Raw genomic sequence first — 51,293 nt, forward strand, 5'->3', positions numbered from 1 at the left:
GCAAACTCCTGGTCCGCCTCAACGCCAAAGCGCGCGATGCGCGAGCCGAATACGCTAATGCAACTTGACACGCCAGATAGTCGCTCACCCGGCGCGACAAGCTGCGCTTGTCTCGCCACCCTCTCCCCGCAAGCGGGGCGAGGGAGCGATGCCGCACCGCTCCGATCGACAAAGCGACTTGCTGGCCGCGGCCGCCCCCCACATTTGATAGGGCAATGGGTTCTGGAAGCGCTGGACGATCCGGATGACCAATAGCGACCTCTACCTGCTTTCGCTGCCGGTGATCGCAACCGTCTGCGTGTTGATCTTGGCCGTGCTGATCCGTTACCGCCCCTGGCATCGCAAGCCGGCCAAACCGGCGCCCGCGCGGGGGATTTCCGCCGAACAGCAAGCGCTGATCCGGCGCCTCAACGAGGTGTTCGACCGCGTCGAGGATGAGGCAAAATCTCGCGCCGCCCGGCCGGTCGAGCCGCAACGCGACGACGGCGTCAAAATCGATCGCTGACGGCTGCCGCGGCGGCCATCGGGGCCGGACGGCAAAGCTGCCCCGCGAATTGACACCCGCCCCCAGAATGCCTAGAACACCGCTGCAACGCGGGCCGGTTTCGGCCCGCGTTGCGTTTCGCGACCCGTGGTCCTCCCCTTAAGCTTTAAGGACGGACCTGTCGGCTCCGGGCCAGTCCCGGCGCATAGGAGGGCGCGTTTCCTCATCCACATCAGACGTTCAGAGGACGCGATGACAAAGCGCAGTGAAGCGAAGTATAAAATCGACCGCCGGATGGGCCAGAATATCTGGGGCCGTCCGAAGAGCCCGGTCAACCGCCGCGAATACGGCCCCGGCCAGCACGGCCAGCGCCGCAAGGGCAAGCTGTCCGATTTCGGCGTGCAGCTGCGCGCCAAGCAGAAGCTGAAGGGCTACTACGCCAACATTTCCGAGCGCCAGTTCCACTCGATCTACGTCGAGGCGACCCGGCTCAAGGGCGACTCCGGCGAGAACCTGATCGGCCTGTTGGAGCGCCGCCTCGACACCGTGGTGTACCGCGCCAAGTTCGTCTCCACGATGTTCGCCGCCCGCCAGTTCATCAACCACGGCCACGTCAAGGTGAACGGCAAGCGCGTCAACATCGCGAGCTACAAGGTCAAGGTCGGCGACCTCGTCGAGGTCAAGGAATCCTCCAAGCAGCTCACCTTCGTGCTGGAAGCCAACCAGCTCGCCGAGCGCGACGTGCCGGACTTCATCGAAGTCGATCACGGCAAGATGACCGCGAAGTTCATCCGCATCCCGCAGCTGTCGGACGTGCCGTTCGCGGTGCAGATGGAGCCGCATCTGATCGTCGAATTCTATTCGCGCTAAGCGCGTCAGCATCGCTTGACGTCAAGGCCCCGGTTCCGCCGGGGCCTTTTTCTTTGCAAAATTATACCATTGAACAAACCACCTCACGAAAGCTTGTTCCAGATCGCTTGTTACTTGGCCATTTCGCTTGTGCCGAACCTCAGCCGCTCTATCTTTCATCAGATGCGGCCGACTCGGGGGCGAGATGACTGTCACTGCTAGGGAGATGATCAATCTGCCCTGCCGTGCGTGCGACAGGAACTGATCATGGTCTATGCCCCGGTCTTGAACGAACCAGGCCTGCCGCCGATCCGCATCAATTTGTTGTCCGACACCCAGACCCGGCCGAGCGCCGCGATGCGCCAGGCGATGGCCGCGGCCGAGGTCGGCGACGAACAGATGGGGGACGATCCGACCGTCACGTCCCTTTGCCAACGCGTCGCCGCGCTGCTCGGCAAGGAGGCGGCGGTGTTCATGCCGTCCGGCACGATGTGCAACGTCGCGGCGACGCTGGTGCATTGCCGCCCCGGTGACGAGATTTTAGCGCACGACACCGCGCATCTGGTGGCGCTGGAAGGCGGCGCCCATGCCGCATTCGGCGGCGTGCAGGTGAAACCGCTGCACGGCGCGCACGGCCAGTTCGCGCCGGAGCTGTTCCGCGCGGCGCTGCGTCCGGCGACCCGCAATCAGCCGCGGCAGACCCTGGTCAGCGTCGAGCAGACCGCCAATCTCGGCGGCGGCGCGGTTTGGAAACTGTCGGCGCTCGAGGCGATCGTCGAGATCGCCAAGGCCAACGGCCTTGCCACCCACATGGACGGCGCGCGGCTGCTCAACGCCTGCGTCGCCACCGGCATCAGCGCGCGCGCGATGGCGGCCGGCTGGGATTCGGTGTGGCTGGATTTCAGCAAGGGGCTCGGCGCGCCGCTCGGCGCGGTGCTGGCCGGCTCGCGCGGCTTCATCGACGAGGTCTGGCGTTGGAAGCAGCGGCTCGGCGGCGCGATGCGCCAGGCCGGGATTTGCGCCGCCGCCTGCCACTACGCACTCGACCACAACGTCGCACGGCTCGCCGAGGACCACGGCAATGCCCGCGCGCTGGCGGCGGGGCTTGCGAAAATTCCCGGCATCGACGTGCAGCCGCCGGAGACCAACATGGTGTTCTTCGACACCGGCGGCGCCGGGCTGCCGAGCGAAGCGATGGTGGCGGCGTTGCGCCGGCGCGGCATCCTGGCCTGCGTGATGGCCGGACGGATCCGCACCTGCACCCATCTCGACGTCAGTGCGGCGATGATCGCCGAGACGCTGCAGGCGGTCGGCGAGATTTTGCAGGCGGCCGTCGAGCCCGCAGTGCTCAGTTCTCCAGCGCCTCGTAGATCAGTCTCTTGACCTCGGTCTGGATCCGCTGCCGCTCGGAAAACGTCTGCTGCAGCAGCACGAAGAACAGATCCTGCTTAGGGTCGATGACGAAGTAACAGCCGGACGCGCCGTCCCATTTCAATTCGCCGAGCGAGCCCGGCGGCGGTGGCTTGGCCAAGCCTGGATCGGTGCGGACGCCGAAGCCGAGCCCGAAGCCGTAGCCATCGCCTGGGAAGTAGTAGTAGTCACGCGCCACGCCGGAGCTGGGGCCGATGTGGTCGGTGGTCATCAGCTTGAAGTTCTCCGCTCTGAGGTAGCGCCTGCCGTCGAGCACCCCGCCGTTCAGCAGCATCTGCGAGAACCGCGCGAAATCTTTGAGCGTCGTCACCATGCCGCCGCCGCCGGATTCCCATTTCATGTAGATGTCGGCGGTGTTTTCGAACGTGTCGCTCGGCACCGGGCGGGCCTGCAGCTTCAATCGTTCCGGCGCGGTGACGAAGAAGCCGGTGCCGGTCATCAGCAACGGATCCAGCAGCGCCTGCTTCTCGAACTGATACAGCGACTGCCCGGATACCACCTCGATGACGCGGCCGAGAATGTCGGTGGAATGGCCGTAGTCCCACAGCGTGCCGGGCTGCTCGGCCAGCGGCAGCTTGGCGACGCGCTCGGCGAACGCCGCGTTGTCGAGATCGCCGTCATAGATGTTGGAGTTGCCCCAGGTCTTGCGGATCAGGCTGTCGCCGTAGAAGCCGTAGGTCAGCCCCGACGTATGCGTCATCAGGTCCTTGATGGTGATCGGCCGGGCCAGCGGCACCAGCTGCAGCGCCTTGCCGCCCTCGATCGCCTTCTCGACGCCGACCTTCATGGTAGCGAACGCCGGAATGTATTTGGCGACCGGATCGTCGAGCCGGAGCCGGCCCTGGTCGATCAGCAGCATCGCGGCGAAGCTGGTGATCGGCTTGGTCATCGAGTGCAGATGGAAGATGGTGTCGGCGGTCATCGGCTGTTTGGTCGCGAGATCGCGGACGCCGAAGAATTGCGAATACACCGGCTTGCCGTGCTGCTGGATCAGCAGGATGGCGCCGGGAATCTTGCCGTTGGCGATTTCCTTTTCGAAGAACGCGCCGATCCGCTCGAGCTTCGCCGCCGAAAAATGCGCGCCCGCCGGCTTGTCGAAGCCGTCGTCCGCAATCCCCGCATAGGCCGTCAGCAGGGTGAGCCCGACCCCGCCGGCCCACGACAGCAACACCTGCCGCACTTTCATAAGGTCAACTTTCCGATTCACGTCGCCGATCGTATTCGGCGACTTACCCGGCACAAGTCCGGGCCCGCCCCAGCTCCGCCTCGTGCAGCCGCGCGCTGACATCGGAGAAGCAGCAAAAGACCACCTGGGTCAGCGCCGGCGCCGCGGCCAGCGCCGCGATCGAGGTGCTTATGGCGATGCCCGCGGCGCGGTCCGGCGGAAAGCCGTAGATGCCGGTGGAAATCGCGCAAAACGCCAGCGAGGAGAGATCGTGGTGCCGGCACAGCGCGATGGAGCGGCGATAGCACGACGCCAGCGCCTCGTCTTCGCCATCCGCGCCGCCGCGCCACACCGGGCCGACGGCGTGGATGACGTGCCGCGCCGGCAACAGGTAGCCTTGGGTGATCTTGGCGTCGCCGGTGGCGCAGCCGCCCAATGTGCGGCATTCCGCCAGCAATTGCGGACCGGCGGCGCGATGGATCGCGCCGTCCACACCTCCGCCGCCAAGCAGCGAGGCGTTGGCGGCGTTGACGATGGCGTCAACGCCAAGCGTGGTGATGTCCGCGACGACGACCTCGCAGCGGACCGGGCCGAACTGCCGGATCAGGCGGAGGCCGCCACGGTGATGCCCTTGTCGGCGAGCAGCTGCTGCAATTCACCGGCCTGGAACATTTCGCGGATGATGTCGCAGCCGCCGACGAATTCGCCCTTCACATAGAGTTGCGGAATGGTCGGCCAGTTCGAATAGGTCTTGATGCCGTCGCGCAGGTCGGCGGATTCGAGAACGTTGAGGCCTTTGTAGCCGACGCCGACGTGGTCGAGGATCTGCACCACCTGGCCGGAAAACCCGCACTGCGGAAACTGCGGCGTTCCCTTCATGAACAGCACGACGTCGTTGGACTTCACTTCGTTCTCGATGAATTGCTCAATGCTCATATTCGGGTCCCTTCGCGGCACCGCTCAACGGCGCGTCAACCTTAAATAGGTTATCCGAAACCATTGGCCAGCCCAAGTCAAATGCCGGCGAGGCGGCGTCGGTACACGCCGCTGGAGCATCGCCGCGGTTGTGACGCCAGGCGGTTTCCCGTGCCTTAACCCTGTCGCGAATTGCTCAGGCTACCTATCTGGGGAGTCCGGTTGTTTCGCGGAACCCATCCGGCGAAGCAGCGTTTTCCCCAAAACCGGAGACTTGCGTGACGAAACCAGCATCCGCCGCGGCTCCTTCGGCCGCTCATCGGCCGTCATCGATCTCCGGCTCGGCTTCGCTGTCGCAGCGGCTGCTTGAGGCGTATCGCGCGGTCCGCGACGAGACCGAGCGCCGCGCCGCGCCGTTGTCGCCCGAGGATCAGGTGGTGCAATCGATGCCGGACGCCAGCCCGGCGAAATGGCACCGCGCCCATACCACCTGGTTCTTCGAGCAGTTCCTGCTCGGCCAGCATTGCCCGGGCTATACGCCGTTTCACCCCGACTACGCCTATCTGTTCAATTCCTATTACGTCAGCGCCGGCCCGCGCCACGCCCGCAACCAGCGCGGCCTGTTGACCCGCCCGGGCGCCGCCGACGTCGCCGCCTACCGCGCTTATGTCGACGCCGCTGTCGCCGACTTCTTCAACGCCGCCGACGAGGCGACGCTGAGCACGCTCGCGCCGCTGGTCGAGGTCGGGCTCAACCACGAACAACAGCACCAGGAATTGCTGATCACCGACATTCTGCATGCGTTTGCGCAGAACCCGATCCCGCCGGCCTATCAGCCGGGCTGGACCTTTCCGGCGGCGCAGCATGGCGACGACTGGGTGAGCCTGAACGAAGGCATCCACAGCATCGGCCACACCGGCGAGGCGTTTCATTTCGACAACGAGGCTCCGGCGCACCGCGCGCTGGTCGGCCCGGTGAAGATTTCGCGCAACCTGGTCAGCAACGCCGAATGGCTGGAGTTCATCGAAGCCGGCGGCTACCGGACGCCGACGCTGTGGCTGATGGACGGCTTCGCCGCGGTCGAGCGCGACGGCTGGGAGGCGCCCGGCCATTGGCGCAAGCTCGACGGTGCATGGCAGATCATGACGCTCGGCGGCTTGCAGCCGGTCGATCCGGATGCGCCGGTGTGCCATGTCAGCTATTACGAGGCCGACGCCTATGCGCGCTGGCGCGGCAAGCATCTGCCGACCGAGATGGAGTGGGAGGTCGCGGCGCGGGCCGGCGCCCTGAACGACGCCTTCGGCCTCTGCTGGCAATGGACCCGCAGCGCCTACGCGCCCTACCCGGGCTATCGCGCGATCGAGGGCGCGCTCGGCGAATACAACGGCAAGTTCATGGTCAATCAATTGGTGCTGCGCGGCTCGTCGCTGGCCACACCTGAGGGCCACCGCCGGGTCAGCTATCGCAATTTCTTCTATCCGCATCATCGCTGGCAATTCACCGGCCTGCGCCTCGCCGACTACGGCGGCTGATCGTTTTCAACAGCGCAGCACGCGCGACCGGGAGTTCGTTATGAGTGTACATGCCGCCGCGCTGGACACAGCGCAACGGTTCGATGAGCCCACCTCGGCGTTCGCGCGCGACGCGATCGAGGGGCTGTCGAAGCAACCGAAGCAGCTGCCGCCGAAATATTTCTACGACGCCGAGGGCTCGGCGCTGTTCGAACAGATCACCGGCCTGCCGGAATACTACCCGACCCGCACCGAGCTCGGCATCCTGCGCCAACGCGCCGCCGAAATCGGCGCGATGATACCGCAAGGTGCCGCGCTGGTCGAATTCGGCGCCGGCTCCACCGCCAAGCTGCGCACGCTGCTGTCGGCCTGCGCGCTCGGCGCCTATGTGCCGGTGGATATTTCCGGCGACTTCCTCAACGCCCAGGCCGCCGCGCTGCGGCTGGATTTTCCGGAACTGGCGATCTATCCGGTGACCGCGGACTTCACCGCGCCGTTCGGGCTGCCGCACACCGTACGCGAGATGCCGAAGGTCGGGTTCTTCCCGGGCTCGACGATCGGCAATTTCGAGCCGTTCGAGGCCTGCGGCTTCCTGCGCAGTGCCCGCAAGATTCTCGGGCCCGGCGCCATGCTGCTGATCGGCGTCGATCTGGAGAAGGACGACCGGGTGCTGAGCGCGGCCTACAACGACGCGGCCGGCGTCACCGCGAAATTCAATCTCAACGTGCTGGCGCGGATCAACCGCGAACTCGGCGGCGACTTCGATCTCGCGGCGTTCGTGCACCGCGCGATCTACAACCGCGAGCGCCACCGCATCGAGATGCACCTGATCAGCCGCACGGCGCAGACCGTGCATCTGCTCGGCCGCAACATCAGCTTCCGCGCCGGCGAAAGCATCCACACCGAGAGCAGCTACAAATACAGCGTCGAGCGCTTCAACGCGCTGGCGCGCGGTTCCGGCTGGAGCCCGCAGGCGCTGTGGACCGATCCCGACGGCATGTTTTCGCTGCACGCGCTGGCGGCGGCGGAGTAGCGAGCTTCGTCGCGCACACCGCGCGGGGCTTATGTTCTGTTGGATGCGCCCACCATAAGATGTCGTCATTCCGGGGCGCGAGGGCGCAAGCCCGAGCGAACTCGGAATCTTGCTGCGAGTCGGGACCGACCGCCGCCAGCGTTGCGAGATTCCGGGTTCGCGCGCAGCTCACGCTGCTCGCGCCCCGGAATGACGACTTGGTTGTTGTGATGCGCATCGACCTACAAACCGCTCATGTTCGTCATTGCGAGGAGCTCTTGCGACGAAGCAATCCAGGGCTGCGCACGAGGCCCCTGGATTGCTTCGCTGTTCGGTTGGCGCTGCGCGCCGGCCTCGGCTCGCAATGACAGTTGTTAGTTTCGCTGCTATTCGGCCGCTCTTAGGCGAGTTCTGCCGCGCTCGCGCGGCTACTGCTGCGGTCGCGGGCCTCGGTGGCGCATTTTTCGACGTGGACCTCGCGGTTGATCACCTGCAGGTTGGGCAAACCCCAGTAGCCCAATAGCGCGGGCCACGGCGTGTCGCGGTGCCGGCGCCAGACCTCGAACAGCGGCACCAGGTGATCGACCTCGGCGGCGCGCAGCAGCCGGCGGTTGCTCTGCCGGCAGCGGCGGCCCTGCAGACGGCGCAGCAGCAGGGTCTGGCCGCTCGGCGCATTCCAGAACTGCCAGGCGACCACGCAGGCCGAGTGCCAATTCGCGTTGCGGTTGATACCGCGATCCCACAGATCGACGTGCCAGCCGAAGCGATACACCGGCTGGCCGCAGACGCAGCAGAAGCCGGCGCCCTTGCCGTGGGCGGCTTCGCGATACGGCGCCGGCGGCGCGCGGAAGCTGGCCGGCCGCCCTTCGGCCCGATCGTCGCCGAGTTGCCAGCGCCACCCTTCGGGCGCGCCGCTCCGCGCTGCCAAGGCGCGGGCCAGCCGATCGGCGCGCAGCGGATGGTCGCGCCAATAGCCGTCGACCGCCAGCCGCGGCGTCGGCGCCACGAAGCGGCAGGCCAAGGCGCGCGCCAGCACCGCGGCGGGAAACACCGCCGGCAGCGACTTGTTCAGCCGCGCCAGCGCCCGCCGATTGGCTTCCGCCTTATCTTCCTGCCATTTCGACAAATCGGCCTCTCCGAACCCCCGCGGCACGGTGCATCGGCGCCGTTAAGCCCTGGTTAAGCGCTACTCGATCGGCGAGGGGCCGCCGACCCCGAGCGCCATCAGCGCGAACAGCATCAGCCGCACCACGGTCTGTTCGGTGTCGAGCCAAGGCCCAGCGCGGTGAAATGCGCCAGCAGGAAATGCGAATCTGGGTGATGGCGAACACGAACACCAGGTCGAAGAACAATTCGACATAGGTGACGCGGTTGTGAGAGTCGGGCTTGCGGTCGCGCAACAGGCTGGCGCCGGCCGCCGGCCGCGCGTCCGGGATGATCTGGTCGTCCGGCGTCAGCTGTCCGGCACGCCGGTCTGCAACGCCAAGGCGTGCAGCACGCCGCCCATCTGGCCTTGCAAGGATTGATAGACGATCTGGTGCTGCTGCACCCTCGACTTGCCGCGGAAGGATTCCGAGATCACGGTCGCCGCGTAATGGTCGCGGTCGCCGGCGAGATCGCGGATCGTCACCTCGGCGTCGGGAATGGCCGCCTTGATCATCGATTCAATATCCCGGGCGTCCATCGGCATCCACGTTCTCCCAAACTCACGCCGCTTCGAATCGCGGTCCGCGCTGGCGCCCCCGAGCCTAACCGCCGCCGCACGCCGCGTCATCCCGAACCTATAACGATACTATATTGCCTGTGCGGCCCTTTCAAAGCCCGCTCGCGTCGCCCATCTGAACGGAACCGCTGAATTTGAGGATTGCCCATGAGGATTCCCGGCCCGGACCACCCGATCACCATCCAGCCGACCCCGAACCGGGTCCGCGTCTCCGCAGGCAACATGGTGATCGCCGAAACCTCCCGCGCGCTGACGCTGAAGGAGGGCAGCTACCCCGCGGTCCAATACATCCCGCGGCAGGACGCCAAGCAGGAGCTCCTGGAACGCAGCACCCGCTCCACCCACTGCCCCTACAAGGGCGACGCCAGCTATTTCAGCATCAAGGCCGGCGACGCCACGCTCGACAACGCGGTGTGGAGCTATGAGGAGCCGTTTCCGGCGATGAGCGAGATCAAGGACTATCTGGCGTTCTATCCCGACAAGGTCACGATCGAGCAACTCGACGCAGCGTAGTTTTTTGCACGACGCATTGCCGCGGCCGGCCGGCGCTTCGCCGGCCGCCCCGAGGTGGCCGAAAGCACGGAGATAGAGGCGTGACGCTGGTGTCGGATCCGATCGAGCTCGCCGTCGCGCCGGCGGGCACACATTCAGCGCGCAATCTGTCGCTGGATCGCACCCGCAGCTTCCTCACCATCCTGGTGCTGATCCACCATGCGGTGATCCCCTACACCTATTACGGCCACACCGACCCGAAGTCGTTTGCCGGGTTCGACGTCATCGTGCTCGCCACCGACAGTTTCTTCATGGCGATGTTCTTCATGCTGTCGGGGCTGTTTCTGTGGCCGAGCGTGGCGCACCGCCGCCCCGGGGTGTTCGCCCGCGACCGGCTGATCCGGCTCGGGCTGCCGTTCGTGTTCGCGGCCGTGACCATCATCCCGATCGCCTACTACGCGATCGCGCTGCGGCAGTCGCCGGAGCTCGGCTTCGGCGAATTCTGGGTGAAGACCGTTTCGGAGGGACCGTGGCCGAGCGGCCCGTTGTGGTTTCTCTGGGTGCTGCTGATCTACAGCATCGTCGGCGGCGCGCTGTATCGCTACTCGCCGCATGCGCTGGATTTCATCAACCGGCTGTCGGTGCGGGCGTTCGACCGGCCGATCGTGCTGTTCGTGGTGTTCGTGGCGGTCGCGGCCATCGTCTATGTGCCGGTCCGGGTGTGGCTGGGGCCGAACCACTGGCTGGAATTCGGACCGTTCTCGGTGCAGACCTCGCGGATCCTGCTGTACGCCGCGTATTTCTTTCTCGGCGCCGGGATCGGGGCTGCGAACATCAAGACCGGCCTGCTCAGCCCGGACGGCGCATTGCCGAACGAATGGTGGCGCTGGGCGCTCACCGCGCTTCTGCCGTATTGCGCGCTGTGGGGACTGATCTACGTCAAGCGCGAGATCCTCGGCAATCCGGACGGCCTGCCGGCGTCGTACGAGGCGAGCTACGCGGTCGCCTTCGTGGTGTTCAGCGCGGCGATCACCTTCGCGATCCTGGCGTTCTTCCTGCGCTTCAAGACCTCGGGCTGGAGCCTGCTCGATCCCTTGCAGCACGACGCCTACGGCATCTTCCTGGTGCACTACGCCTACATGCTATGGCTGCAATATTGGCTGTATGGCTACGACCTGCCGGCGATCGCCAAGGCGGGGATCGTGTTCGTGCTGGGGCTGGCTCTAAGCTGGGCCACCACCGCTTTGCTGCGGCGGATTCCCGGTGTGGCGTTGGTGTTGTGAGTGTAGGTTCGTCTCTCCGCAATTACAGTCGGTCGCCCGCTGCGAGCACTGCCTTCACCTCTCCCCGCTTGCGGGGAGAGGTCGACCCGGCGAAGCGTCAGCGAAGCCGGGTCGGGTGAGGGGGCGCCTCGACAGAACGCGGCGCCCCCTCACCCGGCGCGACAAGCTTCGCTTGTCACGCCACCCTCTCCCCGCAAGCGGGGCGAGGGAAGCGATGCTGCGCCGCTGCAATCAACTTCACGGCTAGTTCGTGCGTCGGCGTTTACGCCTTGCCGCCCATGTAGTTCGGAAACCAGCTCTCGTGCGCGTGTTCCAGCGCCTTGATATCGACCGCGCGTTCCCCGGCGATCGACAGCGTGTGGCCGGCGGTGGTGCCGATCTGCAGACACGGCACGCCGACCGCCTTCAGCTTGGTCAAGACGCCGAGCAGCTCGTCCTGCGGCACGGTGACGATGTAGCGCGCCTGGTCCTCGCCGAACCACCAGGCATGCGGCACGATGGCTTCCGGACCGGCATCAAGTGAAGCACCGATGCGGCCCGCGATCGCCATCTCGGCCAGCGCAACCAACAGGCCGCCGTCGGACAGGTCATGCACCGCGGTGGCGGTGCCGGAATGGATCATGCCGCGCACCACGGTGCCGTTGCGCTTTTCGGCCTCGAGATTGACCGGCGGCGGCGCGCCCTCTTCGCGACCGCAGATGTCGCGCAAGTACACCGATTGCCCGAGCCAGCCGCGGGTCTCGCCGATCAACAGGATCGCCTCGCCCTCGGCCTTGAACGCCAAGGTTGCTGATTTGGTGAAATCGTCCAGCAGGCCAACGCCGCCGATCGACGGGGTCGGCAGGATGCCGCGGCCGTTGGTCTCGTTGTAGAGCGAGACGTTGCCCGACACGATCGGCGAGTCCAGCGCGATGCAGGCTTCCGCGATGCCCTTCAGGCAACCGACCAGTTGCCCCATGATCTCGGGGCGCTCGGGATTGCCGAAATTCAGGTTGTCGGTGATCGCCAAGGGCTTGCCGCCGACCGCGGTGATGTTGCGATAGGCCTCTGCCACCGCCTGCTTGCCGCCCTCGTAAGGATCGGCCTCGCAATAGCGCGGCGTAACGTCGACGGTCAGCGCCAGCCCCTTGGGGCCGTCCTCGATCCGCACCACCGCGGCGTCGCCGCCCGGGCGCTGCACGGTGTTGCCGCCGATGACGTGGTCGTATTGCTCCCAGACCCAGCGCCGCGAGCACAATTCCGGCGAGCCGATCAGCTTCTCCAGCGCCTCGACCACGCCGATCGGCGGCTTGATGTCGCGGGCGTGGATCACCGGCAGCTTCGGGCTCTCGACATGCGGGCGGTCGTAGAGCGGCGCCTCGTCGCCCAATTCCTTGATCGGCAGGTCGGCCTTCACCTCGCCGCCGTGCTTGACGACGAAGCGCAGCGTCGGCGTGGTGGTCCCGACGATGGCGAAATCGAGCCCCCATTTCTTGAAGATCGCCTCGGCCTGCTTTTCCTTCTCAGGCTTCAGCACCATGAGCATCCGCTCCTGGCTTTCCGACAGCATCATCTCATAGGCGGTCATGCCGGGCTCGCGGGTCGGCACCGCGTCGAGATCGAGGTCGACGCCGAGGTCGCCCTTGGCGCCCATCTCGACCGCCGAACAGGTGAGACCCGCCGCCCCCATGTCCTGGATCGCGATCACGCAATCCGCCGCCATGATTTCCAGACAGGCTTCCAGCAACAGCTTCTCGGCGAACGGATCGCCGACCTGCACGGTCGGGCGCTTCTCGTCGGAGTCGTTGTCGAACTCCGCCGACGCCATGGTGGCACCGCCCATGCCGTCGCGGCCGGTCTTGGAGCCGAGATAGACGATCGGCATGCCGACGCCCGACGCAGCAGCCAGGAAGATCTTGTCGGCGTCGGCGAGGCCGACCGCCATGGCGTTGACCAGAATGTTGCCGTCATAGCGGGTGTGGAAGCGGACCTGGCCGCCGACCGTCGGCACGCCGAAGGAATTGCCGTAGCCGCCGACGCCGGCGACCACGCCCGACACCAGCCGGCGGGTCTTCGGGTGCTCCGGCGCGCCGAAGCTCAATGCGTTGAGGCAGGCGATCGGCCGCGCCCCCATGGTGAAGACGTCGCGCAAAATGCCGCCGACGCCGGTGGTGGCGCCCTGATACGGCTCGATGAAGCTCGGGTGGTTGTGGCTCTCCATCTTGAACACGATGGCCTGGTTGTCACCGATGTCGATCACGCCGGCGTTCTCGCCCGGCCCGACCAGCACCCATGGCGCCTTGGTCGGCAGGCCCTTGAGATGGATGCGGGAGGATTTGTACGAGCAGTGCTCGTTCCACATCGCCGAGAAGATGCCGAGCTCGGTGATGCTCGGCTCGCGGCCGATCAATGTGAGGATGCGCTGATATTCGTCCGGCTTGAGGCCGTGGCTGGCGACGAGTTCGGGGGTGATCGGCGTGGGCTTGGACGACATCGCGGCGGATTTCCTGAAACGGTCAATCGGCCTCCCCCGCGGGGAAGGAGAACGCCCGTTCTTAGAAAGATTGCGACAGCGGGGAAAGCGGTTTTATGGCGGATTTTGCCCGGACGCCCGGCCGGCAATTGCATTGCGGCGGGGGATCGGTTTTATGGGGAACAGTTCCCAGCAGAAGGACCGGATGCGTGACCGACACCGCCCCCCTCCCGCCGCTCGGCCGCCCCGACCTCACCATCGCCACCGAGGGCGAATTCGCCGGCTGGCGGACCTGGACCCGCGACACCTTCGAATCCAACAACGGCCCGTTCTGGCACCGCTTCGAGGCCGACGGCAAAGTCCGCTGCGCGTTCCGGGTCGAGCAGAAGCACCTCAACGGGCTGCGCGGCGTGCACGGCGGCTGCTTCATGACGTTTGCCGATTACGCGCTGTTCGCGATCGCCGCGCATGAATTGCAGGGCCCGGCGGTGACGGTGGCATTCGGCTGCGAATTCCTCGACGCGGCCTATGAGGGCGAATTGGTCGAAGCCACCGGCGAAGTCACCCGCGCCGGCAAATCGCTGATCTTCGTCCGCGGCATCATCCGCAGTGGCGAACGGCCGCTGTTCACATTTTCCGGGACGATCAAAAGGGTGAAGCGCAAGGTCGCGCCGAGCGAGGTCGGCGAGGGGCATTGAGCGGGCGAAGCCGACGACGCGACGAGCGGCGTCTAGCGCAGGAAAAGCTTGAACAGAATTCCGAAGCAGAGCGCCCAGGTAATTCCATTCATCCACTTCAGCAGATTGAGGTCGCCCTCGATCTTGTTGAAACGGCCTTCATAGGCGGCCATCGCTTCGGCCGCCTTGCGCGCCTTGTCCTCCGGCGCGCCCGACGCGAGAAAAGCGTCATAGACCTCTGAGATCATCGTCGCCATGGGTCACTCCTCGACCCAAGATAGTAGCCTGCCCCACTTGCGTCCAGAGGGCGAAACTACGCAGAGCAAGCGCGTTCGGCCTGTCGCAGTGGTTTGCCGAAGCCGTATGGGCCGCGGCGCGCCGCGCCTACGCCGCCTTGGCGAGGTGCTCGACCAGGCCGGCGAACAGGCCGCGGCCGTCGGTGCAGCCCATGATGGCTTCGACGTGGTTCTCCGGATGCGGCATCATGCCGAGCACGTTGCCGCGCTCGGAGACGATGCCGGCGATCGACGCCGCGGCGCCGTTGATGTTGTGCGCGTCGCTGACTTCGCCGCTCGCCGAGCAATAGCGATACAGCACCCGGCCATCGCCCTCGAGCCGCTGCAGCGTCTCTTCGTCGGCCTCGTAATTGCCCTCGCCATGCGCCACCGGCACGCGGATCACCTGCCCGGCATTGTAGCCGCGGGTGAACGGCGTATCGGAGCGCTCGACCCGCAGATGCACGTCGTGGCAGATGAATTTCAAGCGCGCGTTGCGCATCAAGACGCCCGGCAGCAGCCCCGACTCGCACAGGATCTGAAAGCCGTTGCAGACGCCGAGCACCAGCCCGCCGTCACCGGCGAATTTGCGCACCGCGTCCATCACCGGCGCGCGCGCCGCGATGGCGCCGCAGCGCAAGTAATCGCCATAGGAAAAGCCGCCCGGCACCACGACGAGGTCGGTGCCTTTCGGCAGCTCGGTGTCGGCGTGCCACACCATCGCTGGCTCGGAGCCGGAGGCGAGCTGCAGCGCACGCGCCATGTCGCGCTCGCGATTGATACCGGGGAAAACGAGGATGGCGGATTTCATAAGGTGGGTGCTTCGTTGAGTTCGAGGCGGCGCTCAATACGATCGAGCCGCTGCTCATAGCGACCGAGCGTGGCGTGGATGCCGGAAAGCTGCGTATGCACGCCGATCATCTCCAATCGGAATGCCTGCATCGAGTGCTTCATCTCGCCAATCTCGCCTTTGATCTGCGAAATGTCATACTGAACCGACTTCAAGACTTCATAAACCAAATCAGCGCTGATCTCAGCCATGACCCGATCTCCTGAGCCTTAACTCCGCACCTCGATATTGTAATTCTCGATCACGGTGTTGGCGAGCAGCTTGTCGGCGGCGTCTTTCAACGCCGCCTCGGCCTGCGCGGGATCGGCGCCGGCGAGCTCGATGTCGAACACCTTGCCCTGGCGGACGCTGGCGATGCCGGCGACGCCGAGCGACTTCAAAGCACCCTCGATCGCCTTGCCCTGGGGATCGAGGATGCCGGTCTTCAATGTAACGGTGACACGCGCTTTCACGACCAACCTCAGCCCTTGACCAGCACCGGGCCGGAGCCCGCCGGCCGTTCGTTTTCCATCAGAATGCCGAGCCTTTTCGCGACCTCGGTATAGGCCTCCAGCACGCCGCCGAGATCGCGGCGGAAGCGGTCCTTGTCGAGCTTCTCGTTCGACTTGATGTCCCACAGCCGACATGAGTCGGGGGAGATCTCGTCGGCGACGATGATCCGCATCATGTCGTTTTCGAACAAGCGGCCGCATTCCATCTTGAAGTCGACGAGGCGGATGCCGATGCCGAGAAACAGCCCGGTGAGGAAGTCGTTGACCCGGATGGCCAGCGCCATGATGTCGTCGATTTCCTGCGGCGTGGCCCAGCCGAACGCGGTGATGTGCTCTTCCGAGACCATCGGGTCGTTGAGCTGGTCGTTCTTATAATAGAACTCGATGATCGAGCGCGGCAGCTGGGTGCCTTCCTCGATGCCGAGCCGCTGCGACAAAGAGCCCGCCGCGACGTTACGCACCACCACCTCGAGCGGCACGATCTCGACCTCGCGAATCAGCTGTTCGCGCATGTTGAGCCGGCGGATGAAGTGGGTCGGTACCCCGATATCGTTCAGATGCTGAAACAGGAATTCGGAAATCCGGTTGTTGAGGACGCCCTTGCCCTCGATCACCTGGTGTTTCTTGGCGTTGAACGCGGTCGCATCGTCCTTGAAGTGCTGAATCAGCGTCCCCGGTTCGGGGCCTTCGTACAAGACCTTGGCCTTGCCTTCGTAAATGCGACGTCGACGGCTCATGGGGATGTACCGTGTGTTGTTGAAATCCATGGGAGTTGGTGAGCTCCGTATGACAGATGCGACCCGCGGCGGAGCTGCCGGGAAGGCCAGGGAAACAGAACGAGAACCTTGCCTGAGGGCAACCTACCCGATCGAGCCATCCAGCACAATCGATCAGGACAAGTGGGCCTTAAGTTTTACTGTACGGCTTGCGAATTTCCGGCAGTTGTCTTAACCGCTCGCCCTGGTTATCTAGGCATCCAAGCCCTCAACCGCAAATCGACGGCCCTTGCGCCCCCGGCTAAGATCGGAACCAGGATTATGACGACATTTGACAAGCGCGAAGAAGGTTTCGAGAAGAAGTTCGCGCTCGACGCAGAGCAGAAATTCAAGGCCGAGGCGCGCCGCGACAAGCTGCTCGGGCTGTGGGTCGCCGAAAAGCTCGGCCTGAAGGGCGACGACGCCACCGCTTACGCCAAGGAAGTGGTGATCGCCGACCTCGAAGAAGCCGGCGACGCCGACGTGATTCGCAAGGTGACCGCCGACCTCGAAGGCCGCGGCATCTTCCTCACCGAGCCGGAATTGCGGCTGAAGCTCGACGAATTCTTCGCCCAGGCGGTGGCGCAGGTGAAGGCCGGGACGTAAGGCGCGCGCCGCACCCACGATGTCATTCCGGGGCTCGAGCAGCGCCAGCTGCGAGAGAACCCGGAATCCATACTCCCAGAAACGGCTTGTTGGCCGGCACGGCGCCGTCGTCCGTAGCGCCGGCCGAGCGCCTGTCGTAGCCCGGATCGCCGCAGCGACACCCGGACCCACGAGATCGGGACCCACGAGCCGCCCGCCTTGACTTATGTCGCGATGGCGATGATCTCGAGCTCCTGAGCGCCGGAGCCGACCACGTCGCCGACCGCCTTGCGCAGCAACAGCCGCGCCACCGGCGACACGAAGGAAATCGAGCCCGCCTTGGGATCGGCCTCGTCCTCGCCGACGATGCGGAAGCTCTGCACCCGGCCGTCGCCGCGCTGGAACGTCACCGTCGACCCGAATGCCACAGCTTCAGCCGACGTAGGTTCGGGCATCAGTTGCGCGCTGCGCAGTCGTGCCGCCAGATAGCGCGCATCGCGCAGCGGTCCGGCCTCCTGCCGGCGCCGCTCATTGACATCGGCAATCCCCTGCGCCGCCTCGACCCCGGCGCGCGCCGCCGCAAGCTGATCCTGCAGCGCCTGCAAGCCGGCCGCGGTGACCCAATTGGGATGCGGCGAAATCGGCCGATCCGGCAGCATCGTCTCCGACGCCGTCTCGGCACTGTCTTCCTTGGTAAAGGCGACGGACAAAGGGGGGGCTCCGTTTCGAATTGGGCAGCTGCCAACGGTTGGGCGCGGAACGCCGTAACCATCATAGTCCAGTAAGACGCCGCTTTCGCATTAAACGATTTGACAGCGACGCCGTGAACGTTGTAAACATTAATTGTTTACAGTGTTCACAGGCTCCATATGGCACCGGACAACGAACTCGTCGGCATTAATGAGATTGCCGAAATGGCGAATACGTCGCGGCAAGCGGTTGCCAACTGGCGCACCCGCATGTCCGATTTTCCTAAGCCAATCGTCAATCTAGCCTCAGGGCCTGTTTTTCGTAGATCTCATATCCGCACTTGGCTCAGGAGAAGGAAGGTCCCTATGGCTCACGTGTTTTCAAGTATTAATCTGAAAGGTGGCGTCGGGAAGACGACAACCACGGTTGCTCTCGCCGAAACCCTCTCGGCAGAAAAGCACAAGAAGGTACTCGTAATCGACCTCGATCCGCAAACCAATGCAACAACAATGCTGATCGGCGAGGAGAAGTGGCGTGAGCTAAACGACAAAGGCTTCACGTTAGCTCAGCTATTCAAGGACGCACTCAACCCCGATAGCAAGAAATTTGATCTTCAGAAGACACTACAAAAGCACGTCTCAGATGTTTCGTCAGCGACGACCATCGATCTCTTGCCATCAAGCCTTGACCTGATCGACGTTCAGGATGAACTGATCAACACCCCCGTAGGCAAGTACGGCGCCATTCGGCCTTTTGATATTCTGTGGCGCGCAACGAAGGACCTAGTCGAAAACTACGACGTGGTCATCATTGATTGCCCACCTAATCTCGGGAAGATCACGCAGAACGGTCTTCGGATGTCTCACGGGTTCATTATTCCGACGATCCCGGATATTCTTTCAACCTATGGCATTCCCCAGATCATTCGCCGCGTCCGCGAATTCTCGGAAGAGATTGCCGAAGACATCGAACCGCTCGGCATTGTCGTGACCAAATTCCAGGCAAATTCGAATGTTCACGTCAACATGCTTAAGCAGTTGAAGAAGAACCATGCGACCGACGACAACAAATGGCCGCCAGTGTTCGATACTATCATCCCTCAGGCCAACCAAATCGCCGCCGCAGCCGAGCATTCGGGCTACTCAACCTTGAAACAGAAGTGGGGCTATCAGGGGCTGCATGATCGGTTCTCCGAATTGACAACTGAGGTTTTGGCTAAGCTTGGGGCCTGAGATGAACATGAAAAGAACCCTTAACGATCTGGTGCGCGCCGTGGTCGATGAGGCGGAGCGCAATACAGAGTTCGCCCGCCGGATCGACGAAGCTCTTGGCATCCAGGAGAAGCCGAAGAAGCCAGCCCTGTCTCGGGCGGCACATCGGCGAGCGCCGGCAGCCATTGATCCTATCGAACTTGCGCGCCAAGGAGAGCCAGTTCTACGAGCTCGTCTCGCCGAACTTGACCTTGAACAGCTAAAGGACGTCGTTGCCGATTACGGAATGGATCCTGGCAAGCTCGTACTGAAATGGAAGGCCGCCGACCGGATCATTGACCGCATTGTCGAGGTCTCTGTTGGCAGAGCGAGGAAGGGCGAAGGTTTCCTATCATCTGAATCCCCTCGTTCGGAATGATGAAGGCCGCTCGACAGCCTATGGGGCGGATCAGCGAAGCAAGTAGCCCGCAAGAGCGTAGCGATATGCAGGGAGATACTTCGACAAGCCAAACCCGGATTTCGCTTCGCTCATCCAGGCTACATTCCTCGTCCCCGTGAGTTCCGACAGCCGATAGCACGCCATGGATCACCGCAGCGGCGATGCGGCCAGGCCATCCAACGTGGCGTCGAGATCGGCGTCACCGACTTCGATGAAGCTGCCGCGATCCAGCGCGTCGAGACCAGCCTGCAACTGCTCGCGCAACTGATCGAGCGGAAAGTCGTCGCCGTGCCGGTGCGACTTGGAGTTTTCTTCATCCAGCATATAGCGCGTCACAGCACGCGCTCCGGCGATGGCAGCGAATCGTCGATCTGCGGGAATTCCTCCTCGAGCGGCGTCATCGATTGCAGCAGGGCGATCAGCCCGCGCTTGCGCAACGGCTCGATCACCAGCCGATCGCCGTCGCGATGCATGAGGGCTTCATCCCCAGGCAGCTCGAAATCCACCGGGATGCGAACCGCCTGGTTGCGGCCGCTGCGAAACAATTTGACGTGCCGCGGGTCGGACATCGAGCGCCTCCTGGCCTATGCGATAAACATAGGCTGGGACGCGTGACCTCGTAAGAATCCGGCGAAGCGCGTAGCGCATGGTCGGGTGTCTCGAAGGATGGGCCGCGCGCACGGAGCGTCCAGCATTCGCGTGGCCGCATCCTTCGAGGCTCGCCTTGCGCCGACGTCGTGGTGACGCTGCCGTCGTAGCCGGCTCGCACCTCAGCGTCTGACCGAAAAGCACCGCGCAAAACCAGGGGTCTTTTGTCATTGCGAGCCGAGGGCGGCGCGCAGCGTCGCCCGAACAGCGAAGCAATCCAGGGGGGCTGCACACGGAGCCCCTGGATTGCTTCGTCGCAAGAGCTCCTCGCAATGATGCGTTCAATGCCCGATTCCATTGATCGCTTTTTGAGTCAGGCTCTCAGGATGACGACGCCTGCTCACCGTCGAACGATCTGCCATCGCCACATCTGCAAGCGATGCGTCGCCATTCGCTACTCGCCACTCGCCCCCTGCGCGCCCGCCATCGCCTGCTCCAGCGCCGCCAGCGGCACGGCGACGTCGGCCGTCACCTCGTCGGCCGCGATCGCCACCACGCGGTAGCCGCGTTCTTCCAGCCAAGCCTGCCGCGAGGCGCGGTCGGTGCGGATCACCTCGGTCTCGTCGGGGTTGGTCAGTTCGATGGCGATGCGCTGCACGAAGGAAACGAAGTCCGGGATGTGGCGGCCGACCGGGGTCTGGCGCTTGAACTGCCCGGCGAAGCGGCGGTCGGTGCGCAGCGCCTGCCACAGAATCCGTTCGGCGTCGGTGGGATTTCGCCGCAACAGCCGCGCCAGCCCACGCACCGTGCCGCTCTCGTGCGGCAGCGCGCCCTGGCCGTGTTCGGCGAGCAGCGCGCGCAGCCGTGTCGCCTGTTCGCCGTCGAGCACGCCGCCCTTGGCCGGGCCCTTGCGGCCCTCCGCGATCGCCATCACCACGCCGTGCAGCGTGTGCATGTCCTGCTTGGTCGGCTCCATCCTTGTGAAGATGTTGCGCAGGTTGACCAGCATGGTGTCGCGCTTTTCGGCGGGGCGCAGAAACTCCACCTTGTCGAGCTCGGCGACCAGATTGTCGAAGAACGCCTGCATCTGGTGCTGCGAGGCGCGCTCGCTTCGCTCCGGCATCGCGAAGGGGAGCGCGCCGGCGGTGGCCAGCTTGAACCATTCGTAGCCCATCAGCAGCACGGCTTGCGCGAGGTTGAGCGAAGCGAAGCCCGGATTGACCGGAAAGGTGACGATGCGGTTGGCGAGCGCCACCTCGTCGTTCTCCAGCCCATAGCGCTCGCGGCCGAACATGATGCCGACCTCGCCGCCGCTCGCGGCCTCGGCGACGATTTCGCGCGCCGCATCTTCCGGCGCGCGCACCGGCTTGGCCTGGTCGTGGGCGCGCGCGGTGGTGGCGAACAGCAGCGAGCAGCCGGCCACCGCGGCTTCGACAGAGTCGAACAATTGCACCGCGTCGAGAATGTAATCGGCGCCCGACGCCGCGCGCCGCGCGTGGACGTTGGGCCAGCCGTCGCGCGGCTTCACCAGCCGCAGCCTCGTCAGCCCGAAATTGCCCATCGCCCGGGCGCACATGCCGATGTTCTCGCCGAGCTGCGGCTCGACCAGAATCACCACCGGCCCGGTCAGATCGGCTTTGGCTTTGGTCTTGTCGGTTCCGGAGCCGGACATCGTGCTGGACTTTCTCGAGGAGGGCTGAAGGGATCGTGCGGCCGGCGCGAGGGCCGCGGCCGCCGCGCAGGGGTTGCCAATTCGGCGGCGATTTCTCAAGCAAATAATGCGGTTGCGGCGATCTCGGCGGCCCGGCCAGCGGCGCGGGGCGGCACCGGCTGCTGCAACTTGCGGCAAACCCGAGCTGCCGCCGAAATCCGCAACGCTGCCCGCTGCATCGCCTTCCAGCGCGCCCGGGCCGGTGCTATAGCGGCAGCGGCAATCTGCCCCATCCCGCCCCCGACACGCGCTGTCTCAAAGAGGCCCGATCCCGTATGGCGAAAATCAAGGTAACCAACCCCGTCGTCGAACTCGACGGCGACGAGATGACCCGGATCATCTGGCAATACATCAAGGACAAGCTGATCACCCCGTTCCTTGACATCGACCTGATGTATTTCGACCTCGGGATGGAATACCGCGACAAGACCGACGATCAGGTCACCATTGAAGCCGCGAACGCGATCAAGAAGGTCGGCGTCGGCGTCAAATGCGCCACCATCACCCCGGACGAAGCCCGGGTGAAGGAATTCGGCCTGAAGCAGATGTGGAAGTCGCCGAACGGCACCATCCGCAACATCCTCGGCGGCGTGATCTTCCGCGAGCCGATCATCTGCAAGAACGTGCCGCGTCTGGTGCCCGGCTGGACCAAGCCGATCATCATCGGCCGCCACGCCTATGGCGATCAATATCGCGCCACCGACATCAAGTTTCCCGGCAAGGGCACGCTGACGATGAAGTTCGTCGGCGAGGACGGCACCGTGATCGAGCGCGAGGTGTTCCAGGCGCCCGGCTCGGGCGTCGCGATGGCGATGTACAACCTCGACGATTCGATCCGCGACTTCGCCCGCGCCTCGCTGACCTACGGCCTGAACCGCGGCTATCCGGTGTATCTGTCGACCAAGAACACCATCATGAAGGTCTATGACGGCCGCTTCAAAGACATCTTCGAGGAAATCTACAATTCGGATTTCAAGAAGGACTTTGAGGCCAAGGGGCTGACTTACGAGCACCGGCTGATCGACGACATGGTGGCGTCGGCGCTGAAATGGTCCGGCGGCTACGTCTGGGCCTGCAAGAACTACGACGGCGACGTGCAGTCCGACACCGTGGCGCAGGGCTACGGTTCGCTCGGCCTGATGACCTCGGTGCTGCTGACCCCCGACGGCCAGGTGGTGGAAGCCGAAGCCGCGCACGGCACGGTGACCCGGCACTATCGCGAGCACCAGAAGGGCAAGGCGACCTCGACCAACTCCATCGCCTCCATTTTCGCCTGGACCCAAGGCCTCGCGCATCGCGCCAAGCTCGACGGCAACGACGAGCTGGCGAAGTTCTCCAAGACGCTGGAGCGGGTCTGCGTCGAGACGGTGGAAGCCGGCTACATGACCAAGGACCTGGCGCTGCTGGTCGGCGCCGACCAGCGCTGGCTCTCGACCGAGGGCTTCCTCGACAAGGTCGCGGAAAACCTCACCGCCGCGATGGCGCCCGCCGCGGCGTGATCTGATCGCACGCCGGCGCGGTTTGCGTGCGCCGGCAAACGCATTATCTGAAAGCCCGGGCCATGCGCCCGGGCTTTTGCTTTTTGAGGACATCTCTTGATGAATGCGCGCAGCAATCCGGCGCTTGGCGCCGGCGATGAATTTGTGTGGCTCGAAGAGATCGAGGGCGCGCGCGCGGTCGACTGGGTGGCGGCGCAAAATGCCCGCACCCACGGCGCGCTGTGCGATGCCGCCTACGCCGCCGATTTCGACGCCGCGCTGAAAATCCTCAATGCCGACGACCGCATTCCCTTCGTCAGCAAATCCGGCGATTATTTGTACAATTTCTGGAAGGACGAAGCCCATCCGCGCGGGCTGTGGCGCCGTACCACGCTGGATAGCTATCGCAGCGATAAACCAGACTGGGAGCTGCTGCTCGACATCGACGCCTTGAATGAGCGAGAGGGCATCTCCTGGGCGTTCGCGGGGGCCGCACGTTCGCCGGATAAATCTCGCGCGCTGGTCAGCCTGTCGTTCAACGGCACCGACGCGGTGGAGTTGCGCGAATTCGACCTCGCCACCAAGCGCTTCGTCGACGACGGCTTCAAAATTCCGCAGGCCAAGACCCGCGCCGACTGGCTCGACGGCGACACCATCCTGTTCGGCAGCGCATTGACCGACGACGACAGCACCGCGGCCGGCTACGCGCGGCTGGTGCGCAAATGGCGCCGCGGCACGCCGCTCGAGCAAGCCGAGGTGGTGTTCGAGGTCGAAAAGAACGACGTCGCCGCCTGGTTCGGCGTCAACCACCGGCCGACGCACGAATCCGTCGCCTATTGGCGGGCGCTGGATTTCACCCGCGCGCAGATCTTCGTCGAGCCGCAGCACGGCGCGTTCGCCGGGCAGCGGCTGCAGCTCGATCTGCCGGAGCAGGTGTCGATCTCGCTGGAAGCCAGCGATCTCTTCGTCAGCCCGAAGCAGGACTGGTCGGTCGATGGCAAGACCATCGCGGCCGGCGCGCTGGCGGTGATCGCGCGCGATCGCTTCCTCGAAGGCGCGCGCGATTTCGAGATCGTGTTTCAACCGACGCCGACCCGCTCGCTGCAGTCGTGGTCGGAGACCCGCCACGGCGTGGTGCTGCAGATCCTCGACGACGTCCGCGGCCGGCTCGAGCTCGCCACGCGCCGCAACGACGGCTGGACCACGCGCGCGCTGCCGGATCTGCCCGACAACGCCTCGATCGATGCGCAGACCTTCGGCGGCGAGGAAGAGCCAGCACTCGGCCGCGATCTGTTGCTGACCATCACCGGCTTCGACCGGCCGACCACCACCGCGCTGTGGAGCGGCGACGGCGCGCCGCAGCCGTTGAAGCGCGCGCCGGCGTCGTTCGACGCAACCGGCATCGAGGTCGTGCAGCGCCACGCGCTCGCCGCCGACGGCACCAGGATTCCCTACTTCCTGATCGGCAAGAATCTCGCGGCCGGCGGCGCGCCGCGGCCGACCATTCTCTACGGTTATGGCGGCTTCGAAGTGTCGCTGACGCCGGCCTATATGGCCGTCGTCGGCAAGCTCTGGCTGGAGCAAGGCCACGTCTACGCGCTGGCCAATATCCGCGGCGGCGGCGAATTCGGCCCAAGCTGGCATCTCGCCTCGCGCAAGGCGACCAAGCACATCGCGCATGACGATTTTGCCGCGGTCGCGCGCGATCTTGCGGCGTCCGGCGTCACCACCGCGCAAAAGCTCGCCTGTCACGGCGGCAGCAATGGCGGGTTGCTGGTCGGCAACATGCTGACGCGCTATCCGGAATTGTTCGGCGCGGTGTGGTGCAGCGTGCCGCTGCTCGACATGGCGCGCTACACCAAGCTACTCGCCGGGCAAAGCTGGATCGCCGAATACGGCGATCCGGAAGACCCCGAGGAGTGGGCATTCATCCAGAAGTACTCGCCGTATCATCTGGCCAGCGCCGAGCAAAACTATCCGCCGATCTTCATCACCACCAACCGCACCGACGACCGCGTGCATCCCGGCCACGCCCGCAAGATGGCGGCGCGGCTTTCGGCACTGGGTCAGCCGGTGTGGTTCGACGAAACCGTCGCCGGCGGCCATTCCGGCGCGGTCGATAACACCAAGCAGGCGCAAAGCCAGGCGCTGGGATTTGCGTTTCTGCGCAGCACGATCTGCAAGGGGTGAGCGCGAAACGTGAGGCTTTTGGCTTTTCGGTGCGCGCGCGCGACAAAAATCACGCCGTCATTCCGGGGCGCGAGAGCGCAAGCTCGAGCGAACCCGGAATCTCGCAACACGACGAATTCTTGAACCGACGCTTGCCCCCGCAGCAAGATTCCGGGTTCGCTCACCGCTGGCGCGGTTCGCGCCCCGGAATGACAGATTGCTCACCCCTTCGCCACGCCGATCCGCGCCACCATGGCGCGGGCGATTTCGTCCTCGCCCAGGATCACCACGTCGGCGCCGTTGTGCTTGAGGTGCGCGACCTCCTCCTCGGAATGCGCGCGGGCAACGATCGTCAGCGTGGCGTTCAGCGCCCGCGCCTTGGCGACGATCTGGCCGCCCTCGAAGCCGTCCGGGATCGCCACCAGCAAGCCGCGGGCGTTGGCGATATCGGCAGCCTCCAGCAGGTCGGACGCCGCGGCGTTGCCGCTCAGCGCCTTGAGGCCCGCCTTGTGCAAACGCGCGACCTCGTCGTCATCGTCTTCGATGATCACCATGTCGAGCCCCTCGGCGCGCAACGCCGCGGCGACCGTGCCGCCGACCCGGCCGTGGCCGACCAGCACGACATGGCCGCCCGGCGGCGCGGGCTGCGCGTCGGACGGCGGCTCGGTCGTGGCCGGGGACTTGCCGTCGGCGACGGCGACGAAGCGATCGAGCAGCGCGAAGAACAACGGGTTCAGCATGATCGAGATGATCGCACCCGCCAGCACCAGATCGCGGCCGCGATCCGGCAATAGGCCAAGCGCGACGCCGAGGCTGACCAGGATGAAGGAGAATTCGCCGATCTGCGCCAGCGACGCCGAGATCGTCAGCGCGGTCCGGGTCGGGTGGCCGAAGGCGCGGACGATGGCGAACGCCGCCAGCGATTTGCCGAAGATGATGATCAGCACGGTGGCGAGCAGCGGCAACGGATCGCGGACGATGATCGCGGGATCGACCAGCATGCCGACCGAGACGAAGAACAGCACCGCGAAGGCGTCGCGCAGCGGCAGCGTTTCGTTGGCGGCGCGCTGGCTGAGCTCGGATTCCGACAGGATCATGCCGGCGAAGAATGCGCCGAGCGCAAACGACACGTCGAACAGCATCGCGGCGCCGAACGCCACGCCGAGCGAAATCGCGAACACCGCGAGGCGAAACAATTCGCGCGAGCCGGTGTGCGCCACGTAATGCAGCAGCCAGGGGATCACCCTGCGGCCGACGATCAGCATGAACGCCACGAAGGCCGCGACCTTGCCGAGCGTGATCGCCACCGGCAGCGCCACCGCTGTCCAGCTGGCGCCGTCGCCGGCCTCGCCCTTCAACAGCCCGGCCAGCGCCGGCAGCAGCACCAGCGTCAGCACCATCGCCAGGTCTTCGACGATCAGCCAGCCGATCGCGATCCGGCCGCGCTCGCTGTCCACCAGCCTGCGGTCCTGCAACGCCCGCAGCAGCACCACGGTGCTCGCCACCGACAGCGCCAGGCCGAACACCAGCCCGCCGCCGGTCGGCCAGCCGAGCAGCCAGCCGAGCCCGACGCCGAGCACGGTGGCCACCGCGATCTGCACCACCGCGCCGGGGATCGCGATCGCCTTCACCGCCAGCAGATCCTTCAGCGAGAAATGCAGGCCGACGCCGAACATCAGCAGAATGATGCCGATCTCGGCGAGTTCGCTGGCGATATTCTGGTTGGCGACATAACCCGGCGTGAACGGCCCCATCAGCACGCCGGCGACGAGGTAGCCGACCAGCGGCGAGATCCGGATGCGATGCGCCGCAAGCCCGAGCAGAAAGGCCAGCACGAGGCCGACCACGACGGTGGATATCAGCGGGGTGTTATGCTCCATGCGGCGGTTGTGCTGCATAATGTCGCTGCTGGCCACCCCGGGCGCGGCTACCGATAGCCGCAGCGATCGGGTCGGATGTGATGGAACCAACGACGCCCGAGCCGCCATTGTTCACATCTGCGGCACGAGGCGCGATTTATCGCCGCAGCGGTTGTGGTTTTGATCCAGTCGCTCGCGGGAATCGCGGCGTCGTGATTGATGGGGTGCATGGCGGCGGCAACTGACCTCGGGGTCTATCGCGAAGCATTGGTGTTTCTGGGCACGGCGGGGGTTGTGATCCCGCTGATGGCGCGATTGCGCATCAGCCCGGTGCTCGGCTTCCTGGTCGCCGGCCTGGTGCTTGGCCCGCACGGCCTCGGCCGCCTCGACGAGACCTCGTCATGGCTCGGCCTGATCGCGATCACCTCGCAGAGCGCGGTCGATCGCCTGGCCGAACTCGGCGTCTCGTTCCTGTTGTTCAGCATCGGCCTGCAACTGTCGTTCGACCGGCTGTGGACGATGCGGCGGCTGGTGTTCGGCTTCGGCATGCTGCAGGTGGTGCTGACCACCGCGGCGATCGGCGCGGTGACGCTGGCGTTCGGCAACACGCTCGATGCCAGCCTGGTGATCGGCGCTTGTCTCGCGCTGTCCTCCACCGCGATCGTGCTGCAATTGCTGGCCGAGCAGCGCCGGCTGGCGACGCTGGCCGGCCGCTCGATCTTCGCCGTGCTGCTGGCGCAGGATCTCGCGGTGGTGCCGATCCTGTTTCTGATCGTGGTGTTCGGCGCCGCGGTCTCCGAAGGCGGCGGCGGCAACGTCACCGCGTCCTCGGTGTCGGCCGGGCTTGGCCTCGCGCTATTGCAGGCGGTCGGCGCCATCATGCTGATCGTCAGCGTCGGCCGGCTGCTGCTGCGGCCGTTGTTCCGGCTGGTGGCGCGCACCCACAGCCGCGAATTGTTCATGGCGACGATCCTGTTCATCGTGGTCGGCACCTCGCTGCTGACCCATGCCGCCGGGCTGTCGATGGCGCTCGGCGCCTTCCTCGCCGGCTTGCTGCTCTCGGAAACCGAATTCCGCCGCCAGGTCGAGGTCGACATCGAGCCGTTCAAGGGCATGCTGCTCGGGCTGTTCTTCATCTCGGTCGGGATGCGGATCGATCTGGCCGAAGTCTCGCGGACGCCGTTGCTGCTCGGCGCCTCGGTGGTCGGCATGGCGGTACTGAAGGCGCTGGTGATTGCCGCGCTGGCGCGCGCGTTCCGACTGTCCTGGCCGATCGCGCTGGAGGCCGGGCTGCTGCTCGCCGGTGGCGGCGAATTCGCCTTCCTGGTGCTCGGCATGGCCGGCTCCAGCGGGCTGTTGCAGCCCGACGTCGAGCAATTCATGCTGCTGGTGGCGTCGGGCACCATGATGCTGACGCCGCTGTTGGCGCGGCTCGGCCGCCACGCCGGGGTGCAGGCGCGCCGCGCCGCGGCGATCACCGACGGCTTCGAGGATCCCGGCCCGATCGAGCCCGGCCGCACCATCGTGATCGGCCATGGCCGGGTCGGCCGCATCATCTGCGACATCCTCGCCAAGCAGGGCAAGCCGTTCATCGCCATCGAGCGCGATCCCGACGTGGTGGCGAAGGGCCGCGCGACCGGCCGCAACCTGGTCTATGGCGACGCCACCTCGCGCGCCTTCCTGCGCAAATGCGGGCTCGGCGAGGCGCCGGCGGTGGTGGTGACGATGCACGATTCCGCCGCGGCGGAGCAGGCGGTGGCGGCGATCCGCGCCGACCGCGCCGACATTGCGGTGATCGTGCGCGCCCGCGACGCCGCCCATGCGGTGCGGCTGTTCAATTTAGGCGCCACCGACGTGGTGCGCGAAGTGCTGGAAGCCAGCTTCGAGATCGCCTCGACGGTGCTGCAGACGCTCGGCCTGCCGATGGGCAAGGTGATCGCCATCATCCACGACGAGCGCGACATCCGCAAAAAGCTGGTGCGCGAAGGCCGCGCCACGGATTAAAGCGATGCGGCGGGATCGCGGCATCACCCCGGAAATTGCGACGCGCTGAACCTAAAGACACCGTGTCCCGGACGTCGAGCCGCGCCCTTGCGCGGCGAGGCGAGCCGGGACCGTTGCAAGGACGGCATTTTGACAGGACGGCACTCGTAACGGTCCCGGTTCTGCGGAGCAGCACTTCGTGCTGCACCGCGCCCGGGACACGCGTTAGCGGTCGCGTGTTAGTTCATCCGCCGATCGCCGCCGCAATCGCGTCGAGCGCGGCCTGCGCCTTGGAGCCGTCCGGACCGCCGGCCTGCGCCATGTCGGGCTTGCCGCCGCCGCCCTTGCCGCCCAGCACTTCGGAGGCCTTGCGCACCAGATCGACCGCGGAGAACCGCGCCACCAGATCCGGCGTGACGCCGACCACGATCGAGCCCTTGCCGTCGGCGCTGGTGGCGACCAGCGCGATGACGCCGGAGCCGAGCTGCTTCTTGCCCTGATCGACCAGGCTCTTGAGATCCTTGATCTCGATGCCTTCGACCGCGCGCGCCATAAGCTTGACGCCGCCGACCTCGCGGACGCCGGCGTCGCCATTGGCGGCCGCGGCACCGCCGCCGCCCATCGCCAGCTTCTTGCGGGCTTCGGCCAATTCGCGCTCGAGCTTCTTGCGCTCCTCCATCAGGGCCGCGACGCGGGCCGGCATGTCGTCGACCGAGGTGCGGAGTTCAGCCGCGGTCGCCCGCGCGGTGTCGATCGCCGCGTTGGCGCTCTGCCTCGCGTGGCGGCCGGTCAGGGCCTCGATGCGGCGGACGCCGGAGGCGACCGCACTTTCGCCGGTGATCGAGATCAGCCCGATATCGCCGGTGCGCCGCACATGGGTGCCGCCGCACAATTCGACCGACCAGCCGAGCGCATTGCTGCCGTGCTCGCGCGCCGCCTTGCCCATGGTCACGACGCGGACTTCGTCGCCGTATTTCTCGCCGAACAGCGCGCGCGCGCCGGCCTCGCGGGCGTCGTCGACCGCCATCAGCCGTGTGGTGACTTCGTCGTTCTCCAGCACCACCTCGTTGGCGATGTCCTCGACCCGGCGCAATTCGTCGGCGCTGATCGGCTTCTGATGCACGAAGTCGAACCGCAGCCGATCCTCAGCCACCAGCGAGCCTTTCTGCGCGATGTGATCGCCGAGCACCTGGCGCAGCGCCTCGTGCAGCAGATGGGTGGCGGAATGATTGGCGCGGATCGAGGAGCGCCGCGCGTGATCGACCTCGAGCAACAGCGCGGTGTCCGGCGTCAGCGTGCCCTGCTCGACGGTGCCGAGATGCACGAACAGATCGTGCGCCTTCTTCTGGGTCTCGGTGACGCGGAAACGCACGCCCTCGCCGGTCATCACCCCGGTATCGCCGACCTGGCCGCCGGATTCGGCGTAGAACGGCGTCTGGTTGAGCACGATCGCGCCGTGATCGCCGGCCTTCAGCGCCTCGACCTGCTGGCCGTCTTTCACCAGCGCCGCGACCACGCCTTCGGCGGTCTCGGTCTCGTAGCCCAAGAACTCGGTGGCGCCGAGTTGTTCGCGCAGGCCGAACCAAACGGTTTCGGTGGCGGTGTCGCCCGAACCCGCCCACGAGGCGCGCGCCTTGGCCTTCTGTTTCTCCATCGCGTCGGTGAACGAGGCGATGTCGACGCTGATGCCGCGGTTGCGCAGCGCGTCCTGGGTCAGATCGAGCGGAAAGCCATAGGTGTCGTACAGCGTGAACGCGGTCTCGCCGTCGAACATGTCGCCCTTCTTCAGCGAGCTGCTCTTCTCGTCGAGAATGATCAACCCGCGATCCAGCGTCTTGCGGAACCGGGTTTCTTCGAGCCGCAGCGTCTCCTCGATCATCGGCTCGGCGCGCACCAGCTCCGGATAGGCCTGGCCCATCTCGCGCACCAAGGCCCACACCAGCCGCCACATCAACGGCTCGGTGGCGCCGAGCAGCTGGCCGTGGCGCATCGCGCGGCGCATGATCCGGCGCAGCACGTAGCCGCGGCCTTCGTTCGACGGCAGCACGCCGTCGGCGATCAGGAACGAGGAGGCGCGCAAGTGATCGGCGATCACCCGCAGCGAGGCCTTGTGCTCGCCCTTCGGATCGGCGCCGGTCAGTTCGGCGATGGCGCGGATCAGCGCCTGGAACAGATCGATGTCGTAGTTGTCGTGCTTGCCCTGCAGCACAGCTGCGATGCGCTCCAGTCCCATGCCGGTGTCGATCGACGGCTTCGGCAGCGGATTGCGCTGCCCCGGCGCGATCTGGTCGAACTGCATGAACACCAGATTCCAGATCTCGATGAAGCGGTCGCCATCCTCCTCGGGCGAGCCGGGAGGGCCGCCCGGAATGTGGTCGCCGTGGTCGAAGAAGATTTCCGAACACGGCCCGCACGGGCCGGTGTCGCCCATCTGCCAGAAATTGTCCGAGGTCGGGATCCGGATGATCTTCGACTCCGGCAGCCCGGCGATCTTCTTCCACAGACCGAAGGCTTCGTCGTCCTCGGAATACACCGTGACCAGGAGCTTCTCCTTGGGCAGGGCGAATTCCTTGGTGATCAGATTCCAAGCGAGCTCGATGGCGTGGTCTTTGAAGTAATCGCCGAACGAAAAATTACCCAACATCTCGAAGAAGGTGTGATGCCGCGCGGTGTAGCCGACATTGTCGAGGTCGTTGTGCTTGCCGCCGGCGCGGACGCATTTCTGCGAGGTGGTGGCGCGGTGGTTGGCGCGCTTTTCGACCCCGGTGAACACGTTCTTGAACTGCACCATGCCGGCATTGGTGAACATCAAGGTCGGATCGTTGCGCGGCACCAAGGGGGACGACGGCACCACCTCGTGCCCGTCCTTGCCGAAATAATTCAGAAATGCCGACCTGATTTCGTTAACGCCGCTCATGTCCGTCCAATCGCATCCGGGATCCTGCCGCGCCGCCGCAGCCCAATCCTTCCCCGGCGCCCTGCTTTTAGCCGCGAGGCCGCGGCCTGTCCAGAAACTGGACAGCAGATCAGAGGCTTGCCGGCGGACACAGAGACCCGTTGATAGGTCCCCGCCGACGCGTTGACAGGCTTGCGCGAGCCGGCTTTCCTCCCTACTTGTTAAGAGTAAGTCGCGTCGGGAGAGATCGGCCGCAAGGCCGGCGCCGAAGGAGCAACCGCCCCGGAAACTCTCAGGCAAACGGACCACGCGGCTTGATGACATCTGGAAAGAGACTCCGCCGAATCACTGATGCCGGCGGCATCCGCCGACGGGATAATACTCTCAGGCACAGCGACAGATGGGGCTCGAAGGTTTAACGAGAAATTGGTCTCGGGAACCGCGAGGGCCCCTCATGCTGGTGCAGAACGACTCCCCGGAAGCCCTGCAGCGGACCCCGCTGCATGAATTGCATCTGTCGCTAGGCGGCAAGATGGTACCGTTTGCGGGCTACGAGATGCCCGTGCAATACCCCGCCGGAGTGCTCAAGGAGCACCTGCATTGCCGCGCCAAGGCCGGGCTGTTCGACGTCTCGCATATGGGCCAGCTGGAACTGCGGGCGAAATCCGGCCACGTCGCCGATGCCGCGCGGGCGCTGGAGCGCCTGGTGCCGCAGGATATCGTGGCGATCGCGCCCGGCCGGCAGCGCTACGCCCAGTTCACCAATGATAAAGGCGGCATTCTCGACGATCTGATGGTGGCGAATTCCGGCCGTCATCTGTTCCTGGTGGTGAACGCCGCCTGCAAGGCCGCCGACGAGGCGCATCTGCGCGACGCGCTGTCCGACGTCTGCGACATCCTCGCCCTGCCCGACCGCGCGCTGCTGGCGCTGCAGGGGCCGCGCGCCGAAGCCGCGCTCGGCACTTTGTGCGCGCAGGTGGCCGAGCTGCGCTTCATGGATAGCGCGCCGCTCACCGTGATGGGGCTCGACTGCCTGGTGTCGCGCTCCGGCTACACCGGCGAGGACGGCTATGAGATTTCGGTGCCGGCCGAGGGCGCGGTGGCGCTCGCCGAGGCGCTGCTCGACGATCCCGACGTGCTGCCGATCGGGTTAGGCGCCCGCGACAGCCTGCGGCTCGAAGCCGGGCTGTGCCTCTATGGTCATGACATCGACACCACCACCACGCCGGTCGAAGGCGCGCTGGAATGGTCGATTCAGAAGAGCCGCCGCAACGGCGGAGCACGGCCCGGCGGCTTCGCCGGCGCCGACGTGATTCTGTCCCAGCTCGACAACGGCGCATCGCGCCGCCGGGTCGGACTGCGGCCGGACGGCCGCGCCCCGGTGCGCGAAGGCGCGCCGCTGTTCGCCGACGCCACCGCAACCGAATCGATCGGCACGATATGCTCCGGCGGCTTCGGGCCGAGCCTCGGCGGCCCGCTGGCGATGGGCTATCTGCCGACGCCACAGGCGCGTCACGATACGGTGATTTTTGCTGAAGTCCGCGGACAGCGGCTGCCGCTGCGGGTCTGCGCCACCCCTTTCATTCCGACCAGCTACAAGCGTTAAGGACCGATGATGACCACCCTGTTTACCCCCGATCACGAATGGCTGCGCATCGAGGGCGATGTCGCCACCATCGGCGTGACCGATTATGCCCAGTCGCAGCTCGGCGACGTGGTGTTCGTCGAACTGCCGAAAATCGGCCGGCAATTGAAGAAAGCCGAAGCCGCCGCGGTGGTGGAATCGGTGAAAGCCGCCTCCGACGTCTATGCGCCGATCACCGGCGAAGTGCTCGAGGTCAACGACGCGCTGCAGACCGATCCGGCGCTGGTCAATTCCGACGCCGGCGGCGCGGCTTGGTTTTTCAAGCTGAAGATCGCCGACAAGGCCGAACTCGACGGCTTGATGGACGAAGCCGCCTACACCGCTCACACCGCCTGACGTTGAGGAGATCTTGATGCCCGCTCACCGCAGCCAGTCCGAAGATATCGCCACCGGCTTCGCCCGCCGCCACATCGGGCCGTCGCCGCAGGACATCAAGGGCATGCTGCGCGTGGTGGGGGCCGACAGCCTGGAGGCTTTGGTCGACCAGACGCTGCCGGCGGCGATCCGGCAGCCCACGCCGCTGCATCTCGGCCAGCCTCTGACCGAGACCGAAGCGCTGGCGCATATGGCCGACCTCGCCTCCCGCAACGAGGTGTTCACCTCGCTGATCGGCCAGGGCTATTCCGGCACCATCCTGCCCGCGGTGATCCAGCGCAACATTCTGGAAAATCCGGCCTGGTACACAGCCTATACGCCGTATCAGCCGGAGATCAGCCAGGGCCGGCTGGAAGCGCTGTTCAACTACCAGACCATGATCTGCGATCTCACCGGGCTCGACGTCGCCAACGCCTCGTTGCTCGACGAGGCCACCGCCGCCGCCGAAGCCATGGCGCTCGCCGAGCGCAGCGCGCACAAGAAGACCAAGGCGTTCTTCGTCGACCGCGAGGTGCATCCGCAGACGCTGGCAGTGCTGCGCACCCGCGCCGAGCCGCTCGGCTGGACGCTGATCGTCGGCGATCCGGTGCACGATTTGCAGAAGGCCGACGTGTTCGGCGCGCTGATCCAATATCCCGGCTCCTCCGGCGCGGTGCGCGACCCGCGGCCGATGATCGCCGCGTTGCGCGCCAAGGGCGGCCTCGCCATCATCGCCGCCGACCTGTTGGCGCTGACGCTATTGGCCTCGCCCGGCGACCTCGGCGCCGACATCGCGATCGGCTCGGCGCAGCGCTTCGGCGTGCCGATGGGCTACGGCGGGCCGCACGCCGCGTTCATGGCGGTGCGCGACAGCTTGAAGCGCGCGCTGCCCGGCCGCCTGGTCGGGCAGTCGATCGACGTGCACGGCCAGCCGGCCTATCGGCTGGCGCTGCAGACCCGCGAGCAGCACATCCGCCGCGAGAAGGCCACCTCCAACATCTGCACCGCGCAGGTGCTGCTGGCGGTGATCGCCGCGATGTATGCGGTGTATCACGGCCCCGACGGGCTTTCGGAAATCGCCCGCCGCGTGCACCGGCGCACCGCGGTGCTGGCCGCCGGCCTGCGCAAGCTCGGCTTGCCGCCGCACAATGAATCGTTCTTCGATACGCTGACCGTCGAAGTCGGCGCCAGGCAGAGCGAGATCGTCGCCCGCGCGTTGGCCGAGCGGATCAATCTGCGGATCGGCGACGGCACGCTCGGCATCGCGCTCGACGAGACCACCACGCCCGCCACCGTGGAAGCGGTGTGGCGCGCGTTCGGCGGCGCGCTGAACTATCGCGAGGTCGAGCCGGAGATGCGCGACACGCTGCACCCGGCCTTGAAGCGCACCTCGAGCTTCCTCACGCAGGAGGTGTTCCAGGCCTATCGCTCGGAGACCGAACTGCTGCGCTACATGCGCAAGCTGAGCGACCGCGATTTGGCGCTCGACCGCGCCATGATCCCGCTCGGCTCCTGCACCATGAAGCTCAACGCCACCACCGAGATGATGCCGCTGACCTGGCCGGCATTCGCCAGCCTGCACCCGTTCGCGCCGCGCGAGCAGGCCGCCGGCTATCACGCGCTGTTCGCCAAGCTGGAAGAATGGCTCGCCGACATCACCGGCTATGACGCGGTGTCGCTGCAGCCGAATTCCGGCGCGCAGGGCGAATATGCCGGGATGCTGGCGATCCGGCACTATCACGCCGCCCGCGGCGAGGCGCATCGCAAGGTCTGCCTGATCCCGTCCTCGGCGCACGGCACCAACCCGGCCTCCGCCAGCATGGCGGGCATGGACGTCGTGGTGGTCGCCTGCAACAATCGCGGCGACGTCGACGTCGAGGATCTGCGCGCCAAAGCCGAGCAGCACAGTGCCGACCTCGCCGCGGTGATGATCACCTATCCGTCGACCCACGGCGTGTTCGAAGAACACATCCGCGAGATCTGCGACATCGTCCACGGCCATGGCGGCCAGGTCTATCTCGACGGCGCCAATCTCAACGCCCAGGTCGGGCTGGCGCGGCCCGGCGAATACGGCGCCGACGTCAGCCATCTCAATCTGCACAAGACGTTCTGCATTCCGCATGGCGGCGGCGGCCCCGGTATGGGACCGATCGGGGTGCGCGCGCATCTTAAGCCCTACCTGCCCGGGCACCTGGTGCTCGACGGCACCGACGAGCAACGCCACGGCGGCGCGGTGGCGGCGGCGCCGTTCGGCTCCGCCTCGATCCTGACGATCTCCTACATCTATATCCTGATGATGGGCGGCGAAGGCTTGCGCCGCGCCACCGAAGTCGCGATCCTCAACGCCAACTACATCGCGGCGAAGCTCGATCCGCATTTTCCGGTGCTGTATCGCAACGAGCGCGGCCGCGTCGCGCATGAATGCATCGTCGATCCGCGGGCGCTGAAGAACTCCGCCGGCGTCACCGTCGACGACATCGCCAAGCGGCTGATCGACTACGGCTTCCACGCGCCGACCATGAGCTTCCCGGTGCCGGGCACGCTGATGATCGAGCCGACCGAATCGGAATCCAAGGCCGAGATCGACCGCTTCTGCGACGCCATGATCGCGATCCGCCACGAGATCGCCGAGATCGAGACCGGGCGCTGGAGCGTGGAGGCGTCGCCGCTGCGCCATGCCCCGCATACCGTGCACGACATCGCCGAGGAGGTGTGGAAACGGGCCTATACCAGGCACGAGGGCTGCTTCCCCGCCGGCACCACCCGCACCGACAAATACTGGTGCCCGGTCGGCCGCATCGACAACGTCTATGGCGACCGCAACCTGGTGTGCTCCTGCCCGCCGATCGAGGACTACGCGCTGGCGGCGGAGTGAGCGGGGGGGGGGGGGCGGACATTGGCAATTGGCGTCGCGAGTGCGCGGCGCGCGGCAGCGCCGGCGCACCTGACACGGGCGGCAATCCAAGCGACACCCGAGATATGACCGGAGAGGCAGCGCTCCCCGCCGGCACGACGTCATCCTGAGAGCCAGACCGAAAAAGTAGCGCGCCAAACCAGGGGTTTTGTCATTGCGAGCCGAGGGCAGCGCGGAGCTCAGGCCGCCGTGCGGGTGGCCGCGACGCGCGGCAGACCGAGCGCGATAAGCGCGGCCGAGGCTGACGCCCAGCACTCAGTCGGCGCAGGCGGCGGCGCGCATCTCTGCGCAGCTGGCGTCTCGAAAAAACGACCCAACCTCTCCAGGTCATGGCCGGGCTTGTCCCGGCCATCTACGGACATGTCAAGAGCACCGCTTGCGGGCGTGGATAGCCGGGACGAGCCCGGCCATGACGTGTTGAAGGACTCGCCCTGGCTACCCGCCACCGCATGTCCGGCGGGCTCTCCTGACGAGGGCAAATCTAACCAAATCATCTTGCCGGCGCGGGCTGCCGATCAGCCGCCTTGCGATCGACTTTGCACCGCAGCCCGAAGGCGCTGCAGGCAATTCGAGGCATCGGCAACAGACCCCCGCACCGCCCGCCGCGGGAAAACTCAATCCTCCGTAGGCTCTTCGCCTTCTTCGTCGCGCTCCGGCAGGCCGGCCAGAATCTGCTCGGCGATCAATCCGGAATTCTGCCGGATCGCCGCTTCAATCTTCGCGGTCATGTCCGGATTGGCCTTGAGGAAGGCTTTCGAGTTCTCGCGGCCCTGACCGAGCCGCTGGCTGTCATAGGAGAACCAGGCGCCGGACTTGTCGACGATGCCGGCCTTGACGCCGAGATCGAGGATCTCGCCCATCTTGGAGACGCCCTCGCCGTACATGATGTCGAATTCGACCTGCTTGAACGGCGGCGCCAGCTTGTTCTTCACCACCTTGACGCGGGTCTGGTTGCCGACCACCTCGTCGCGCTCCTTGATCTGGCCGATGCGGCGGATGTCGAGCCGCACCGAGGCGTAGAACTTCAGCGCGTTGCCGCCGGTGGTGGTTTCCGGCGAGCCGTACATCACGCCGATCTTCATCCGGATCTGGTTGATGAAGATCACCATGGTGTTGGACTTGTTGATCGAGGCGGTGAGTTTGCGCAGCGCCTGGCTCATCAGGCGGGCCTGCAGGCCGGGCAACGCGTCGCCCATCTCGCCTTCCAGTTCGGCGCGCGGCACCAAAGCCGCGACCGAATCCACGATCAAGACGTCGACCGCGCCGGAGCGCACCAGCGTGTCGGCGATTTCCAGCGCCTGCTCGCCGTGATCGGGCTGCGAGATCAGCAATTCATCGACGTTGACGCCGAGCTTGCGGGCATAGACCGGGTCGAGCGCGTGTTCGGCGTCGATGAAGGCGCAAATCCCGCCCTTCTTCTGCGCCTCGGCGGCGCAATGCAGCGCCAGCGTGGTCTTGCCGGAGGATTCCGGGCCGTAGATCTCGACCACCCGGCCCTTCGGCAGACCGCCGACGCCGAGCGCGATGTCGAGCCCGAGCGAGCCGGACGAGATCGTCTCGATGTCCATCGAGCGATCGTTCTTGCCGAGCTTCATCACCGAGCCCTTGCCGAACTGGCGCTCGATCTGCGAGAGCGCGGCGGCCAGCGCCTTGGTCTTGTCCAAGGACGATCCTTCGACGATACGCAGGGCAGTGGGGGCAGCCATATCGAGCTCCTTATGAACGGGATTCGCCGTCGGGACAAACAATGCAGTTGGGTTTAACGCTGGAACGCACTGTACACTGTTTGTTCTCGGTTCGCAATATGTTCCTTTCAAAGATCGTAAAAGCCTCACAACTCAAGTCATTCCTCAATCCAACACCCACACGCCGCGGTCGTCCTCGCCCCCCACCCTCGCTATTCGCGCGAAAACGGTATGGTGATCGCGACCCATTCGCACCGCAAGGACGCCCATGCCCACCGCCGACAAATGCAGGGCCCATGCCGCCGGATGCCGCGCTGGGGACGATCGACATCCCGACCGAACGGTCGCTGCAACAGTCGATGATGGCGATCAAATGGACCGCGCTCGCCGAGCATATCCAGATCGGCAGCAAGACGGCGACCGCCGCGGCGTTCGCCGAAGCGCTGCGCCGCGCCCCGCCGCCGAGTCTGGCGGTGATGCGGTCGCCCGATGCGCCGCGCCGCGGTGATCCTGCCGCCGAACTTCGCGAAGACCAGCTGATCTCCGACCACACCAAAGCCTGGCTGCACAGCGGGCTGTTCGCCCCGCAGAGATAGATGGTCCGGCCGCGGTGCGCGGCAACGCGCCTTTACGCCCCGGTCTGCGCGCTGGCCTGCGGCAGCGTCTCGGCCGGGATCACCTGGCCCTCGGGGGTGACGATCTCGACGTCCCAGCAGCCATCGGCCAGCAATTCGGTGGCCTTCTTGGCGGCCGCATCGGCGGTGTCGCGGTGCAGCGAGATGACGCCGGAGGTATCGACGGCTTTGATGTGAAAGGTCATGACGGCTCCAAGCTCGACCAACGGGCGATATTCCTGCGGCAGTCGCCGGCCGCCGTCAATTGGGATTGTTTTCTAATCAGCGGCGGATCGCCGCGGCGTCGGCGCTGCGCGGCGCCGGCGATGGTCATACCGGCGTTGATCTTTGCTGCGACTGTGCGGAATTGATCGTACGGCCCGCAGCAAAATGGTTATCTATTACCAGTGACGTGAGCTTTCTCCGGCCCGAGGACAGCCATGGACGCGTTGATCCGCCACGAGACGATCGAGCTGTATCGGCGGCTGCTGTCGCAGGGACCGACCGAAGAGCAGCGGCGCGTGCTGCTGGCGCTGCTGCGCTGCCTCGACGCCCAAGACCTGGTGCAGCCGACCCGACATTAGCGCGCGCCGCCCCCTCGCCGCACCGCTTCGCAACGCCGTCCCGCATCGCAGCATCGCACCGGCCCTCGGGATCGACCGAGGGTATTTCAGTATTGATTTGTTTACCCAACCGGATTCTGCTGGACGACCATTCACCGCGAGGATCGACCCATGCCACAGATGAAGCCGCGTCCGCCGTGTGACAGCGTGAGCCGTCATTATCCGCTCGCCCGGCTGAAGGCGATCGCCAGCGAACAGCGCGCCAGCGCCGCCACAGATCCGGCGCTGCGGCAGGATTGGGAGGAACTGGCGATCGAATGGCATCTGCTGGCCAGCCTGTCCGCCGCCACCTCCGCGCCGGCAGCAGCGCCCGCGAAGGACCCGACCCAGGTGGTGAGCTATATCGAGAATCTGTCCGGCGCGATGCACGGCGTGATCGGCAACAACTAGCGCGGCGCGGCAAACGCCGGCTTCGCCAAACGGTCATGCGCGCGCGATAAAGCTCGCGCGCCCGCCCCGGCAGCGTTGGTCGCGGGGTCGGCGGCAGGAGACGGCATGGACGACAAGCGTAGCGACACCCGACGCCGGGTGCTGAAAGCCGGCACCATCGCGTTCGGCGGCGGCGGCATCAGCTGCACGGTGCGTAATCTGTCGGAGGGCGGCGCGGCGCTCGACGTCGCGAGCCCGCTCGGCATCCCCGAACAATTCGACCTGATGGTCGAGGCTGAGGCGCTGTCGCGGCCGTGCCAGGTGATCTGGCGCAAGGAACGGCGGATCGGCGTCGCCTTCCGCTGATCGCGCCGGCCGCGGCACGCGTCAACGGGTGGCAGAGCCGCGTCAGCAAGCGCTTGCGTTCCAGGTTCCCCTCGGCGAAAATTACTCCTCGTCGCACAAAGGGGTATTGCATGCGTTTTCCGACCTTGATCGTGTTAATCGCCACAGCCGCGATGGTCGCCGGCTGTAACCAGGGCTCCGGCGAAGTCGGCCCCAAGGGCGAGCCCGGCGTCGCCGGACCGCCCGGCCCTGCCGGACCTCCCGGCGTCTCCGGCAGCAGCATCCGCACGCTGACCTCCTCGACCTGCTCGGCCGACGGCTGCCCGGTGAGCTGCGACGCCGACGAGACTTTGGTGTCGGCGATCTGCATCGGCGCCACCAGCGCCAAGTTCAGCGACAATCTGCAGCTGTCCAACGGCATCATGACCGCGCGCTGCGGTTCCAGCTCGACCAGCACGATCGCGACCTGCGCCCGCAAGTAACCGCGCCTGCCGCGCGAGGGATCATTGGAGGCCGCCCGCGGGCGGTCTCTGAAGGCGGCGCCCGACGCAGCACCGAACCAGCCGGCTGGTACGAATACGGTCTGTGCGGTTTTGAGCTTGCACGCCGGCAGCCACGTGCTTTGCTGGTCATGAGGAAGTGCGCTGTGCCAGAAGCCATCCCAGACCCCGTTCTGTTGTGCACGCATTGCGCCACACCGATGGCCTTCGTGGGCCGGCTGTCGCCTATTCAGCAGCGGCCGGAGATCGTCGTGTTCCGCTGCACCGCCTGCCACCTGGTGGTCACCGAGGAGCACTGACGGCGTTGCGGGAAACCTTTGCGGCACAAAACAAATCCGCCCCATATTGATCTAGATCAAATGGAGGCCCGGGCCGGCGTGCAGCTTGCACCCTGCATGAGCCATTTGCTGTACCGATGTCCCCGCACCCACATGAACGTCCAAACCTGGTTGCACGACGACCCGGCACCGGACAGGGCGCCCGAATTCGAGACCGTGCAGTGCCCGGCCTGCACCCAGCTGCATTTCATCAATCGCGCCACCGGCAAGCTGCTCAGCGACAACAAGGACTGAACTCACCTCAGTCGATCGGAGGGGCCTGCCGCGCCGGGCGCGGGCGACGATCGGCAGCGCGCGTTACGCGGGCGGCGGCGGCATGACCTAAATCAATTCGCCCGATCCAGCGCTGACATATCCTTTTTCCAATGTGGCACATGATCGATACAGCTCCGTACGATCAGGATCTGGAGCTCGCCGTCATCGATGACGACGGGCCGCACGCCTTGGTGTTCCCGTGTCGCCGGTTGAAGAACGGCTGGGCCGAGTCGAAGAGCGGCAAGCCGGTCGAGGTCCACCCCACCCATTGGCGGGAATGGCGGCATCTGGCCTTTGATTGATCGGCGCGCGATCGCTTAGCTGAGCGAAACGCCCGCAGCGAAATCAGGCGCTTAAGTTCGTCTTTGCGAGGAGCTCTTGCGACGAAGCAATCCAGCGCACGGCGTGCAGCCCCTGGATTGCTTCGCTGTTCGGCCGGCGCAACGCGCCGTCCTCGGCTCGCAATGACGGATCCGCGGTATTGAATTTTCGGTCAGGCTGTCAGGACGGATCCTTGGCCGCGTCGGACTGCGGCTGGTCGGCGCCGGACCTCTCCGAACCGGGCGCGTCCGTCGCCGGGGCCGCGGCACCATCGCTCTTGGCGGCGTTCGACTTGGCGGCGCCCGACTTGGCGTCCTTCAGAAGCCCCGCCAGCGTGGCTTCCTCTTCGGCCAACAGGCGCAGGATGGTTTGCCGCTTGGTCTCGTCCAGGTCGGTCTTCAACAGCTTCTGATAGTGCTCGATATTCAACCTGGCGACGCTTTTATCCATCTCGGAGCCCTCGTTGCAGGCCATAGCGTGTCGCCGTCCGGAAACGCCAGCCGGGCTCGATGCGCCTCCTCGGCGATCGCGGCTGCTGTCAGGATCGCGAGATCGCTAGTTCGCGCTATGGCTCGGCCGGCTCCTGGACTTCGCCGGAGCGGCTTTCGGGGCGTCGGTGCTGCGCACATCGCCCCAAGGATCGGAAGACACCTTGGCGTCCGGGATCTTCCGCAAAGAATCCTTGTAAGCCTTTTCGGTAATCCTGTCCTGCTCGATCTCTTCCGGGGTCTTGCTCTTCAATTCCGGAATGAGGTTGACGTTCGGGGTCTGCGCCTCGGCCGTCCCCGCCAGCAACAGCAGCATCGCCGCCGCGCGCCAGGCGCGCGCGCCCATGATCGAAGCCACGCGGCTGCGCCAACCGAGCGGCTGAAGTTCCGTATTTCGCATCGTGTCCCCTAGAGATGGTCCGACTTGCAGGATTTCGGCGATTGCAGCCAGTCGTCCCAGATCGGGCCGCATTTGGTGCAGCCGCTGAGAACCAGCGTGATCGCCAGCAAGCCCAGACCAATCATCGAACGCTTGACCATGCCGCCCCCGCTTTGCCGCCGACTTTAGAACGGCGAGCATGTCGTTTTCAAGCCGTGTGGCGTCCCCTGGCCGCCCGCGGCCCCCGCCCCGCGCCCCGCGGCGCGAACTAGGTCGCGGCGATCTCCGCATTCAGTTCGGCCGCGACCTGGCGGATCGCGCTGGCCAGTTGCTCGGCCGGCTGCGCGCCGGACACCGCGTATTTGCCGGCGAACACGAAGGTCGGCACCCCGGAAATGCCCTTGTCGGCGGCGTCCTTGGCCTGCGTCGCAATCAGCGCGACGTCCTCTTCGCTGGCCAGCCGCCGCCGCACCGCGTCGGCGTCGAGGCCGCAATCCGCCGCGGCCTTCACCAGCACTTCGATGTCGGTGAGATCGCCGCCGTCGCGAAAATACAATTCCATCAACCGCTGTTTCATCGCCGCCGACTTGTCGCCGGACGTGTCAAGTTCCGCCCAATGGATCAGCCGGTGGCAATCCAGCGTGTTGGGCTGGCGCTGCACCAGCTCCGGCCGATATGCCAGCCCCTCCGCCGCCGCGGCCTCGGCGACGCGTCCGGCGATCGCCTTGTAGGCCTCCACCGAGCCGAACTTGGCGGTGAGATAGCTGTCGCGATCGACGCCTTCGCGCGGCACCCCAGGATTGAGGAAGAACGGCCGCCAGCGGGTTTCCACCGCGACCTCCGGCACCAGCGCCAGCGCCGCCTCCAGCCGATGCTTGCCGATGTAGCACCACGGGCACACCACGTCGGAGACGATGTCGATCTGCAGCGGCCTGGCACTCATCGCATGCTCCTTGGATGATGGTTCGCAACAGATAGTCGCTCACGCAGCACCGGCAAGGGAGCACGGCACCGACTGCGCCGGGCGCGGACGACACCGCAGCCGCTCTCACCATCAGCGATGCGATCCCGCGCGAGATCGGACCGCGGCTGCAACCAGGCCGATCGGTGGACCACGACGATCGCATCGTTACAATGCGTCGCGGCTCGCCACTGCCCGCGACGCTGTCAGCCAGCAACACAGGATCATCCGCCGTGACCGAGCTCGACCGCATCGTCCAGGAAATCGCCGACGAGATGGCGGCGCGCAGCGATCGCGGCACCGTCGCCCACTACATTCCCGAACTCGCCAAGGTCGATCCGGCGGGCTTCGGCCTGGTGGTGATCGACGCCGACGGCCATATCGCCGCGGCGGGCGACGCCGACACGGCGTTCTCGATCCAGAGCATCTCGAAGGTGTTCACACTGACGCTGGCGCTCGGCAAGATCGGCGACCGGCTGTGGCAGCGGGTCGGCCGCGAGCCCTCCGGCAGCCCGTTCAATTCGATCGTGCAGCTGGAATTCGAGCGCGGCATTCCGCGCAACCCGTTCATCAACGCCGGCGCCATCGCCGTCACCGACGTGATCCTGTCCGGCCATCAGCCGCGCGAGGCGCTCGGCGAGATTCTGCGCTTCATGCGGTTTCTCACCGATGATCCGAGCATTGCGATCGACGAGGCGGTGGCGGCCTCCGAGCAGCGCACCGGGTTTCGCAACGCAGCTCTGGCCAACTACATGAAGTCGTTCGGCGTGCTCGACAACCCGGTCGACTACACGCTCGGCGTCTACTTCCATCATTGCGCGATCGCGATGTCGTGCCGGCAATTGGCGTTGGCCGGGCGCTATCTGGCGCATTGCGGGCGCAATCCCGTCACCGGCCATTCGGTGGTGTCGCCGGGCCGGGCGCGGCGCATCAACGCGGTGATGCTGACCTGCGGCCACTACGACGGCTCCGGCGAATTCGCCTATCGGGTAGGATTGCCGGGCAAGAGCGGGGTCGGCGGCGGCGTGCTGGCGATCGCGCCCGGCAAGGCCTCGATCGCGGCGTGGTCGCCGGGGCTCGACGCTTCGGGCAATTCGCATCTCGGCCGCGTGGCGCTGGAAGCCTTGAGCAAGCGGATGGGCTGGTCGATCTTCGGCGTGTAGCGCGAGCCGAAACGCTCAGGCTCGCGGGCAGCACGCTCAGCAACGGCCGCCGCAAAAGCAAAAGGGCCGAAACATCGGTTTCGGCCCTTCTATCGTGCTGATCGCGCGGCGGAGGTCGCCTCGCGGGATGCCCTGCTGCCCACCTGCATCAGAGATCGTGGTCCGGCTTGATCTCCTGGATCGCTGCGTCGTGATACCAGGCGCCGCCGGCGACGCGGGGCGGCCGCACCTCGGTCACGGACGCGACGTTGTTGCGGGCGTTGGCCGCAACCCGGTCTCTCACCGGGAACTGATAGATCTTGGCCGAGGGCCGTTCGAGGGTGTCGTCCATTCCGTCTCCTTGTGGTTCGGGTTTCGGGTTAAAGATGATAGCACTCACTGCACGACAAACGCGCGCTTGCTTCTGAAAAGGCAGCGTTTGCGAACAATATGTGCAACAGCCGCATCTGCATCTCACCACAGCACGAGTTCCATGGAACCAACGTTCTGCGCTGCCTCGGGTTGCATGAAAATCCTCCGCCGATCAGATTAACGATCCGTATGTCGCGGCAGTTTCGGTTGTAGCGGCAACGGCTGCGTATCAGCGACTTCTCGGCATATTTGCGGCGCGTGCCGGCAACGCAACCGCAGCGAAATGCCGCAGCGATCGCGATGCGGTGCGGAACTCTCGCGCTGAATGCACCGCACCACGCGGACCGGGCCGATCGCGCCGACTGGCATAGTCCGTGCTTAGCGGTGGCCTACTGGTGGTCCGATGATCCTGAGGCCGGCCTGGCTTCGGATGAACGGCCCATTCGTATCGTCAACAACGAGAGACCCGCATGACAAAGTACAAGCTCGAGTACATCTGGCTCGACGGATACACGCCCGTTCCCAATCTGCGCGGCAAGACGCAGATCAAGGAATTCGACAGTTTTCCCTCGCTCGATGAACTCCCGCTGTGGGGCTTCGACGGCTCCTCCACCATGCAGGCCGAAGGCCGCAGTTCGGATTGCGTGCTGAAGCCGGTGCGGGTGTTTCCCGACGGCGCACGCAAGAATGGCGTGCTGGTGATGTGCGAAGTGATGATGCCGGACGGCGTCACCCCGCACGCCTCCAACAAGCGCGCCACCATCCTGGACGACGAAGGCGCCTGGTTCGGCTTCGAGCAGGAATATTTCTTCTACAAGGACGGCCGCCCGCTCGGCTTCCCGGAAGCCGGCTATCCGGCGCCGCAGGGCCCCTACTACACCGGCGTCGGCTACAAGAACGTCGGCGCGGTGGCGCGCCAGATCGTCGAGGAGCATCTCGACCTCTGCCTGGTCGCCGGCATCAACCACGAAGGCATCAACGCCGAAGTGGCGAAGGGCCAGTGGGAATTCCAGATCTTCGGCAAGGGCTCGAAGCGCGCCGCCGACGAGATGTGGATGGCCCGCTACCTGATGCAGCGATTGACCGAGACATACGGCATCGACATCGAATATCACTGCAAGCCGCTCGGCGACACCGACTGGAACGGCTCCGGCATGCACGCCAACTTCTCGACCTCGTTCATGCGCGAGACCGGCGGCAAGGAGTATTTCGAAAAGCTGATGGACGCCTTCAAGCACGCCTGCGAGGACCACATCGCGGTGTACGGCCCGGACAACCACATGCGGCTGACCGGCAAGCACGAGACCGCGGCGATCCACGAATTCAGCTACGGCGTGGCGGATCGCGGCGCCTCGATCCGGGTGCCGCATTCCTTCGTCAACAACGGCTACAAGGGCTATCTGGAAGACCGCCGCCCGAACTCGCAAGGCGACCCCTACCAGATCGCGTCGCAGATCCTGAAGACCATCGCCTCAGTGCCGACCGCGGCGTCGGCGTCGGCAGCGGCCTGAGGTTTGGTGGCGGCCCGGCGCGTCCGGGCCGCAACGCCTTCTCGACATGAGGCTGTCATCCCGGGGCACGAGCAGCGAAGCTGCGAGTGAGCCCGGGATCCATAACCCCCGCAGGGGATATGGATTCCGGACTTGCTCGTTCTTGCGAACTCGCAATCCGGAATGATGCTTCGTTGCGGAAAGAATCCAGCAACGAAACGGCTCTCAATCAAATGAACTCTATCCGTCGGCGCGCTTGGCCTTCGACGCGGCTTTCGCCTTCGACTGGCCCTTCGCGGGCTTCGCAGCGGTCTTGGCTTTCGCGGGCTTAGCCTTCGCGGATTTAGCCTTCGAAGCCTTGCCGTTCGCGGCCCTCGCCTTGAGCTTGTCCGCCTTCTTCTGCTCCTTGGCCTGCTGCTTCAGCTTCTCGGCCTTCTTCTCGGCCCTGGCCTCGGCGGCCTTCTTCGTGCGCTTCTTTTCGCAGGCGTCGCACTTGCAGCCGATCGGCTTCAGATACTCCTTGAAGTAATCGGTGCCGTAATCGTAGTTGATCTCCTCGCCGGGTTCGATGTTCTTGATGGCGCGGATCACGATCTTCTTCTTACGCGGATTGACGTCGGATTCCGCGTTCGGCTTGCAGGCGTGGTTGATGTAGCGCGCGATGTTCTTGCGCACCGAGCCGTCGATGGTCCAGCGCTTGTTGAGCTGGAACAGATACTTGTTCTCGATGGCGTCTTGCTTCTTCTTGTTGCAGTCGAGTAGCGGGCCGAAATAGCGGATGATCTTGGCGCCCTTCTTGATCGGCTTGGTGGCGAACAGACCGAGGCCGGTCTTGGAACGGCCGATGCGATAGGGCTTGGAAGCGGGAATGGCGGGCATGATCGAACGCACTGACGCTGATGAGAAGGAGCCGACGAAGCCGCTGTTTTAGTGCGATTCCGCGCGCGATGTCAGTCTTTTCATGCCGAGCGCGCGATCCGTCCCCAGCTTGCAAGCCTCCCTTTCGGAGCCGCGGCGTACCGCGGCGCGATCTGTGCCCGCGTCTTGCTTGACCGGAACCGAAGCCCTACCTAGCCTAGCTGAACAACGATAAATTGAGGGAGTTGCGCGATGCCGCTCGCCGAGGCGACGATCCCTGTGCCCGACAATTTCGGGCCGATCTCTGTCGAATACGACCAGGCCGATCTCGCGATCGAGGGCGAACTGCCGCGCGAGTTGAACGGCACGCTGTATCGCAACGGCGCCAATCCGCAATTCCCCACCGCCGACTCGCATTGGTTCTTCGGCGACGGCATGCTGCACGCGTTCCGGCTGGAGAACGGCCGCGCGTTCTATCGCAACCGCTGGGTCCGCACCCCGAAATGGCTGGCCGAGCACGACGCCGGCAAAGCGCTGTTCGGCGGCTTCAACCGCAAACTCCCCGGCGTGGCGAAATCGGTGACCAGCGACGGCGGCGTCGCCAACACCAACGTGCTGTACCACGCCGGCAAATTGCTGGCGCTGGAGGAGGGCCACCCGCCGACCGAGATCGAGCGCGACACCCTGGCCACCCGCGGCTATTGCGACTACGGCGGCGCCATCAACGGCCCGTTCACCGCGCATCCGAAGATCGACCCGGTGACCGGCGAGATGCTGTTCTTCGGCTACAACGCCACGGGTCTCCTGACCGCCGGGATGTCGGTCGGATCGATCGACCGCACCGGCAAGGTGACGCGGTTCGATCGCTTCAAGTCGCCTTATGCGGCGATGGTGCACGACTTCATCGTCACCGAACGCCACATCCTGTTTCCGATCCTGCCGCTGACCGGCAGCCTGTGGCGGGCGGTGCGCGGCAAGCCGCCCTATGCCTGGGAGCCCGGCAAGGGCTCCTACGTCGGCGTGATGAAGCGCGACGGCAAGACCCGCGACATCGTCTGGTTTCGCAGCGAGGCCTGCTTCGTGTTTCACGTCATGAACGCCTGGGAGGACGGCGACCGCATCGAAGCCAACGTCATGCAGTCGGAAGTGGTGCCGCTGTTCACCGACGTCGACGGCAAGCCCACCGATCCAGAGAAAGCGCGCGCGAGGCTGTGCCGCTGGAGCTTCGACCTCAGTGGCAAGACCGACCGCTTCACCCGCCGCTATCTCGACGACATCACCGGCGAATTCCCGCGCATCGACGAGCGCCGCGCCGGACTGCGCAGCGGCCACGGCTGGTACGCCTGCGCCGATCCTTCGCTGCCGCTCGGGCTGTCGCTGTCCGGCCTGGTCCATGTCGACGGCGACGGCGCGCGGCGCGGCCGCTACATGCTGCCCCTCGGCGACAGTGTCTCGGAGCCGGTGTTCGTGCCGCGCGCGAAGGACGGCGCCGAGGGCGACGGCTGGCTGCTGGTGGTGATCTGGCGCGGCCGCGAGAACCGCAGCGATCTCGCGGTGTTCAACGCCACCGACATCGACACCGGCCCGATCGCGCTGGTCAAGCTCGACCACCGCGTGCCGGACGGCTTCCACGGCAATTGGGTGCCGGCGGAGTAGCACGCTGTCGCAATTCATCGCAGCGTGCCCCGGACGCAGCGCGACGCGCCGCGTTTGCGGCGTGGTGCGCGGCGAGCCGGGGCCGTCACGGAACGCAGCGCGTGGAACGGTCCCGGCTCACCTCGCAGCGCAAGAACGCTGCTCGGCGTCCGGGACACGGTGTCCTCTAAGGCCGGGTTCACTCGCAGCTTCGCTGCTCGCGCCCCGGGATGACAAACAATGAAGTGACGCGCCCGCAACTACATCCCACGCGGCAGCGCTTGCGCGTCGCGGATCAGCGCTACGCCGACGCTCTGATCGAGCGGCGCGGAGGCCGCTGGCGCGTACTCGGCGTCGCCCTCGTAGCTGGCGGTGAGCGCGCGCCAACCCGGCGCCAAGGCCGACGTCGTGAAACGCGCAGTACCGGCGCTATCCAGCGCAAGATGCGCGGCGATCACCGCGTCACCGTCGCGCAACGTCACGAAACCTTTCGCTGCCGCGGTCTTGCCGCTGATGGTGACGGTGAGCGTCACCACCTCGCCCGGCGCAATCGAATTCTGTGACGACGACAGCAGCACCCGCGGCTTCGCCAGCACGCTGAGCTGCAACGCTGCGGACTGCGCCGGCTGCACGATCAGCGGCAGATAATCCTGCGTGCCGCTGTAGTCGGCGCGGATCGCGTGGCGCCCCGGCGGCAGATCGCGGACAACAATGCTCGGCGATGCCGCGTCGGCCCAGCCGAGCACCGCCAGCGTGGACTCGTCGATGAACTGGATGCTTCCGCCCGGCACGCCGCCGCCTTGCGGCGTGGTCACCGCCGCGGTGAGCGTCAGGCTGTCGCCGTCGGTGGCCGGATTGCTCGATGACGTCAGCGTGACGAGCGCGCTCTCGGCGATGATCACCGACTGCGCCGACGCCACCGCCGGCATCAGCAACGCAACACCGAAAAGCGCCAGGTAATGACCTCGGGCACGCATGACCGGCCTCCTGTGAAAACGGGGCGATCCTTAAAGCGCGTCCTCCGGGACGGGCGAACATGTAGCAGACCGGCGGTGGTTCAAAAACTCCGCAGGATGACGGAGGCGGAAAGCCGCCGCGGCCGGCAAGCCGCCGACGGCGCGCCGATACCACCGCCCGACCGCGGCAAAATCGCGCTTGTTGGCGCGGCCCGCGGCGTATTAAGAGGGAGTCCCGCACCCGGCCGTGCCGGCGGCGCGAGGAAATAACAGGGAGAGAATGATGGCCGTTGACGGCAACTGGAATATCGTCATGAACACGCCGATGGGCGACCGCCAAGCGACGCTGGTGCTGCAGAGCGCAGGTTCCACGCTGACCGGCACGCAATCCGCCGACGGTGATTCCGGCGAGATCTTCGACGGCACCGTGAACGGCGACGACGTCGCCTGGAAGCTGTCGATCACCAACCCGATGCCGCTGACGCTGGCCTTCACCGGCAAGGTCTCCGGCGACGCCATCGAAGGCGAAATGGGCATCGGCCCGATGGGCTCGTTCCCGTTCAAGGGCACACGGGCGTAGGCAGCGCGTCATTCTCCGTCATGGTCGGGCTCGTCCCGGCCATTCTGCGTCATGGCCGGGCTTGACCCGGCCATCCACGGATACACGCAACGCTTCGCTTGTGGGCGTGGATGGCCGCGACAAGCGCGGCCATGACGTGTTGAGCGAGGTGCCTGATCGCCTCGTGTTGCGCAAGGTCGTGTGTGTGTGTGTGTGTGGTTGCCACGTGTTGTGCGAGCGGCCTGATCGCCGCGCCGTATTTCGGTCCGGCTCTAACGCTCCTCCACCTCCGCCGTCATCCTGAGGCGCCGCCGAATGCCCGCGTAGCGGGCTTTGGCGGCCTCGAAGGATGGGCTGCGGGTTCGGAGCTGGCCGCGGCGCTCGCGGCCGCATCCTTCGAGGCCCTCGCTTCGCTCGGGCGCCTCAGAGCCTGTGAATCTTTCATTTTGGTTGGCATGTCTGCTTTGGCATGATTCAATTTTGCAGCGATCAGGGAGTTGCTGCGATGGCCGAGAA

Annotated in this window: 55 protein-coding genes, 1 pseudogene and 1 riboswitch; of the genes and pseudogenes, 29 read left to right on the plus strand and 27 right to left on the minus strand. The window is 65.7% G+C overall.

Translation table 11 applies throughout. The features are described 5' to 3' along the window. The first annotated feature begins 307 nt into the window (after window positions 1-307). The 3 genes from HNR60_RS20680 (at window position 308) to HNR60_RS20690 (ending at window position 2,716) form a co-directional block, all read left to right on the plus strand. A complete protein-coding gene (locus tag HNR60_RS20680) occupies window positions 308-505 on the plus strand; it encodes a hypothetical protein (RefSeq protein WP_184261614.1) in 198 nt (65 codons plus the stop codon). A gap of 231 nt (window positions 506-736) precedes the next feature. After that, the gene (rpsD, locus tag HNR60_RS20685) at window positions 737-1,354 is read left to right on the plus strand and encodes a 30S ribosomal protein S4 (RefSeq protein ID WP_184261622.1); all 618 of its coding nucleotides are present in this window, start codon (window positions 737-739) and stop codon (window positions 1,352-1,354) included. 246 nt (window positions 1,355-1,600) lie between these two features. Next, window positions 1,601-2,716, plus strand: coding sequence for a threonine aldolase family protein (locus tag HNR60_RS20690; protein WP_184261624.1), 1,116 nt, complete (start codon window positions 1,601-1,603; stop codon window positions 2,714-2,716). On the opposite strand, the gene HNR60_RS20695 is transcribed toward HNR60_RS20690, so the two are convergent. Genes HNR60_RS20695 through grxD form a run of 3 tightly spaced genes read right to left on the minus strand, consistent with a single transcriptional unit; the run spans window position 2,682 to window position 4,865 of the window. Further along, window positions 2,682-3,950 carry a serine hydrolase domain-containing protein gene (locus HNR60_RS20695; protein ID WP_184261626.1) on the minus strand — a complete coding sequence of 423 codons (1,269 nt, stop codon included), beginning with the start codon at window positions 3,948-3,950 and terminating at the stop codon, window positions 2,682-2,684. The genes HNR60_RS20690 and HNR60_RS20695 overlap by 35 nt on opposite strands. A 43-nt stretch (window positions 3,951-3,993) precedes the next feature. Further along, window positions 3,994-4,536: an O-acetyl-ADP-ribose deacetylase gene (locus HNR60_RS20700; RefSeq protein WP_184261718.1), complete on the minus strand. Its 543-nt coding sequence runs from the start codon at window positions 4,534-4,536 to the stop codon at window positions 3,994-3,996. Further along, window positions 4,533-4,865 (minus strand): Grx4 family monothiol glutaredoxin, encoded by a 333-nt coding sequence (grxD, locus tag HNR60_RS20705; protein ID WP_184261628.1) that lies wholly within the window; start codon window positions 4,863-4,865, stop codon window positions 4,533-4,535. Before grxD ends, HNR60_RS20700 begins: the two co-directional genes overlap by 4 nt. Window positions 4,866-5,122: 257 nt before the next feature. On the opposite strand from grxD, the gene egtB reads away from it, so the two are divergent. After that, complete coding sequence (gene egtB / locus HNR60_RS20710) at window positions 5,123-6,376, plus strand: ergothioneine biosynthesis protein EgtB (protein ID WP_184261630.1); 1,254 nt, start codon at window positions 5,123-5,125, stop codon at window positions 6,374-6,376. Between the two features lie 40 nt (window positions 6,377-6,416). Next, window positions 6,417-7,388: an L-histidine N(alpha)-methyltransferase gene (egtD, locus tag HNR60_RS20715; protein WP_184261632.1), complete on the plus strand. Its 972-nt coding sequence runs from the start codon at window positions 6,417-6,419 to the stop codon at window positions 7,386-7,388. A gap of 379 nt (window positions 7,389-7,767) precedes the next feature. Here the strand turns inward: egtD and HNR60_RS20720 are convergent, their stop codons facing one another. From HNR60_RS20720 to HNR60_RS20725, 3 genes and pseudogenes are all read right to left on the minus strand, one after another. Further along, complete coding sequence (locus HNR60_RS20720) at window positions 7,768-8,493, minus strand: hypothetical protein (protein WP_184261634.1); 726 nt, start codon at window positions 8,491-8,493, stop codon at window positions 7,768-7,770. Between the two features lie 84 nt (window positions 8,494-8,577). Then, a pseudogene (locus HNR60_RS24265) lies at window positions 8,578-8,767 on the minus strand (low temperature requirement protein A); the annotation flags it as partial. Window positions 8,768-8,820: 53 nt separating this feature from the next. Further along, window positions 8,821-9,057, minus strand: coding sequence for a BolA/IbaG family iron-sulfur metabolism protein (locus HNR60_RS20725; RefSeq protein WP_011472060.1), 237 nt, complete (start codon window positions 9,055-9,057; stop codon window positions 8,821-8,823). Between the two features lie 180 nt (window positions 9,058-9,237). On the opposite strand from HNR60_RS20725, the gene HNR60_RS20730 reads away from it, so the two are divergent. Beyond that, entirely contained in the window at window positions 9,238-9,603 is a 366-nt protein-coding gene (locus tag HNR60_RS20730; protein ID WP_184261636.1) for a DUF427 domain-containing protein, read from the plus strand. Between the two features lie 80 nt (window positions 9,604-9,683). Continuing rightward, window positions 9,684-10,865: an acyltransferase family protein gene (locus HNR60_RS20735; protein WP_184261638.1), complete on the plus strand. Its 1,182-nt coding sequence runs from the start codon at window positions 9,684-9,686 to the stop codon at window positions 10,863-10,865. A gap of 262 nt (window positions 10,866-11,127) precedes the next feature. On the opposite strand, the gene purL is transcribed toward HNR60_RS20735, so the two are convergent. After that, window positions 11,128-13,338 carry a phosphoribosylformylglycinamidine synthase subunit PurL gene (gene purL, locus HNR60_RS20740; protein WP_184261640.1) on the minus strand — a complete coding sequence of 737 codons (2,211 nt, stop codon included), beginning with the start codon at window positions 13,336-13,338 and terminating at the stop codon, window positions 11,128-11,130. A gap of 188 nt (window positions 13,339-13,526) precedes the next feature. On the opposite strand from purL, the gene HNR60_RS20745 reads away from it, so the two are divergent. After that, window positions 13,527-14,015, plus strand: a complete 489-nt coding sequence (locus HNR60_RS20745) for a hotdog domain-containing protein (RefSeq protein ID WP_184261641.1) — start codon at window positions 13,527-13,529, stop codon at window positions 14,013-14,015. Window positions 14,016-14,047: 32 nt separating this feature from the next. Here HNR60_RS20745 and HNR60_RS20750 read toward each other — a convergent pair whose 3' ends face one another. The 5 genes from HNR60_RS20750 to purC all read right to left on the minus strand — a co-directional run bounded on the left by HNR60_RS20750 (window position 14,048) and on the right by purC (window position 16,347). Then, the gene (locus tag HNR60_RS20750) at window positions 14,048-14,251 is read right to left on the minus strand and encodes a hypothetical protein (RefSeq protein WP_011663046.1); all 204 of its coding nucleotides are present in this window, start codon (window positions 14,249-14,251) and stop codon (window positions 14,048-14,050) included. Window positions 14,252-14,378: 127 nt separating this feature from the next. Then, window positions 14,379-15,080 (minus strand): phosphoribosylformylglycinamidine synthase subunit PurQ, encoded by a 702-nt coding sequence (gene purQ / locus HNR60_RS20755; protein ID WP_184261643.1) that lies wholly within the window; start codon window positions 15,078-15,080, stop codon window positions 14,379-14,381. Further along, entirely contained in the window at window positions 15,077-15,310 is a 234-nt protein-coding gene (locus HNR60_RS20760) for a hypothetical protein (protein WP_184261645.1), read from the minus strand. Before HNR60_RS20760 ends, purQ begins: the two co-directional genes overlap by 4 nt. 18 nt (window positions 15,311-15,328) lie before the next feature. Continuing rightward, the gene (gene purS / locus HNR60_RS20765) at window positions 15,329-15,571 is read right to left on the minus strand and encodes a phosphoribosylformylglycinamidine synthase subunit PurS (protein WP_184261647.1); all 243 of its coding nucleotides are present in this window, start codon (window positions 15,569-15,571) and stop codon (window positions 15,329-15,331) included. Window positions 15,572-15,579: 8 nt separating this feature from the next. Further along, a complete protein-coding gene (gene purC, locus HNR60_RS20770) occupies window positions 15,580-16,347 on the minus strand; it encodes a phosphoribosylaminoimidazolesuccinocarboxamide synthase (RefSeq protein ID WP_184261649.1) in 768 nt (255 codons plus the stop codon). Between the two features lie 300 nt (window positions 16,348-16,647). Between purC and HNR60_RS20775 the strand changes: the two genes are divergently transcribed. Next, window positions 16,648-16,971 carry a DUF1476 domain-containing protein gene (locus HNR60_RS20775; protein ID WP_184261651.1) on the plus strand — a complete coding sequence of 108 codons (324 nt, stop codon included), beginning with the start codon at window positions 16,648-16,650 and terminating at the stop codon, window positions 16,969-16,971. Window positions 16,972-17,174: 203 nt separating this feature from the next. Here the strand turns inward: HNR60_RS20775 and greA are convergent, their stop codons facing one another. After that, window positions 17,175-17,660, minus strand: coding sequence for a transcription elongation factor GreA (gene greA, locus HNR60_RS20780; RefSeq protein WP_184261653.1), 486 nt, complete (start codon window positions 17,658-17,660; stop codon window positions 17,175-17,177). A gap of 345 nt (window positions 17,661-18,005) precedes the next feature. Between greA and HNR60_RS20785 the strand changes: the two genes are divergently transcribed. Both HNR60_RS20785 and HNR60_RS20790 read left to right on the plus strand, forming a co-directional pair. Continuing rightward, window positions 18,006-18,872 (plus strand): ParA family protein, encoded by an 867-nt coding sequence (locus HNR60_RS20785; RefSeq protein WP_246433041.1) that lies wholly within the window; start codon window positions 18,006-18,008, stop codon window positions 18,870-18,872. Window position 18,873: 1 nt separating this feature from the next. After that, window positions 18,874-19,269 (plus strand): hypothetical protein, encoded by a 396-nt coding sequence (locus HNR60_RS20790; RefSeq protein ID WP_184261657.1) that lies wholly within the window; start codon window positions 18,874-18,876, stop codon window positions 19,267-19,269. A 168-nt stretch (window positions 19,270-19,437) separates the two neighbouring features. Here the strand turns inward: HNR60_RS20790 and HNR60_RS20795 are convergent, their stop codons facing one another. The 3 genes from HNR60_RS20795 to HNR60_RS20805 all read right to left on the minus strand — a co-directional run bounded on the left by HNR60_RS20795 (window position 19,438) and on the right by HNR60_RS20805 (window position 21,550). Further along, a complete protein-coding gene (locus HNR60_RS20795; RefSeq protein WP_184261659.1) occupies window positions 19,438-19,626 on the minus strand; it encodes a hypothetical protein in 189 nt (62 codons plus the stop codon). After that, entirely contained in the window at window positions 19,623-19,859 is a 237-nt protein-coding gene (locus HNR60_RS20800; protein ID WP_184261661.1) for an antitoxin, read from the minus strand. The genes HNR60_RS20795 and HNR60_RS20800 overlap by 4 nt, the downstream gene beginning before the upstream one ends. A gap of 473 nt (window positions 19,860-20,332) precedes the next feature. Continuing rightward, entirely contained in the window at window positions 20,333-21,550 is a 1,218-nt protein-coding gene (locus HNR60_RS20805; protein ID WP_184261663.1) for a TrmJ/YjtD family RNA methyltransferase, read from the minus strand. A 314-nt stretch (window positions 21,551-21,864) separates the two neighbouring features. Here HNR60_RS20805 and HNR60_RS20810 point away from each other — a divergent pair, with 314 nt between their 5' ends. Then, entirely contained in the window at window positions 21,865-23,088 is a 1,224-nt protein-coding gene (locus HNR60_RS20810) for an NADP-dependent isocitrate dehydrogenase (protein WP_184261665.1), read from the plus strand. A 99-nt stretch (window positions 23,089-23,187) separates the two neighbouring features. Continuing rightward, a complete protein-coding gene (locus HNR60_RS20815) occupies window positions 23,188-25,257 on the plus strand; it encodes a prolyl oligopeptidase family serine peptidase (RefSeq protein ID WP_184261666.1) in 2,070 nt (689 codons plus the stop codon). A 200-nt stretch (window positions 25,258-25,457) separates the two neighbouring features. On the opposite strand, the gene ybaL is transcribed toward HNR60_RS20815, so the two are convergent. Continuing rightward, window positions 25,458-27,116 carry a YbaL family putative K(+) efflux transporter gene (ybaL, locus tag HNR60_RS20820; protein WP_184261668.1) on the minus strand — a complete coding sequence of 553 codons (1,659 nt, stop codon included), beginning with the start codon at window positions 27,114-27,116 and terminating at the stop codon, window positions 25,458-25,460. Window positions 27,117-27,323: 207 nt separating this feature from the next. Between ybaL and HNR60_RS20825 the strand changes: the two genes are divergently transcribed. After that, window positions 27,324-29,099 (plus strand): cation:proton antiporter domain-containing protein, encoded by a 1,776-nt coding sequence (locus HNR60_RS20825; RefSeq protein WP_184261670.1) that lies wholly within the window; start codon window positions 27,324-27,326, stop codon window positions 29,097-29,099. 223 nt (window positions 29,100-29,322) lie between these two features. Here the strand turns inward: HNR60_RS20825 and alaS are convergent, their stop codons facing one another. Continuing rightward, entirely contained in the window at window positions 29,323-31,995 is a 2,673-nt protein-coding gene (gene alaS / locus HNR60_RS20830) for an alanine--tRNA ligase (RefSeq protein ID WP_184261672.1), read from the minus strand. 206 nt (window positions 31,996-32,201) lie between these two features. Then, window positions 32,202-32,292, plus strand: a riboswitch (glycine riboswitch). 136 nt (window positions 32,293-32,428) lie between these two features. Between alaS and gcvT the strand changes: the two genes are divergently transcribed. Genes gcvT through gcvP form a run of 3 tightly spaced genes read left to right on the plus strand, consistent with a single transcriptional unit; the run spans window position 32,429 to window position 36,848 of the window. Then, window positions 32,429-33,580, plus strand: coding sequence for a glycine cleavage system aminomethyltransferase GcvT (gene gcvT, locus HNR60_RS20835; protein ID WP_184261674.1), 1,152 nt, complete (start codon window positions 32,429-32,431; stop codon window positions 33,578-33,580). 9 nt (window positions 33,581-33,589) lie between these two features. Continuing rightward, window positions 33,590-33,955: a glycine cleavage system protein GcvH gene (gene gcvH, locus HNR60_RS20840; RefSeq protein WP_184261676.1), complete on the plus strand. Its 366-nt coding sequence runs from the start codon at window positions 33,590-33,592 to the stop codon at window positions 33,953-33,955. 16 nt (window positions 33,956-33,971) lie between these two features. Further along, window positions 33,972-36,848 carry an aminomethyl-transferring glycine dehydrogenase gene (gene gcvP, locus HNR60_RS20845; protein ID WP_184261678.1) on the plus strand — a complete coding sequence of 959 codons (2,877 nt, stop codon included), beginning with the start codon at window positions 33,972-33,974 and terminating at the stop codon, window positions 36,846-36,848. A 653-nt stretch (window positions 36,849-37,501) separates the two neighbouring features. Here gcvP and recA read toward each other — a convergent pair. Beyond that, entirely contained in the window at window positions 37,502-38,593 is a 1,092-nt protein-coding gene (gene recA / locus HNR60_RS20850) for a recombinase RecA (RefSeq protein ID WP_184261680.1), read from the minus strand. A 275-nt stretch (window positions 38,594-38,868) separates the two neighbouring features. On the opposite strand from recA, the gene HNR60_RS20855 reads away from it, so the two are divergent. Beyond that, entirely contained in the window at window positions 38,869-39,168 is a 300-nt protein-coding gene (locus HNR60_RS20855) for a hypothetical protein (protein WP_184261682.1), read from the plus strand. Window positions 39,169-39,200: 32 nt separating this feature from the next. Here the strand turns inward: HNR60_RS20855 and HNR60_RS20860 are convergent, their stop codons facing one another. Beyond that, window positions 39,201-39,392 carry a hypothetical protein gene (locus HNR60_RS20860; RefSeq protein ID WP_184261684.1) on the minus strand — a complete coding sequence of 64 codons (192 nt, stop codon included), beginning with the start codon at window positions 39,390-39,392 and terminating at the stop codon, window positions 39,201-39,203. Window positions 39,393-39,626: 234 nt separating this feature from the next. On the opposite strand from HNR60_RS20860, the gene HNR60_RS20865 reads away from it, so the two are divergent. The 7 genes from HNR60_RS20865 (at window position 39,627) to HNR60_RS20895 (ending at window position 41,918) form a co-directional block, all read left to right on the plus strand. Next, complete coding sequence (locus HNR60_RS20865) at window positions 39,627-39,770, plus strand: hypothetical protein (RefSeq protein WP_184261686.1); 144 nt, start codon at window positions 39,627-39,629, stop codon at window positions 39,768-39,770. A gap of 150 nt (window positions 39,771-39,920) precedes the next feature. Then, a complete protein-coding gene (locus HNR60_RS20870) occupies window positions 39,921-40,199 on the plus strand; it encodes a hypothetical protein (RefSeq protein ID WP_246433042.1) in 279 nt (92 codons plus the stop codon). A gap of 105 nt (window positions 40,200-40,304) precedes the next feature. Beyond that, entirely contained in the window at window positions 40,305-40,544 is a 240-nt protein-coding gene (locus tag HNR60_RS20875) for a PilZ domain-containing protein (protein ID WP_184261688.1), read from the plus strand. A 110-nt stretch (window positions 40,545-40,654) separates the two neighbouring features. Beyond that, the gene (locus HNR60_RS20880; RefSeq protein ID WP_184261690.1) at window positions 40,655-41,005 is read left to right on the plus strand and encodes a hypothetical protein; all 351 of its coding nucleotides are present in this window, start codon (window positions 40,655-40,657) and stop codon (window positions 41,003-41,005) included. Window positions 41,006-41,169: 164 nt separating this feature from the next. Next, window positions 41,170-41,322 (plus strand): hypothetical protein, encoded by a 153-nt coding sequence (locus tag HNR60_RS20885; RefSeq protein ID WP_184261692.1) that lies wholly within the window; start codon window positions 41,170-41,172, stop codon window positions 41,320-41,322. Between the two features lie 132 nt (window positions 41,323-41,454). Beyond that, on the plus strand, window positions 41,455-41,595 hold the full coding sequence (locus HNR60_RS20890) for a hypothetical protein (protein WP_184261722.1): 141 nt from the start codon (window positions 41,455-41,457) through the stop codon (window positions 41,593-41,595). Between the two features lie 140 nt (window positions 41,596-41,735). Next, complete coding sequence (locus HNR60_RS20895) at window positions 41,736-41,918, plus strand: hypothetical protein (protein ID WP_430695016.1); 183 nt, start codon at window positions 41,736-41,738, stop codon at window positions 41,916-41,918. A gap of 199 nt (window positions 41,919-42,117) precedes the next feature. Here the strand turns inward: HNR60_RS20895 and HNR60_RS20900 are convergent, their stop codons facing one another. From HNR60_RS20900 to HNR60_RS20915, 4 genes are all read right to left on the minus strand, one after another. After that, a complete protein-coding gene (locus HNR60_RS20900) occupies window positions 42,118-42,387 on the minus strand; it encodes a hypothetical protein (protein WP_184261696.1) in 270 nt (89 codons plus the stop codon). 105 nt (window positions 42,388-42,492) lie between these two features. Further along, window positions 42,493-42,771, minus strand: a complete 279-nt coding sequence (locus HNR60_RS20905; protein ID WP_184261698.1) for a hypothetical protein — start codon at window positions 42,769-42,771, stop codon at window positions 42,493-42,495. A 62-nt stretch (window positions 42,772-42,833) separates the two neighbouring features. After that, window positions 42,834-42,965 carry a peptidylprolyl isomerase gene (locus HNR60_RS20910; protein ID WP_184261700.1) on the minus strand — a complete coding sequence of 44 codons (132 nt, stop codon included), beginning with the start codon at window positions 42,963-42,965 and terminating at the stop codon, window positions 42,834-42,836. Window positions 42,966-43,072: 107 nt separating this feature from the next. Then, entirely contained in the window at window positions 43,073-43,747 is a 675-nt protein-coding gene (locus HNR60_RS20915) for a DsbA family oxidoreductase (protein ID WP_184261702.1), read from the minus strand. 251 nt (window positions 43,748-43,998) lie between these two features. On the opposite strand from HNR60_RS20915, the gene HNR60_RS20920 reads away from it, so the two are divergent. Continuing rightward, entirely contained in the window at window positions 43,999-44,928 is a 930-nt protein-coding gene (locus HNR60_RS20920) for a glutaminase (RefSeq protein WP_184261704.1), read from the plus strand. 148 nt (window positions 44,929-45,076) lie between these two features. On the opposite strand, the gene HNR60_RS20925 is transcribed toward HNR60_RS20920, so the two are convergent. After that, the gene (locus tag HNR60_RS20925; RefSeq protein WP_184261706.1) at window positions 45,077-45,259 is read right to left on the minus strand and encodes a DUF2735 domain-containing protein; all 183 of its coding nucleotides are present in this window, start codon (window positions 45,257-45,259) and stop codon (window positions 45,077-45,079) included. 490 nt (window positions 45,260-45,749) lie between these two features. Between HNR60_RS20925 and HNR60_RS20930 the strand changes: the two genes are divergently transcribed. After that, complete coding sequence (locus HNR60_RS20930; protein WP_184261708.1) at window positions 45,750-46,790, plus strand: glutamine synthetase beta-grasp domain-containing protein; 1,041 nt, start codon at window positions 45,750-45,752, stop codon at window positions 46,788-46,790. Window positions 46,791-47,009: 219 nt separating this feature from the next. Here the strand turns inward: HNR60_RS20930 and HNR60_RS20935 are convergent, their stop codons facing one another. Continuing rightward, the gene (locus tag HNR60_RS20935; protein WP_184261710.1) at window positions 47,010-47,648 is read right to left on the minus strand and encodes an SET domain-containing protein; all 639 of its coding nucleotides are present in this window, start codon (window positions 47,646-47,648) and stop codon (window positions 47,010-47,012) included. Window positions 47,649-47,879: 231 nt separating this feature from the next. Between HNR60_RS20935 and HNR60_RS20940 the strand changes: the two genes are divergently transcribed. After that, window positions 47,880-49,283 (plus strand): carotenoid oxygenase family protein, encoded by a 1,404-nt coding sequence (locus tag HNR60_RS20940; RefSeq protein ID WP_184261712.1) that lies wholly within the window; start codon window positions 47,880-47,882, stop codon window positions 49,281-49,283. Between the two features lie 239 nt (window positions 49,284-49,522). On the opposite strand, the gene HNR60_RS20945 is transcribed toward HNR60_RS20940, so the two are convergent. Continuing rightward, window positions 49,523-50,239, minus strand: coding sequence for an Ig-like domain-containing protein (locus tag HNR60_RS20945; RefSeq protein WP_184261714.1), 717 nt, complete (start codon window positions 50,237-50,239; stop codon window positions 49,523-49,525). 262 nt (window positions 50,240-50,501) lie between these two features. Between HNR60_RS20945 and HNR60_RS20950 the strand changes: the two genes are divergently transcribed. Next, window positions 50,502-50,798: a hypothetical protein gene (locus HNR60_RS20950; RefSeq protein ID WP_184261716.1), complete on the plus strand. Its 297-nt coding sequence runs from the start codon at window positions 50,502-50,504 to the stop codon at window positions 50,796-50,798. Window positions 50,799-51,293: the final 495 nt, after the last annotated feature.

This window comes from Rhodopseudomonas rhenobacensis (assembly GCF_014203125.1).
Classification (GTDB): Bacteria; Pseudomonadota; Alphaproteobacteria; order Rhizobiales; family Xanthobacteraceae; genus Rhodopseudomonas_A; species Rhodopseudomonas_A rhenobacensis.

Bases quoted from the DNA above. Each gene is read 5' to 3' on its own strand.
- rpsD (WP_184261622.1), top strand. From the start codon at position 737: ATGACAAAGCGCAGTGAAGCGAAGTATAAAATCGACCGCCGGATGGGC.
- HNR60_RS20690 (WP_184261624.1), top strand. From the start codon at position 1,601: ATGGTCTATGCCCCGGTCTTGAACGAACCAGGCCTGCCGCCGATCCGC.
- HNR60_RS20695 (WP_184261626.1), bottom strand. From the start codon at position 3,950: ATGAAAGTGCGGCAGGTGTTGCTGTCGTGGGCCGGCGGGGTCGGGCTC.
- grxD (WP_184261628.1), bottom strand. From the start codon at position 4,865: ATGAGCATTGAGCAATTCATCGAGAACGAAGTGAAGTCCAACGACGTC.
- egtD (WP_184261632.1), top strand. From the start codon at position 6,417: ATGAGTGTACATGCCGCCGCGCTGGACACAGCGCAACGGTTCGATGAG.
- HNR60_RS20725 (WP_011472060.1), bottom strand. From the start codon at position 9,057: ATGCCGATGGACGCCCGGGATATTGAATCGATGATCAAGGCGGCCATT.
- HNR60_RS20730 (WP_184261636.1), top strand. From the start codon at position 9,238: ATGAGGATTCCCGGCCCGGACCACCCGATCACCATCCAGCCGACCCCG.
- purL (WP_184261640.1), bottom strand. From the start codon at position 13,338: ATGTCGTCCAAGCCCACGCCGATCACCCCCGAACTCGTCGCCAGCCAC.
- HNR60_RS20750 (WP_011663046.1), bottom strand. From the start codon at position 14,251: ATGGCGACGATGATCTCAGAGGTCTATGACGCTTTTCTCGCGTCGGGC.
- purQ (WP_184261643.1), bottom strand. From the start codon at position 15,080: ATGAAATCCGCCATCCTCGTTTTCCCCGGTATCAATCGCGAGCGCGAC.
- HNR60_RS20760 (WP_184261645.1), bottom strand. From the start codon at position 15,310: ATGGCTGAGATCAGCGCTGATTTGGTTTATGAAGTCTTGAAGTCGGTT.
- purC (WP_184261649.1), bottom strand. From the start codon at position 16,347: ATGAGCCGTCGACGTCGCATTTACGAAGGCAAGGCCAAGGTCTTGTAC.
- HNR60_RS20775 (WP_184261651.1), top strand. From the start codon at position 16,648: ATGACGACATTTGACAAGCGCGAAGAAGGTTTCGAGAAGAAGTTCGCG.
- HNR60_RS20785 (WP_246433041.1), top strand. From the start codon at position 18,006: ATGGCTCACGTGTTTTCAAGTATTAATCTGAAAGGTGGCGTCGGGAAG.
- HNR60_RS20790 (WP_184261657.1), top strand. From the start codon at position 18,874: ATGAACATGAAAAGAACCCTTAACGATCTGGTGCGCGCCGTGGTCGAT.
- HNR60_RS20800 (WP_184261661.1), bottom strand. From the start codon at position 19,859: ATGTCCGACCCGCGGCACGTCAAATTGTTTCGCAGCGGCCGCAACCAG.
- HNR60_RS20805 (WP_184261663.1), bottom strand. From the start codon at position 21,550: ATGTCCGGCTCCGGAACCGACAAGACCAAAGCCAAAGCCGATCTGACC.
- HNR60_RS20810 (WP_184261665.1), top strand. From the start codon at position 21,865: ATGGCGAAAATCAAGGTAACCAACCCCGTCGTCGAACTCGACGGCGAC.
- HNR60_RS20815 (WP_184261666.1), top strand. From the start codon at position 23,188: ATGAATGCGCGCAGCAATCCGGCGCTTGGCGCCGGCGATGAATTTGTG.
- ybaL (WP_184261668.1), bottom strand. From the start codon at position 27,116: ATGGAGCATAACACCCCGCTGATATCCACCGTCGTGGTCGGCCTCGTG.
- HNR60_RS20825 (WP_184261670.1), top strand. From the start codon at position 27,324: ATGGCGGCGGCAACTGACCTCGGGGTCTATCGCGAAGCATTGGTGTTT.
- alaS (WP_184261672.1), bottom strand. From the start codon at position 31,995: ATGAGCGGCGTTAACGAAATCAGGTCGGCATTTCTGAATTATTTCGGC.
- gcvT (WP_184261674.1), top strand. From the start codon at position 32,429: ATGCTGGTGCAGAACGACTCCCCGGAAGCCCTGCAGCGGACCCCGCTG.
- gcvH (WP_184261676.1), top strand. From the start codon at position 33,590: ATGACCACCCTGTTTACCCCCGATCACGAATGGCTGCGCATCGAGGGC.
- gcvP (WP_184261678.1), top strand. From the start codon at position 33,972: ATGCCCGCTCACCGCAGCCAGTCCGAAGATATCGCCACCGGCTTCGCC.
- recA (WP_184261680.1), bottom strand. From the start codon at position 38,593: ATGGCTGCCCCCACTGCCCTGCGTATCGTCGAAGGATCGTCCTTGGAC.
- HNR60_RS20855 (WP_184261682.1), top strand. From the start codon at position 38,869: ATGCCGCCGGATGCCGCGCTGGGGACGATCGACATCCCGACCGAACGG.
- HNR60_RS20860 (WP_184261684.1), bottom strand. From the start codon at position 39,392: ATGACCTTTCACATCAAAGCCGTCGATACCTCCGGCGTCATCTCGCTG.
- HNR60_RS20865 (WP_184261686.1), top strand. From the start codon at position 39,627: ATGGACGCGTTGATCCGCCACGAGACGATCGAGCTGTATCGGCGGCTG.
- HNR60_RS20870 (WP_246433042.1), top strand. From the start codon at position 39,921: ATGCCACAGATGAAGCCGCGTCCGCCGTGTGACAGCGTGAGCCGTCAT.
- HNR60_RS20875 (WP_184261688.1), top strand. From the start codon at position 40,305: ATGGACGACAAGCGTAGCGACACCCGACGCCGGGTGCTGAAAGCCGGC.
- HNR60_RS20880 (WP_184261690.1), top strand. From the start codon at position 40,655: ATGCGTTTTCCGACCTTGATCGTGTTAATCGCCACAGCCGCGATGGTC.
- HNR60_RS20890 (WP_184261722.1), top strand. From the start codon at position 41,455: ATGAACGTCCAAACCTGGTTGCACGACGACCCGGCACCGGACAGGGCG.
- HNR60_RS20895 (WP_430695016.1), top strand. From the start codon at position 41,736: ATGATCGATACAGCTCCGTACGATCAGGATCTGGAGCTCGCCGTCATC.
- HNR60_RS20900 (WP_184261696.1), bottom strand. From the start codon at position 42,387: ATGGATAAAAGCGTCGCCAGGTTGAATATCGAGCACTATCAGAAGCTG.
- HNR60_RS20905 (WP_184261698.1), bottom strand. From the start codon at position 42,771: ATGGGCGCGCGCGCCTGGCGCGCGGCGGCGATGCTGCTGTTGCTGGCG.
- HNR60_RS20910 (WP_184261700.1), bottom strand. From the start codon at position 42,965: ATGGTCAAGCGTTCGATGATTGGTCTGGGCTTGCTGGCGATCACGCTG.
- HNR60_RS20915 (WP_184261702.1), bottom strand. From the start codon at position 43,747: ATGAGTGCCAGGCCGCTGCAGATCGACATCGTCTCCGACGTGGTGTGC.
- HNR60_RS20925 (WP_184261706.1), bottom strand. From the start codon at position 45,259: ATGGACGACACCCTCGAACGGCCCTCGGCCAAGATCTATCAGTTCCCG.
- HNR60_RS20930 (WP_184261708.1), top strand. From the start codon at position 45,750: ATGACAAAGTACAAGCTCGAGTACATCTGGCTCGACGGATACACGCCC.
- HNR60_RS20935 (WP_184261710.1), bottom strand. From the start codon at position 47,648: ATGCCCGCCATTCCCGCTTCCAAGCCCTATCGCATCGGCCGTTCCAAG.
- HNR60_RS20940 (WP_184261712.1), top strand. From the start codon at position 47,880: ATGCCGCTCGCCGAGGCGACGATCCCTGTGCCCGACAATTTCGGGCCG.
- HNR60_RS20945 (WP_184261714.1), bottom strand. From the start codon at position 50,239: ATGCGTGCCCGAGGTCATTACCTGGCGCTTTTCGGTGTTGCGTTGCTG.
- HNR60_RS20950 (WP_184261716.1), top strand. From the start codon at position 50,502: ATGGCCGTTGACGGCAACTGGAATATCGTCATGAACACGCCGATGGGC.